We start from the raw sequence: 56998 nt of genomic DNA on the forward strand, positions 1-56998 counted from the left end.
GCAGGCGGTCAGCGCGCTGCCAGAGGGGTGCGCACCGGTGCCAGCAGCACGCCGCGGGTGCCCGCCACGCGTTCGTTCCAGCCCAGCTGGTCGCGGCGGAACGCCGGGGTGGCGAAGGAGCCCAGCAGCACCAGCGCCACGGCGGCCAGGTCGAGGCCGAAGCCGGTCCAGCTGGTGAGGTGCGGGGACAGCAGCACCGAGTAGGCGACCAGTCCGGTCACGCCCAGGAGTTCGCGCACCGCGACCCTCGCCGGGGACGGACGGCCGCCGTCCAGGGCGCGCATGCGGTAGCGCATCAGCCTGCTGCCCAGGGTCCAGCCGCCGGTGGCGGCGGGCAGGACCACGCGCAGGGCCACCGCCAGGCCCACCTGGAGCCACCCGTTCGTCGGGAAGAGGAGCCGGGCGAGCACCAGGAACACCACGGCGTCCGCCGCCAGCGCCAGCGCCTTGCGCGGCACGCTCACCGTGCCGGGGCGGACCACCGCCTCGTCGGGGTCCGGCAGCGCGGGCACGACGATCGCCACCGGGGCGATCATCCAGCCGAGCAGGGAGCCGGAGGTGTTGGAGATGAGGTCGTCGACGTCGGAGATGCGGTAGGGGCACGGGTAGATGCCCATGTTCCCGGTGTACTGCACCACTTCCACGATGAGCGAGACGCCGAGACCGATGAACACGGTGGCCAGCACGCCCTTGCCGTAGGCCTTGCGCAGCACGATCCCCAGCGGGACGAACAGGGCGGCGTTGAAGGCCTGCTGGACGAACGCCGAGGACGTGGCCATGGCGACGACACCGGACCGGCCGTAGGCCTCCATGTTGTTGCGCATGTCCGTCACCCACTGGAACGGGACGGTCGAGAGCATCTGGTCGCCCTGGCACAGGTTCGCCCGGTCGGGGAACGGCAGGAAGATCAGGGCCATCGCCACCAGGCCGTAGGCCATCAGGCCGTAGAGCACGACCGCGCGACGCGGCTCGATCCGGCCGAACCGGTAGTAGTGCAGCGCCACGAGGGGCAGCAGCACCAGCGCGCCGATCCCCACGAAGGCCAAGAAGCCGGTGCGGATGTTCTCCAGGTACGAGCTCAGCATGTCCATCCGTTCCACGGTCGTGCGCGTGGGACGTCTCTACCCCCGCGCACCTCGGCGGAAACACGAATGGGAGCTGTTGCGCCGAACGGTAGCCACCGCTGCGGCGGACGCACCGCGGACGGTCCGTCAGGCGGTGGGAACGCGTCCCGCGTGCCGCTGCACCACCCGGCGGGTCACGCCCAGGCGGGAGTCGACGCCGAGCTTCTCCAGCAGCCTGGTCACGTGGACCTGCACGGTGTTGCGGGACATGCTCAACCTCGTCGCGATGTCCGAGTTCGGCCAGCCCGCCGCGATCAGGTCCGCCACGCGCCGCTCGACCTGGTCCAGCGGGCGGCCGTCGACCGCGCTGCGGCCGCCCACCCGCCAGCGGATGCCGAACGGCTTGAGCCGCGACTCGGCGCGGCGCACGTCCCAGGCCGCTTCCAGTCCTGTGTAGACGGTCAGTGCGTCGTAGAACGCGGTGTGCGCGTCCTCGGTGCGGCCCTCCGCCGCGAGCAGCACGGCCCTGTCCTCCGACACGGCGGCCTGCTCGACCTTGCGGCCGACGGTGCCGAAGTGCTTGGCGACCGCCGCCAGCGCGACCGGGTCGCGGTCGACCAGCGCCCGGCACCACTGCGCCGCGACCGCGGCCCGTGCCGGTGACTGCTCGCGGTCCGCGCCCCGCTGGCACAGGGCGAGCGCGCTCCGCGCGACACCGGTCTCGCCGAGGTCCAGCGCGAGCCGCGTCAGGCGCGGCAGCCACTGGTGGCGCGGGACCAGCGGCGGGTAGTCGTCGCCGAGCAGCGGCAGCAGCGCGCTCAGCGCCTCGTCCTGGCGGTCGAGCTGCTCGGCGGCGAGCGACGTCGCCATCGACAGGAAGTCGTCGCGGACCACGGCGGAGGACCGCTCGTACTCGGCCGCGGACTTGAGGTGCGTCTCCAGCGCCGTCGAGTCGTCGCGGTGCGCCGCGATCAGCGCGCGCACGCCGTGCAGCAGCCGGATCGAGCCGTGCTGCCGCACCGCGTGGAAGGTGATCTCCGGGCGGTCGCGCACCACCGCGTCCAGCTCCGCCAGCGCCTCGTCCCACCGGCCGAGCCAGTAGTGGTGCACGGCGGCGGGCAGGTGCGGTCCGCTGGACAGGCCGCGCTGGACGACGGTGTTGCGGGCACCGTCCAGCGTCCGGCCCGCCTCGTCCATCTCGTCGAGGTTGTGCAGGGTGTGGACCCTGTCCTCGGCCAGGCACAGCTCCAGGTCCACGTGCGCCGCGTCGCCCGCCAGCGCCGCGAGCGCCTCCTGCACGTGGGCCAGCGCGTCGCGGTGCCTGCCCTGCGCCGACGCCTCCTCCCACAGCCGCTCCGCGGCGAACGCGCGGGAGAACGGGTCCTCGCGGACCACTGTGGACGGTGCGACCGCGGCCAGCAGAGCACGGTGCCTCGCCCGCCAGCGGTCGGGCACGGACGGGTCGGCCGACACCTGCCGCAGCGCCGCCGCCGCGCGCTCGCCCTCGCCCGAGCCGTGGTCGAGGTAGGCGAGCACGAGCCGCATCTCGGCGGCCCGGTTCGGGTCGTCGGTCGTGGCCAGCACGGACCGGGCGTCCGTCGCGGGGCACTCGCCCAGCCAGAACCGCAGCCGCACCAACCGGGTGGTCAGCGCCTCGCGCGCCCGGTCCCGCAGGCTCGGGTCCGTCACGGCGCCCGCCAGCAGCTCGGCCGCGAGGGCGGGCGACCGGCCCGCGACGGCGTTCGTGTGCGAGAGCAGCCACTGCGCGACCCACGCGTCCGCCGGGACGGGCCCGCCGAGCAGCTGCTCCGCCACCCGTTCCACGTGCGCGCCCGCGGTGTCCAGGGTCTCGGCGGACTGCCGGTGCAGCGCGACCCGCACGGTCTTGGGGATCGCCTCGTACAGCGCGCGCCGCACGAGCGTGTGCCGGAACGCGAACCGCTGGCCGGACTCGCCGATCACGCCCGCCGCGGACGCCTCCTCGACGGCGGGCAGCAGCTCGGAGGCCTGCTTGCCCATGACCGTGGCGAGGTCGCTGAGGTCGAACTCGACGCCGAGCAGCGCGGCCCACCGCAGCGCGTCCCTGGTCGTGTCGTCGAGGTGGTCGAGCCGCCTGGTCACCACCGTGTTCACCGTCGGCTGCGCCGGGTACCGGGCGCGGTCGTGCGCGATGTCCGCGACGCCGTCGAACACGGCCACGGCGTCGTCGCGCACCAGGGCGTCGACGATCTCCTCCAGGTAGCGGGGGTTGCCGCCCGCGCAGTCGGTCGTGGCGAGCAGTTCGGCACCGGGCTCGGTGCCGAGCAGCCTGCGGACCAGCTCGGCCGAGGCGGCGTCGTCCAGCGGGTCGAGGCGCAGCAGCTCGCCGCCGCCCATCGACACCATCGTCCGCAGCGGGTCCAGCTCGGCCCGCCGCGGGTGCGGCCTGCACGAGCCGACGAGCAGCAGCGGCAGGTGCCGGGTCGCCTTCGCGAGCCGGTGCCACACCAGCAGGCTGGCGTCGTCGCCCCACTGGAGGTCTTCGAGCACCAGCACGACCGGACCGTCCGCGCACAGCTCGTCGACGAACCCGACGACGCGGTCCACCAGGCCGATCAGCCGGTCGACCGCCACCAGCACGGTGTCCTCGGACTCCCACGGGTACGCGGGCTCGACCGCGCGGCCCGGCAGCCCCGTCGCGAACTCGGCCCGGCGCGGGTCCGGCGACAGCGAGTCGATGTCCAGGCAGGCCAGGACCATGCTCAGCGGGAAGCGCCTGCCGACCTCGTCTCCCGCGTGCCACAGCACCTCGCAGCCCCGGTCGACCGCGTCGGCCAGACCGGTCGCCAGCAGGGCGGACTTGCCGACGCCCGGCTCGCCCTCGACCCACACGGCCGTGCCCCTGCCCGCCTGCACGTCGTGCAGCGCGGTGCGCAGCGCGGACAGCTCGGCCTCGCGGCCGACGAACACCGCCGGGTACGGCGGGATCGGCGACCGGGGCCCGACGGCGGGCGCGCCGCCCGCGCGCTCGTGGGCCGCGGTGATCTCGTCGTGGACCTTGCGCAGCTTCGCGCCCGGCTCGATGCCGAGCTGCTCGACCAGGACCTCCCTGGTCTCCCGGAACACCTCCAGCGCTTCGAGCCCGCGCCCGGAGCGGTGCAGCGCCAGCATCAGCAGCGCCCTCGGCGTCTCGCGCAGCGGGTAGGCGGTGCTCAGGTCGAACAGCTCGTCGACGGCGGCCGTGAGGTCGCCCGACTCCAGCATGATCTCGGCCCTGCGCTCCAGGACGTCGAGGTGCAGCTCGGCGAGCCTGCCCCGGTGCAGCGCGGCGAACGGGCCGTCGATGCCGGTGAGCGCGTCGCCGCGCCACAGCACGAGCGCCGCGTCCAGCGCCGCCCTGGCGCCCGCCGCGTCCCTGCGGTCCCAGCACTGCTGCGCCACCTCGCGCAGCCGGTCGAACTCGCGCACGTCCAGCAGGCCCGGTTCCAGCCGCAGGCTGTACCCGGAGCCCGCCGACACCAGCATCTGCCCGCCCGTCCACTTGGAACGGACGGGTTCGAGCGCGCGCCGCAGCCGGGAGACGTAGGTGTAGAGGCTGCTGTCGACGGCGCCGGGAGGGGACTCGCCCCAGATGGCGTCGACCAGCTCCTCGCGGGTCACGACCTGGTTCGCGCGCATCGCCAGCACGGTGAACAGCGCCCGCTGCCGCGCGGAGCCCAGCGCCAGCTCGGTGTCCCCGCGCCACGCGCGCACCGCGCCCAGCAACTGGACCCGCAGCGGTTCGGCTGACTCCGTCGACATCTCCGCCGCTCCTGGTTCGCAACGCGTCCGCTGACCCACGCGGGCACCGCTGGTGCCAGAAGTCCACTTTACCGGTCGTGAGGCCGAAAACCCTTGCGTTGAAAAGGCAACATCGTTGATGAATGACGGGTCAAGGGCCTCGGGAAGGGCTTACCCGCCAGTACCTTGACGAGTTCCGACGAAATGAGACGGAGTTTGCAAGGTCGTGGAGGCGGCGTCGAGAACGGTGAGGGCGGAAGTGCTTCCGGGCAGGCATCGCAGGTCAAAAGGCCACGATGTATCAAAACCGCGTGACAGTTCGAGGCTCGTGGGGCACGCTCTCATAGTAAGTTCACGCGTCGTCAAGACTGCGGCGTCCGTCGCGCGCGCGTCGTCAAGAGTTCATAGAGGTCGCTTGGCCACACTTCGATTCAGAGATCGAAGTGTGGAGGCACTCATGGCACGGGTACGGGTCGTCGTACACAGCACGGACCCCATGACCTACGTGGGGCTGACGAGCTACCTCAAGTCACGCCCCGAAATGGTCGTCGTCGAGAAGCACGAAGCAGGTCACGCGGACGTCGCCGTGTTCTCGACCGAGCGGCTCACGTCGGAGGCCATGAACCGGCTCCGGGCGCTCTCGGCGGAACGCACGGTGCCCACCGTCCTGATGGCGAGCGAACTCACCGAGGCGCCGCTGCTCGCGGTGGTGGAGTGCGGTGTGGTCGCGATCCTGCCCAGGAGCGCGGTGACCGGTGACCAGCTGGTGGACAGCATCATGGCCGCCGCCGCGGGCAACGGCGTGATGCCGCGCGACATCCTCGGCAAGCTGCTCAAGAGGGTGGAGATGCTCCAGCGGGAGGTGCTCGCGCCCAACGGGCTCAACGTCGCGGGCCTGGAGCCGCGCGAGGTCGACGTCCTGCGGCTGATCGCCGAGGGGTGGGGCACCGACGAAATCGCGAAAGAACTTCAGTATTCGGAGAGGACCGTCAAGAACGTCATCTACAACGTCACGAACCGCTTGAAGCTGCGCAACCGCGCGCACGCCGTCGCATACGCGTTGCGCGCGGGCGTCATCTGACACGCGAATGTTCGTATAGTTCACGTAAGTTCGTTTCGTTCACCGAGTGACCTTTAGTTCGTTCACCGTTTGACCTAATTGCCGCCGAGGAACCGCGCGCCGCCACGTGAGCGCACCGGTCCGGCGGACACCGTTTTTTCGGGAACGGCGATCGACCGCACGATCGCCGGCAGGAGAGGAACGCGCACCGGTACGGGTGCGCGTTGGACGGACCGGGGCGACCGCACGCCCCGGTCATTCGTCTGTCAGGGTCCTTGTGCACGTGCATCTGCTCAGCACCACGCCGTACGGGATGACCGCGCCGCGAAGTGGGACGCGACCGTCAGCGACCGGTGGCCGAGCGACCCAGCTCGTGGTGGCGTTCGGCGATCTGCGACCTCGACCGCACGCCGAGCTTCCCGAGTATCCGGGTGACGTGGGCCTGGACCATGCGGCGCGGCAGGGACAGCCGGACCGCGATGTCCGGGTTGGACTGACCGCTCGCGACCAGCTCGGCGATCCGGCGCTCGACCGGGGTGAGCGTGTCCCAGCCTCCGGTCGCGCGAGCGGACGCGGCGACCTCGTGGCGGATCCCGAACTCGTCCATCCTGGCCTGGGCCCTCGCCAGGTCCCACCTGGCGTCCAGCTCGGTGAAGATCTCCGCCGCCTCGGCGTAGGCCGCACGGGCGTCCGCCCGCTTCCCGGCCTTCGCCAGCAGCAGGGACGCCTCGTCCAGCGCCGCCGCCAGCTCCACCCGGCGACCCACCTGGCGGTAGTGGCTCACGGCCACGAGCGCCGGCTCGGGGTCACCGGTCACCAGCGCCTTGCACCGGTGCAGCGCGGTGTACGCCCGCGTCGGCACGGACTCGCGGGCCGCCTCCATCTCGGCGACCTCCATGACCTCGGCCACCCGCTCGTGGTCGCCGACGTCCAGCGCGAGCCGCAGGATGTCCGGCAGCCACTGGTGCCGCAGCATCATGTCGGCGTACGCCGGGTTCAGGATCCGCTTCACGGCGTCCAGGCCTCGCCGCACGTCGCCGCCCTGCACGGCGGCGAGGGAGCGGGCCAGCAGGAGGAAGTCGCACGCCTCGCGCTCGGCCGCCGTGACGACCAGCAGCTGGTCGGCCGCGTCCAGGTGCGCGGCGGACGTGGCGCTGTCGTGGCGGTGCAGCGCGATCAGCGCGGACACGCCGTGCAGCAGCAGGCCGTTCGGGCCGGGGTCGACCAGGCCGCTGTAGCTGATGGCGGGGCCGTCCTCGGAGACCGTGTCCAGTGCGAGCAGGGCCTCGTCCCAGCGGCCGGTCCAGTAGTGGTGCACCGCCGCCGAGATCTGGGGCCCGACCGGCAGGCCGTGCTTCACGGTCAGCTCGTCCACGGTGGCCAGCGCGACGTCGACCTCGTCGAGCTGGTCGAGGTTCTGGAGCGTGAACATCTTGTTGTCGAGCAGGTTGAAGTACATCCCGGCCAGCTCGGGCGAGTCCACGACCGCGGCGATGGCGTCGTCCACGTACCGCAGGGCGGCCCGGTGGTTGCGCCGCACCGACTCGACCAGCCACAGCGTCTGGAGCGCGTGCGCGATCAGGTAGGCGTCGCCGTTCGCGACGGCCTCGGCGTGCGCCGCCTTGCCGCTCACCTCCGCCTCGTCGATGTAGGTCACGTCGCGGCGCAGGTGCGCCAGCAGCGACTTGTGCCGGAGCTGCCAGATCTTCGGCACCGACGGGTCGACCTCGACCTCGGTCAGCGTGCGGAGCGCCAGTTCCCGCTTGTCCTGCCGCAGCAGCGTGGCCGCGAGCAGCTGGCGCAGCTCGGCCGAGCGCGCCGGGTCGGTGGAGATCGCCAGCGCCTGCCGCGCCTCGGCGTCGGGGTTGCGGGCCAGGCGGAACAGGACGCGCACCAGCGCCGTGAGCAGCAGCTCCCGGTTCGGGTCCCCCGGCCCGACCAGGTCGAGCGACTGCTCCAGCAGGTCGGCGGCGATCAGCGGCGCCCGGTTCGACAGCTCCGCCGCGCTCCCGATGAGCCAGTCGCCGACCCACGGGTCGAGGTCCGACGCGGCGGCCACGAGCTGCTCCGCGACGCGGCTCGGCGGCGCGTCCGCCTCGGCCAGCGCCTTCGCGGCCTGCTTGTGCAGCACCCCGCGCATCGGGGCGGTGATGCTGACGTACACGGCTTCGCGCAGCAGCGGGTGCCGGAACACCAGCCGCGGCTCGCCGTGGCCGAGCACGTTCGCGGCCATCGCGTCCTTGACCGCGCGGGCCACCTCGGGCACCAGGCGGCCGGACAGGCTCGCGATCTGCGCGATCGTGGCCTCGGCACCGAGGACGGCGGCCCACCGCAGCACCTCGCGGGTGCGTTCGGGCAGGGACTGGGACGTCCGCTGCACGGCGGCGAACAGGGTGCGCGGCGCGTCGTCGGCCTGCGCCTCGTCCACGTGCGCCACGCCGTCGATCAGGTCGACGGCCTGCTCGCGGACCAGCGCGCCCACCATCTCCCGCAGGTACAGCGGGTTGCCCGCGGCCCGCGCGGTCAGCCTGCGCAGCAGGTGGCCGGGGCGACCGCCGACCAGGTCCGCGGTCATCGAGTCCACGTCGGCGTAGGTCAGCGGTTCGAGGACCAGCACGTCGCCGTCGTTGGCGCGGACGCGGGAGCGGAGCTGGTCCAGCTCCGTGCGGCCGTGCCGCGACCGCGAGCAGGTGACCAGCAGCAGCGGCAGCTGGCGGGTGGCGGCGGCCAGGCGCCGCCACAGCGACACCGAGGACTCGTCCGCCCACTGGAGGTCGTCGAGCACCAGCACGGTCGGCGCCCGGTGGCACATCCGGTCGACCAGGGCGAGCAGCCGGTCCACCGCGCTCTGGATCGGGTCGTCGTCATCGGTGCCTCGGCTGCTCGGCTCGCCCGTGCGGAGCCTGCGGGCCAGGTCGGCGCGGTCGGGGTCCGAAGAGGACTGGTCGACGCCGAGGCATTCGAGCAGCACCTGGAGGGGGAACCGGCCCGCCAGCTCGTCGGCGACCGCCCAGCCGACGTGGCAGCCGAGGTGCTCGGCGTCCGCGAGGCCGACGGCCAGCAGTTCGGTCTTGCCGATGCCCGGCTCGCCCTCGATCCACACCGTGCCGCCGACGCCCGCCGCGACGTCGACCAGCCGGGCGCGCAGGCGGTCGGTCTCGGCCTCGCGGCCGACGAAGACCTGGCTGTTGGCCTGCCGCAGCACGCTCGGAGCCTGCGGCTCCTCCTCCGGCTCGTCCTCGACGGAGTCGGCGGGGCTCGCGGCCTCCTCGCCGCTGAGCACCACGGCGTGCGCGTGCCGCAGCGCGGGACCGGGCTTCGTGCCGAGTTCGCGCATCAGGGTCTCGCGCGCGTCGCGGAACACCGCCAGCGCCTCGGCCTGCCGTCCGCCCCGGCTCAGCGCGATCATCAGCAGCGCCCGCAGCGACTCGCGCAGCGGGTAGTCCTGCACCAGCGCGCCCAGTTCGGCGGCCAGCTCGACGTGCGCGCCCAGCACCAGTCGGGACGTGGCCAGCGCTTCCACCGCGGCGACCCGGCGTTCGGCCCAGCGGGTGCGCATGTGGTCGGCGAACGGGCCCGGCACACCGGAGAAGGGCTCGCCGCGGAACAGGCCCAGCGCCTGCTCCAGCGTGCCCGCCGCGCCGCGGTGGTCACCGGAGCCCGCCAGGGTCTGCGAGCGGGTGAACAGCTTGTCGAACGCCACCGTGTCGACCCGGTGCGGGTCGAGCCGCAGCGCGTAGCCGTGCTTGGTGGAGAACAGCGTCTCCTTGCTGTCGGCCACCCCGGCCTCGGCGAGGGCGCGACGCAGCGCGGAGACGTAGGTGTAGACGCTGCCGGGGGCGCTGACCGGTGCGGACTCGCCCCACACCTGGTCGATCAGCTCCTCGCGGGAGACCGCCTGGCCCGCGCGCGAGGCGAGCACGGCGAACACGGCTCGCTGCCTGCTGGGGCCCAGTGGGATCTCGACACCGCCGAGCACCGCGCGGACCGGGCCCAGCAGCTCGACGTGCACCTGCTTGCCGCTCGTTTCCTGCACCTTCACTGTTTTCCTCAAGGCGTCGGTGTGCTCATCTGCTGGACGGTCACCCCCGGACGCCTCTGGTGCCGAATGGGGCACGGGGGCGCAGCGGGGTCAAAGTATCAGGCCTGATCCAGTCGGGCGATCCTCTCCCGGACCTCGTCCGCCGAGAACAGGGACGGTCCGACCCCTGCCATGCGGCCGTTCTCGATGAGGTCCGCCGCCTCGGACCACACCGCGCGGGCCTCGGTGCCCGCGCCGGAGCCCGCCAGCGCGTCGCCCATCAGCACCAGGCCCTCGACCTCCCCGACCAGGCTGGCCTGCGCGCGGTGCAGTTCCACCGCGCGCCGGAAGCAGGTGATCGCCTCCCCGTGCCCGCCGAGGCTCGCGTGCGCCGCACCGAGTTCCGACCAGCAGTTCGCCTCGCCGTGGAGGTCGCCCGCGAGGCGGAACGTGGACATGGCCCGGTCCAACAGCTCCAGCGCCTCGTCGGAACGGTCGAGGCGCAGCGCGCACACCCCCATGCCCTCCAGCGCGATGGCCACGCCCTGCGGGTGGTCCATGTCCTGGTACAGCGCGTGGGCGCGCCGGTAGTGCGCGAACGCCGTGGGGTGGTCGCCCCCGTCGCCGCGGCCCCGCCTGGCCAGCACGTCGCCGATGTTGCGCTGCACGTAGGCCTGCTCGCCGACCCAGCCCAGCTCGGCGAGCAGCTCCTCGGTGGCGCGCAGGACCTCCAGCGACCGGTCGACGTCGCCGGTGAAGTAGTGCGCGCCTGCCAGGCTGCGCAACGTCCGGGCCTCGCCGACCCGGTCGCCCGTGCCGCGCGCGGCGGCCAGCGCCGCGGTCATCGTCGCGGCCCACGACAGGTGCATGCCCCTGCGCTGGAAGAACTCCTGCATGTCCAGCGCCACCTGCCACGCGTGGTCGCCGAACCCGTCGGCCGGGGCGTGCTCGACGAAGTCGTGCAGCACGTCGTGCTCCGCGAAGAACCACGCCATCGCGCGGTCGGCGTTCGGCGCCGTCTCCGGTGTCACGCCGGGCGCGGGCTCCCCGATCGGCACGGCCGCCTGGTGGGGCTTGAGCAGCAGGCGGACGGCGTGGGCGGAGTGCAGGTAGTGGTCGGCCGTCCGCCGCCGCGCCGCCGCGCGGTCCTCCTCGGTGTCCAGCTCCTCGCCCAGCTCCAACCCGTAGGCGCGCACCAGGTCGTGGAACTGGAACCGGCCGGGCAGGTGCTCGGTCACCAGCCGGGTGCGGTTCAGCTCGGCGAGCGCTGCCCGCGTCGTCCTCGGGTCCTCGCCGAGGACGCTGGCGCTCGCGGCGAGCGAGATGTCCGGCCCCCTGGTGTGCGCGAGCAGCCGGAACAACCGGGCGGCGCGGGGGCTCAGCGTGCGGTAGGACCAGGAGAACACCGCCCGCAGGTCGCTCGTGTCGTCGTAGGCGAACGCGTCCAGGCCGCCCTGCGCGTCGCGCAGCTCCCTGGCGATGGCGCTCAGCGGCACGTCCGGGTACGTCGCCGCGCGGGCGGCCACGATGGCCAGCGCGAGCGGCAGCCGTCCGCACATCCCCACGATCCGGTCGACCGCGTCGGGTTCGCGCGCGCTGCGGGCCTCGCCCAGCCGCAGCGCCACCATCGCGCGGGCCTCGCGGACCGGCATGGGGTCCAGCGTGAACGTCTGGCCGCCCTCGGTGGCGACGAGCCCGGTGAGCCTGTCGCGGCTGGTCACGATCGCCAGGCAGTCGGGAGAACCGGGGATCAGCGGCAGCACGTGCTCGACGTCGCGGGCGTTGTCCAGCACCACCAGCATCCTCTTGCCCTTGAGGAGGCTCCGGTACAGGCCGGTCTGCGCGTCGAGGTCCGCCGGGATCCGGCTGCTCGGCGTGCCCAGCGCGTAGAGGAAACCGCGCAGCGCCTCCGCCGTCTCCATCACCGAGCCGCTCGGGTCGTAGCCGCGCAGGTTGACGAACAGCTGGCCGTCCGGGAAGTCGGCGACCACGTCGTAGGCGAGCCGGACCGCGACCGTCGTCTTGCCCGCTCCCGGCATGCCGTCGATGAGGGCCAGCGACATCGGCCGGTCCGGGTCGCGCAGCGACGCCACCATCCCGGCCAGCTCGGCGTCGCGCCCGCTGAACGTCGCCAGGTCCTTCGGCAGCTGGGCGGGGCGGACCGCGACGGGCTCGGGGGAGTCGCCGCCGAGCGCCTTCTGGTGGGCCGCCCGCAGCCGGGCACCGGGGTCGATGCCCAGCTGGTCGGCCAGTCGCTCCACCAGCGACCGGTACACCCCGACCGCCTCGGCCCGCGCCCCCGACGCGGCCAGAGCGAGGATCAGCCTGGCGTGCAGCTCCTCGTTCAGCGGGTCGAGCGGGGACACCTTGCGCAGCAGGGGGAGCACGTCCCGCGCGGCGCCGCAGCGCAGCGCCGTGTCGGCCGCCTCGACCGCCGCCGACACGCGTTCGCGGTCCAGCGCGGCGAAGTCCTGGTCCTCCAGCGGTCCCCGCCGCAACCCGTGCGCGCACGGGCCGTGCCACAGCTCGACCGCGTCGGTGAACAGCCGCAGCGCCTCGACGTCCGAGCCCCGCGCGGCGGCGGCACGGGCACCCGCCACGAGCTGCCGGAACCGCGGCACGTCGGACGACGCCGCGTCGACCCGCAGCCGGTAGCCACCGCCGTCGCGCAGCAGCCACCCGCCCGCCGCGCGCAGCGGCAGGTCCGGTTCCAGCACCCTGCGCATCTGGCCGACGTGCCGGTGCACGACGTTCGCCGCGCTCGCGGGGGCGTCGTCGCCCCACAGCGCCGCGATCAGCTCACCGAGGCCGACGGGCTGGTCCGGGTGCACCAGCAGCACCGCGAGGAGCAGGCGCTGCTGCCGCGGCCCGAGGTCCAGTTCGTCGTCCCCGTGCCACGCCCGCAGCGGACCGAGCACGGAGAACCGGATCCGCGAGGAGCCGCCGTGCGCGGTCGACATCCCGGCAACCCCCCCTCGCGTTCCGCGCGCCGCTACCCCGGTGAACGACGACGTGCCCGTCACGGGCGACGTTCCGATGAGGACCACTGACGCGATCCTAGTGCGACCCGAGGAGTGGGGGTCTCGACTCGGGGATGCTCATTTCGTTGTTTGCGCAACGAGCGGGGAGCGGCGGAACAATCATGGCGGTGGCTTTCGGTGTGATCTCCGAGGTCCCGTGAACCGTTCTGCGGCGGGCACTTCCGGCACGCGGGCGGGGTGTGCGGTCGGTGCGGCCCCCGCGGTGGCGGCAAGCGCTTCCCGCGTGACGGCGGAGGAGTCCGGGACGGCCCCCGAGCGCGCGACCGGGGGGCCGGCAGGCGCTCGGGGGCCGTCCCGCCCGCTCGCGCCGGGGGCGCGGAACGGGACGGTGCGCGCGGTGGGGAAGGGGGTGTGCGCACCCGGCACACTACGGGCGGAACCCTCCCTGAACAGGCGTTCTCGTGGCGTTTTGTTGCCAGGGGGAGGTGCGGTCCCGTCGGTGGCTCTATGGTTGCGCGACACGTGCCGCGAGCGCTGTCGCCGGTCTGACGACCCGCGTCACTGGTGCGTCACTACTTGGTCACTCTTTCTCCACACGCTTCTGCCTACGCTGAGGCGGACGCCAGGGCCGCGCCCTTCGAGTTCCGCCGCGGAACCAGGCCCCGTGAACGTGTCGGTCCAGGTTCCGCTCGCGTGGGTATGGAGAGACCATGACTATTTCAGACAATTCGACCCGAGTGGACGGGATCAGCTCCCCGCAGCAGCGGGGAAGCGCGGGGAAATTCTCACCTGAATTGGCCATGCTCAACGAGCAGCAATTCCAGCTCATGCAGATGTTGGCGATCGGTCTGCCTGACCGTTCGATTGCGCGTCGGCTGTGCCTCGCACCGCGCACGCTCGCGCGGCGGATATCCGAGATCTACCGCATCCTCGGCGTCGAGACGCGGTTCCAGGCGGGGGTGGCGGCCCAGCGGCTCGGGCTCATCGGCGAGCCGGTAGGGGTGGACCGACCCGTGCGACCTCGTACGGGAGCCGCTGCTCACGGGTGATGTGCGGAAGGGCAGAGTAGGGGTACCCCTAGGGCAGTGTTGTTGCGGGAACCGGGTGTCCTGTCGTTAGCTGGACATCGTCGTACTGTTCAGCATCCAGCACCTCACATCTCGTTCGCGGTTTCACGGGCACGGGGATGAACGCTGTTCTCCTGTTTGGTCGAATTGAGATGATTCCCGCCCGAGGAGGGTTCCAGTGCCGGCAGGTGACAGCACCTCGGTGGACTTGGTCGGTATGGGTCAGGCGCGGATCCAGTTCGAGAACACCGCCTCGGCCTTCGCCAGGCAGCTCGGCCAGGTCGTGGACGAAGTCACTTTGTTGCATTCCACCTGGATGGGCGGCGAGTCGTTGGAGTTCGGCTCGGCGGTGGACGACTGGGAGAACAGCCTCTCCACCGTCATCGAGGAGTTGCGGGCCGTGGTCGAGGCCATGGGCGGCGGTGCCCCGGCGTCGACCGCGCGGCAGGACGACGCCGCGGGCGGTTGGTCCGACGGCAACGGCTAGGCCCGCCCCTCCTGCTCCTCGACCGCCGAAAGGACAGCCGCGATGACACCCGCGTACACCTTCAGCTTCCAGATCGCGGACAGCGTCCGCGACAACATGGCGGCCTGCACCAGGGCCGTGCTGGACCAGCTCGCCGAGCTCAACACCACGGCCCAGAGCGGCCTTGCCGGTTGGGACGGTGCGGCGCGCGACGCCTACGCGGCCCACAAGGCCAATTGGGACAGCGCCGCCGCCAGGATGCCGGAGGCGCTCGGCCGCGCGGAGGCCGCGCTGAACGAGATCTCCGGCGGGTACCTGAAGGTGGAGCACTACGCACGGGGTGCGTGGCTGTAGCGGGAGGTCGGGGCCGCACGTCCCGTCGACGCGGCCGTTCGCCCGCGGGGTCAGATCCAGTACGTGCGGACCTGGTTGATGCTGTCGACGAGGTCCTGGGGCACCGGCTCGGGAGCCTTGGTGGCCGCCGTGTCGAGCGTGCGCACCACGGACTTCAGCCACCGGGTGGTGAACCGGGTCCGGCTGGCCAGCACGGGATCACCGTCCCGCGCGGCGGCGGACATCGCGACCCGCAGGTCGGTCAGCGACCGGGACCAGGCCTGCGCGCAGTCGACCGAGTGCAGCTGGACCAGCCCGCCCCGCTCGGGCAGCGACCCGAGGACCCTGGTGATCGCCTTGTGCAGGGGCCGGAACACCTCGGGCTCGCGCCACGGGCCGACCTCGCCGACGCGGCGGCGCATGATGGCCCGCAGCCGCTTGTCGTCGCTCTCCACGAGGGGGTAGGGCACGCCGAGCTGCTTGCCGGGCGGGCAGTCGCGGGTGTACTCCGCGAACCGCGCGTCGAGCACCTCCCGCAGCCCCACCAGGTAGCCGCGCAGGCGGTCGACCTCCATCTGGTCGAACAGGCCAAGCACGAGGTGGTCGCCGACTCGGTCCCAGCAGATCACGGCCTGCACCTTCCTCGTTGACGGGTCGCGTCCGAGTAGACCACCGTCCTCCGGTGAAAGTCCGGGAATCGCCGATCTGTGGTCGCCGGTACTCCGACGGCTGCACTTTCGCACGTCGGCCGGTGCGTTCCGGTCGGTCATTGCGTTGGCAACGACCGTTCCCACCCCTCGGAACGGACGTTCCGACTCCGCTACGCTCGGTCGCGCTGGTGGTTCGCCGAGCCCTCCGGGGCGGAGCGAGGCAAGAGGGAACCCGGTGGGAATCCGGGACTGCCCCGCAGCGGTGAGCGGGAACGACCGCCGTCACGAGAGCACTGGGCCCGCGGGGCCCGGGAAGCGACGGCCACTAGGTCCACCGGTCCTCCGGTGGGTGCCCGCGAGTCCGAAGACCTGCCACCGGTACGCGCACCACCGGTGCGCGTGGAGTCCGGGACCTCGTGGGAGGGTCCGCGCGGACCTGGACGGCGTGCGCGCCGTCCCTCCTCGTGTGCCGCCACGCCGCCTCGGGCTCGTCGGCACGCTCGCGAGGAGAGAGCTGTGAACACCCCCGAGATCGGCAGCACCGTGCTGGGCTACCCCCGGATCGGCCCCCGGCGGGAGCTCAAGCGCGCCGTGGAGGCCTACTGGGCGGGCCGCACCGACGCCGACGCGCTGGCCGCCGTCGCCCGCGACCTGCGCGCCGACACCGTCCGGGAACTGGTCGAGGCGGGCCTGGATTCCGTGCCGGGCAACACCTTCTCGTTCTACGACCACGTGCTGGACACGGCCGTGCTGTTCGACGCGGTGCCCGCGCGGTTCCGCGACCTCGGACTGTCCGCTGTGGACACCTGCTTCGCCGCGGCGCGCGGCCGGGACGGTGTCGCGCCGCTGGAGCTGACCAAGTGGTTCGACACCAACTACCACTGCCTCGTGCCGGAGCTGGAGCCGTCGACCCGGTTCGCGCTGACCGGGGACAAGCCCGTCGCCGAGTTCCGCGAGGCGCTCGACCTCGGCGTGACGACCCGGCCGGTGCTGCTCGGCCCGGTCACGTTCCTGCTGCTGGCCAAGGCTTCCGCCACCGCGCCGCCGGACTTCGCGCCGCTCGACCTGCTCGACGAGCTCGTGGACCGCTACGTCGAACTGCTGTCGGCGCTGGCCGACGCGGGCGCGCCGTGGGTTCAGCTCGACGAGCCCGCGTTCGCGGCCGACCGCACCGAGGCCGAGCTGGCGGCGCTGCGCCGCGCGTACACCCGGCTCGGCGGGGCCACCGCGCGCCCGGCGATCCTGGTCGCAGGCTACTTCGGCGACCTCGGCGACGCCCTGCCCGTGCTGGCCGACGCGCCCGTCGAGGCGGTCGCCGTCGACCTCGTCACCGCGCCCGCCGCGCTGAACCGGATCCCGACCCTGCTGGGGCTGCGGGACAAGACGCTGGTCGCCGGGCTCGTGGACGGCCGCAACGTGTGGCGCACCGACCTCCGCGGCGCACTCGCGACGGCCGCGACGCTGCTCGGCTCGGTGGGCTCGCTCGCCGTGTCGACGTCGTGCTCGCTGCTGCACGTGCCGTACGACCTGGACGCGGAGACCGACCTCGACCCCGCGGTCGTGTCCAGGCTGGCGTTCGCGCGGCAGAAGGTCGCCGAGGTCGTCCTGATCGGCAGGGGCCCTGCGGTGCGAGGGCACCGAGATCGGCTCCTCGGCCGGAGGCTCGCCCTCCGTGACGACGAGGTGCGGGCCCGCGTCGCCGCGCTGGGCCCCGAGCACCGCACCCGCGCCCCGCACGCCGAGCGCGCCGCCGTGCAGCGGGCCCGCATCGCGCTGCCCCCGTTGGCGACCACGACCATCGGCTCGTTCCCGCAGACCGACGACGTCCGCAGGGCCAGGGCCGAACTCCGCGCAGGCACGCTCGACGAGGCCGGGTACGCGGAGCGGATCCGGGCCGAGGTCGAGCGGGTGGTCCGGCTCCAGGAGGAGATCGGGCTGGACGTGCTGGTGCACGGCGAACCCGAGCGCAACGACATGGTGCAGTACTTCGCCGAGCACCTGGAGGGCTTCGCGTCGACGGCCTCCGGCTGGGTGCAGTCCTACGGGTCGCGCTGCGTCCGCCCGCCGATCATCCACGGCGACGTGTCCCGCCCCGGACCGATCACCGTCGGCTGGAGCGCCTACGCCCAGTCGCTGACCGGCAAGCCGGTGAAGGGCATGCTGACCGGGCCGGTCACCATCCTCGCCTGGAGCTTCGTCCGCGACGACCAGCCGCTGCGCGACACCGCCGAGCAGGTGGCGCTGGCGCTGCGCGACGAGATCCGCGACCTGGAGGCCGCGGGCATCGGTGTCGTGCAGGTGGACGAGCCCGCGCTGCGGGAACTCCTGCCGCTGCGCGCGGAACAGCGGGAGGCCTACCTGGACTGGGCCGTGGGCTCGTTCCGGCTGGCCACCGCGGGAGCGGCGGCGTCCACCCAGGTGCACACCCACCTGTGCTACTCGGAGTTCGGCGACGTCATCGGCGCCATCGACGGGCTGGACGCCGACGTGACCACGATCGAGGCCGCCCGGTCCCGCACGGAGGTGCTGGACGACCTGAGGGCCGTCGGCTTCAGCCGCGCCGTCGGGCCCGGCGTGTACGACATCCACTCGCCGAACGTGCCGACCGAGGACGAGGTCGTCGACCTGCTGCGCGCCGCGCTGGACGCCGTGCCCGGCGAACGCCTGTGGGTCAACCCGGACTGCGGGCTGAAGACCCGCGGCTACGCCGAGGTCGAGCCCGCGCTCCGCACCCTGGTCGCGGCGGCCCACCGCGTGCGGGGCTGACGTGCCGTGGGGGACGGCCGCCCCGCCGTCCCCCACCGGGGCACCCAGTAGGTTCGGGGGCGTGGACGCGCTGTGGGGTGGGGCAGAGCTGGACCTGGACGCCTACCTGGCCCGGATCGGCTACGACGGCGACCGGACGCCGACGGTCGGGACGCTGCGGGGTGTCCAGCGCGCCCACGTCACCTCGATCGCGTGGGAGAACCTGGACATGGTCCTGGCCCGCCCGGTCGACCTGGCGCTGCCCGCGCTCCAGGCGAAGCTGGTCCGCGGCACCCGCGGCGGCACCTGCTCGGAGCACACCACCCTCTTCGCCGCGGCGCTGGACGCCCTGGGCTTCCCGCTGTCCGGGATGCAGGCCCGCGTCCGCCTCGGGGCGACGGAGGTCCGCCCGTCCACCCACAACGTCCTGCGCGTCACCGCCGACGACCGCGTCTGGCTGTGCGACGTCGGTTTCGGCAGCAGCCCGCTGGAGCCGGTGGAGCTGGCCGACGGCGCCGAGTCGGCCCAGGGCGGGTGGCGCTACCGCCTCACCCGCGAGGCCCCGGAGTGGGTGCTGCACACGCGGCGCGGCGACCGCTGGCTGGCCGTCCACGCCTTCACCGAGTCGCCGCGCTACCCGATCGACTTCCTGGCCACCAACCACTTCATGGCCACGCACCCCCGCTCCCACTTCCACGGCCGCGTCATGGCGCAGCGCATGGGCGCGGACCGGCTCAGGGTCCTGGAGGGCACCCGCCTCACCACCCACCACCCGACCGCGGACCGCGAGGACCTCGAACTCGCACCGACCGGGGTCGTCACCGCGCTGGCCGACGTGTTCGGCGTGGTGCTGGCCGACGACGACGCGAAGACCGTGATCACCAGGCTCGGGGGCTGATCGGCGGCCCGCTCACGCCGGGTAGGTGTGGACCTCGGTCGCCTTCAGCGCCGCCCACAACCGGGTTCCCGGCACGAGGCGCAGCTCCGCCACCACGGCGGTGGTCACGTCGACCAGCACCGCCGGGCTCCCCGACAGCCGCACCCGGACCGTGTGCGCGTGCTGCTCCACGCCGACCACGGTCACCTCCCACGTGTTGCGCGGGCTCCCGGACGGCCGGTCGGGGTGCAGGCTCACGGCCGACGGCGGGAACGCCACGTGCACCGAGCCGGACGCGGGCGAGGCGACCGTGAGGGTGCCGCCGTCGTCCAGGTCCACCGCGGTGCCGGACGCCCGGCCCCGGTAGAGGTTCAGCCCGACCAACTGGGCCACGTACTCGGTGCGCGGCTGCCGGGCGACCTCGGTGGGCGGCCCCGACTGCACGACCCGCCCGTGCTCCACGATCACCAGCCGGTCGGCCAGCACCATCGCGTCCAGCGGGTCGTGCGTGACCAGCAGCGTCCGGCCGGGGTAGTCGGTCAGGTGGTGGCCCAGCTCGGTGCGCACCAGCAGCCGGTTCCCCGCGTCCAGCGCCGCCAGGGGCTCGTCCAGCAGCAGCAGCGACGGCGAGGTGGCCAACGCCCGCGCCAGCGCCACCCGCTGCGCCTGCCCGCCGGACAGGGCACCGGGCTTGGTGCCCGCGTGCTCGGCCAGCCCGACCCTGTCCAGCCACTCGGCCGCCGTCCGCCGCGCGGTCCGCCGGTCGGTGCCCCGCGCCCTCGGGCCGAACGCGACGTTCTCCAGCGCGGACAGGTGCGCGAACAGCAGGTAGTCCTGGAACACCACGCCGACCGGCCGGAGTTCGGGGCGCAGGAAGACCGACGGCGGCTCGTCCCACACGACGTCGTCGAGCCTGATCCGCCCGCCGTCCAGCGGCAGCAGCCCCGCCAGCGCCCGCAGGGCCGTCGTCTTGCCCGCCCCGTTCGGCCCGAGCAGCGCGACGACCTCACCGGGCGCGACCGTGAGCGCCAGGTCGAGGCGGAACGCCGACCGCTCGACCCGGACGTCGGCCTCCAGCGTCACGTCGCGCTCCTGGTCCACCGGTCGCGCAGGCTGGCCAGCACGACGACCGACACGAGCAGCAGCACGACGCTCAGCACGATCGCCGCGTCCGGATCGCTCTCCAGCGCGAGGTACACGGCGAGCGGCATGGTGGTCGTCCTGCCGGGGAAGTTGCCCGCGAACGTGATCGTGGCGCCGAACTCGCCCAGCGCCCGAGCCCAGCACAGCACGGTGCCCGCCACGATCCCCGGCATGATCGTCGGTAGCGTGACCCGCCGGAACACCAGCCAGCGCGACGCGCCCAGCGTGGCGGCGGCCTCCTCGAACCGGGGGTCGGCCGCCCGCAGCGCTCCCTCGACGGAGATGACGAGGAACGGCATCGCCACGAACGCCTCCGCGATCACGACCCCGGTCGTGGTGAACGGCAACGAGATCCCGAACCAGGAGTCCAGGTAGGACCCGACCAGCCCGCGCCGCCCGAGCACCAGCAGCAGCGCCACCCCGCCCACGACCGGCGGCAGCACCAGCGGCACGGTCACCAGCGCCCGGACCACCCCGCGCCCCGGCACGTCGCCGCGCGCCAGCAGCCACGCCAGCGGCACGCCGAGGAGCAGGCAGATCACCGTCGCCAGCGACGCGCAGACCAGCGACAGGCCGAGGGCCTCACCGACGGCGGGGCTGGAGAGCTGGTCGAGCAGCGTCGACCACGGAGCCCGCACCAGCAGCCCCGCCAGCGGGACCACGAGGAACGCCAGCCCGACCACGGCGGGCACGACGAGGACGGCGGGGAGCCGCCCCCGCGTGCCCTGGCGGCGGCTCACGGAGCGGCGAAGCCGGCGGCGGACAGCACCTCGCGGCCCGCCGCCGACAGCACGAAGTCCACGAAGGCCTTGGCCGCGGCGGCGTTCGGCGCCTTCGCCAGCGGCGCGATCGGGTAGTCGTTCACGGCCTCGTCGGCTTCGGCGAACTCGATGCCCTCGACCTCGGAGCCCGCGGCCCCCACGTCCGTCCGGTACACCAGGCCCGCGTCCACCTCGCCGAGCTTCACCTTGGTCAGCACGGCCTTCACGTCCTGTTCGAGGGTGTCCGGCGCGGGCGTGACCCCGGCCGCCTCGAACACCTTCCCGCTCGCCGCCCCGCACGGCACCTGCTCCGCGCACAGCGCGATCTTCAGGTCCGCCGTGCCGAAGTCGGCCAGCCCGGAGACCTTCGCCGGGTTGCCCTTCGGCACCACGATCTCCAGCTCGTTCTTCGCGAACGTGGTCGCGTCGCCGGTGATCCCGCCCGCGTCGGCGACCTGCCCCATGCTGGTCGGCGCGGCGGAGGCGAACACGTCGGCGGGCGCGCCGGAGTTGATCTGCTGCGCCAGAGCGGAGCTGCCCGCGAAGTTGAACGTCACCTCCACGCCGGGGTTGGCGGCCTCGAAGTCCTCGCCCAGCCGGGTGAACGACTCGGTCAGCGACGCCGCCGCGAACACCGTGAGCGGTCCGGTGACGGCGGACGAGCCCGATCCGGACGGCGGGCTGGTGGCCGCGGTGTCCCGCGCCGAGCAGCCCGCGAGGGTCAGGGCGGCGGCCAGCACGACGGCACCGGTGCGGCGGAACATTCAGGCCTCCGGGATCTCGACCACGACGTGCGTTGACTTGATCGAGGCGACGGCGACGACCCCGACCTCCAGCCCGAGCTCCTCGGCGGCTTCCCGGCTCATCAGGGACACCACCCGGAACGGCCCGGCCTGCATCTCGACCTGCGCCATCACGCCGTCCTTCACGACGCGGGTGACGATGCCCCGCATCCGGTTCCTGGCGGACGCGGCCACCGTGCTCCCCGCCTCGGGGTTGTCGGCGAGCCGCTGGGCGAACGCGGCCAGCGCGCTGCCCTCGACCGCCATCCGCCCGTTGTCCCCGTGGACGACCGGCAGACGGCCCTGGTCGGCCCACCGGCGCACGGTGTCGTCGCTGACCCCGAGCAGCGCGGCGGCCTCGCTGATCCGCAGATTCGGCATACCGCGAATTGTATAGCCGCTTTCGCGGTTGCGGGCTGCTGCCGCGGCTGCGGATCTGATCCCGATCGGTGAACGCGGTTGCGTACCGCTTCGGCCTCACGACGTGCACTCGCGGAGAACGGCGGCTTCCCGTGATGGTGGCTTCCGCGGAGACCGGTCCGGCCTGCCGGTGACTCACGACCCCAGGCCTGCCCGCCCGCGCGGGCCCGCTCGCGGCCAGGTCCACCGGCGTCGAGGTCCGACAGCAGGTCGTCGCCGGGGTTCGCGCGCTTCTCGACGATCGGGGCGGCGAAGAACTCCTCGACCTCCTTCCGGTCGGCGTGGGGGACGCCCGGCAGCTCCGAGATCACCTCGTGCGGGCGAGCGTGAACCGGCGGTCGACCCGGAGCGGGTCCCCGGACCGCGGATCGGTCATCGCTCGCACGCGGGTGCGTCCGCGTCCCTGGAGAGGGGAGCGCCCGCGGGGTTGACGTACAGGACTTCCAGCACCATCGGCGTCGTGCCGTGGTTGCGTCCGATGTGGACGTAGTCGGAGCCGTTCGGCTCGCTGATCGACTCACCCGGCCGGTACACCCCGTCCACGGAGCAGGTGTCGTCGTAGTGCGTGAGGGTGCCGGACCTCACCACGCCGTACACCCTGCCGTCGTGGAAGTGCCACCCGGTCTCGCCACCGGGCTGGATGGTGATCTCGCGGACGACGTAGTCCTTGTCGCCGACCGTCTTCTGGAAGAGCAGCTTGGCCGACACCCCGGTGCCGGGCGTGGCCGACGAGACGCCCGCGAGACCGCCGAGGGCGGCGACCGCCGCGGTGCCGATGACGAGTGCGCGAACGGAGGTGGTGCTGCGCATCCGGGTTCTTCCTTCCCTCGCTGGTCTGCCGACCCCTCCATGCTAGGAGCCGGAACCGGTCGGGTCGTCCGGGGAAGCGCGCCGCCACACCCGAGCGGCACGGGGCCCACCAGGCGAATCCGGTGCCCCGCGCGGACTTCCGGGAGGAGGAGCGTGGCTCGAACTCGCCACCTCGGGGAGGTCGTCACGCGCTGGCGGTCGCCTCGTCGACCAGCCTCTCCACCAGCGGCCGGGCGGAGTCGAACGACGTCAGGTCGCCGGTCGAGGTCGCCAGCGCCGTCGCCCCCTCGAAGAGCAGCATCAGCGTCCGGCCGAGCCGCTCCGGATCGCGGCACCCGGCCTCGCGCGCCGAGTCCGCGATCCGCCGCTCGAAGCTCTCCTTGTACGCGTGGATGACCTGCGCGGCCGGGTGGCCCGGCGTCGTCAGCTCCACGCTCGCGTTGTGGAAGGGACAGCCCCGGAACGGGCCGGGGTCGGGGCGGTCGAACAGTCGCACGATCCGGTCCCTCGGCGGGAGGGCGTCGTCGAACAGGGTCCGCTCGGCGGCGAGGACCTTGTTGTCGCGCACGTGCGCGAGGTAGGCGGCGACCAGGTCGTCCTTGCCGCCGTAGAGCTGGTAGAGCGTGCGCTTGGAGACCCCCGCGACCTCGCACAGCTCGCTGACCCCCGTGGCCTGGATCCCGTTGCGGTAGAACAGGCTGATCGACGCCGCCAGCAGGCGTTTGCGCGGGCTGGGCGGTGGTGCGAAATCCGTGCCTGAGTTCCCCATTCCACGAGGGTACTGAGAGCACTCCGCCGTTTCACCCGAAAAACGGAACCCAGGGGAACGGGTGGTTTCAGGTGGTGAACTCCCTGGTCGGCCCTGTGGAAACCGGTCGGTATCCAATTTCCCGGCCCGCCTCCGGCTAGAGGCGCGCCCTCGCCCACCGCGACAGCGCCCGCCGGTCGGGGAGTTGCAGCTTGCGCAGCACGGCGGCGGCGTGGGTCTCGACCGTGCGCCCGGAGATCGACAGCCGCACGCCGACCTCCCGGTAGGTGTACCCGGCGGCGACCAGCCGCAGCACGTCCCGCTCGCGGGGCGTCAGCCGGTCCAGCTCCGGGTCGCCGCGGAACGCGTCCAGCACGAACCCGGCGAGGTGCGGCGAGAAGCACGCGTCGCCCTCGTGCACCTGGCGGATCGCCGCCCGCAGGTCGGCCCCGGTGATCGCCTTCGTCACGTAGCCCCGCGCACCCGCCCTGATCACCGCGATGACGTCCCGCGCGGCGTCCGACACCGACAGGGCGAGGAACCGGACGGTCGGGAACGCGGGCACGGCGGCCTCCAGGACCGCCCTGCCGCCACCGCCGGGCAGGTGGACGTCCAGCAGCACCACGTCCGGGACCAGCGCCCGGACGGCCTCCAGCGCGGACGCCACGTCCCCGGCCTCGCCGACCACGTCCAGCCCGTCGTCCATCTCGGCCCGCACGCCCGACCGGACCAGCGCGTGGTCGTCGACCACCAGCACCCGGATCACCCGCGCCCCAACGGCATCCGCAGTTCCACCTCGGTGCCCTCGCCGGGCGCGGACCGGATCACGGCGGCGCCGCCCTCGTGCCGCATCCGCCGTTCGATCGAGTCGGGGATGCCGCGGCGGTCCGCGCCGCAGCGGGTGGCCGGGTCGAAACCCCGCCCCCGGTCGCGGACCAGCGCGAACACCTCGGCCTCGCTCACCTCGGCGAACACCGACACCCGCCGCACCCCGCCGTGCTTCGCCGCGTTCGTCAGCGCCTCCCGCATCGCGCCGACGACCGCCCGCGACCGGGTGTCCATCGCGCACGTGCCGACCGACACCAGCTCCACCACCACGTCGAACGCGTCCTCCACGACCTCGGCGGTGGCCGTGACGGCGGCCGAGAAGTCGTTGCCCGCCACGGGTTGCCGCCCGTACAGCCACGACCTCAGGTCGCGTTCGGTGCTCCGCGCCAGCTTGCGGACCTCCGTCGAGTCGGCCTGCTTCTGGATCAGCGTCAACGACTGGAGCACCGAGTCGTGCAGGTGCGCCGCCAGGTCCGCGCGCTCCTCGGCGCGGGCCCTGGCGGCGCGTTCCCTGGCGAGCATCCGGGTCGTGAGGAACAGCCACGGGAACACCACCGCGCCGACCAGCGCGACCCCGCCCGCGGCCATCACGGACAGCATCGCCGCGGGCGACGCCAGCCTCTCCTGGTAGCTCAGCGCCACGGCCGCCGCGACACCGCCGACCGCGATCACCACCGCCGCGACCAGCACCCCGCGGAACAGCCCCCTGACCTCGGGGTCGTCGCCGAGCCTGGCGTGCACGAGCGCCACCCAGGGCCCGACGGCGGCCGTCACCACCACCAGCACGATCGCGACCACCGCGGGGAGGCCGGGCCGCGGCGTGTGGCTGATCGCCCACAGCAACCCGCCGAAACCCAGCAACCCCAGACACCCCAGCACGACCAGACCGCGCGACCCCATGCGCATCCCCCGAGACTAGTGCCGCGCCCGGCGACCTCCGCCGCGCATTCGACGCCCGGCACCGCGCCCGGCAGACCGCCGAGCACGGGCCGCTCCCACTAGGACGTGCGGAACACGTTGCGGGCCAGGTCGCGGCGCGGGACGTCGGTGTTCAGCGCGATCACGTCGCCGAGCCCGTGCCGGTGGTCGATGCCGAACCTCTGCCTCACCATCGCGAGCACCGGGTCGTTGCCCAGGTGGAACCGGTCGCCGTCCCGCATGGCGGTGAACTGCTCGCGCCAGATCGCCAGCTGGAGTTCACCGAACTCCGTGCCGGGCACCTGCGGCTCGGCGCTCATCCCGACGAACGCGTCCAGCGCGGAGACGTCCCCGTACAACGCCTTCAGCCGGGCCGCGACGGTCGTCCGCCGCACGCCGGGGCTCACGAAGTCGATGCTGTCCGGGTCGTCGACCTCCGCGCCCGGCGTGAGCTCGGGGTCGACCGGGAAGGCCTCGGTCGACTCGCCGGTGACGGCCTGGAACGACGCCTTCGGTCCCAGCCCGTAGGCCGCGCGCAGCTCGTTGTAGGAGGGCATCCCGTGGTCCCGTCCGCGTTCCACGTCGATCGCGGCGATGTCGAAGATCGCGGTCAGGCAGTTCGACCCGCACCCCGGCTGCGTGAGCGCCAGGCTGCGCACGACGTCGTCGATCTGCTCGTCGTTGCGCGACTGCGCCTGCGACGCCAACCCCTTGAGCAGCGGCCCCAGCTGCACCTCGCCCACCAGTTCCGGCCGGAACGCGCCCAGCGCGGGTGGGATGGTGATCTCCACCTGGTCGCCGCTCGGCACGACCAGCGCGCCCTTGGCCCGCAGCGCGTCGAGCTGCTCCGCCGAGTACCGGGAGGCCTCGGTCCGCACCAGCACGTTGCCGCGCAGCATGCTGTGCGCCCGGTACCCGACGGTCGCGAACTCGTTCGACAGCGTCGCGTCCACCGACGGGTCGTAGCCCCGGTACGGGGCCAGCCGAACCCCCAGCGCGGGCAGGAACTCGGTGTAGGTGATGTGCTGCTGCGTGGCGATCACGACCCGCCGCGCGAGCTGGAACCGCTGCTCCTCCGGCAGCCACGACGGCAGCAGCGACACGATCCTGTTGTGCTCGCGGGCGAACAGCGTCTGCACGGCCGTGAGCGACACGTTCTCGTTGCCCCGGTCGTCCCCCGTCACGACGGCCCGCGCCCCCATGCCGACCGGGTCGTCCGCGCGCGGCGCGGTGGAGGCGTCGCCGCGCGCGTCCCGGCGCGGCAGCAGGTTGTCCGGCATCAGCAGCTTCGCGCCGTCGCGCATCCACGCCAGGCGGTCGGGCTCGTTGCCGTACACGGCCTCCGCGTCCAGGTACGAGTTCAGCCTGTTCGGCTGCTCCCGGGGGGTCGTGACGCCGGTCCCCGGAGCCACCGCGCTGCGCCCGAACGGCACCACCGGGAGGTCGCTGTGGAAGTCCTCCATCGGTGCCCCGTTGACGAACGGGATGCTGCCCGGCTCGTTCGACCCGATCCGCTGGCCGAACGAGTGGTCCAGGAACTGGCCCCACGCCGTGCCCCACTGCGTGACCCGCTCGGACGGCCGCGTCACGCCGCCGTCCGCGAACACGCGGTTGCTCAGGTACCGCGCGCTCGGCCCCGTGACGGGTGCCCCGATCCCGTCCGCGTAGTGCGCGGGCGCCACCCGCGAGTAGTTGGCGCCCGCCGCGCCCCACTCCGGGTGCGCCCTGTTGTTCCCCGTCCCGTCGAGGCTCTGCACCTCGAACGGGACCCCGGTCCCAGCCCCGGCCGTGCCCGTCAGCAGCGACGACCCCGCCACGACCGCCAGCACGACCCCCAGTGATCTCCTGCGTCCCATGGGTTCCATGCTCGGCGGCACCACCCGCCCACCACATCCGTAGACGGCCCGCGCGCACCCCTTAGCCCAAACGGGCGCGGAACTCCTCGACGGTCCGGACGCCGTGGTCCAGCACCGCGTCGTACACGTCGACGCCGCTGACGACGTCGGGGTACTCGTCGAGGCGGCACCAGTGGTCCTTGATCACGAGGATCGCCGCCCGCGTCTCGTCGTCCAGCCGGTCGCGGAGCGCGGCGGCGTCGGAGAACCCGCCGGACGGCCCGGTGCTGGTCCACAGCGACAGGTCGACCTTCCAGCCCCGGTGGTGCAGCACGGCGTAGTACCGCTGGTCCTTGGGCAGGCCGGAGGGGGTGTGCGGACCCGTGAAGTGCAGGTCCGCCACCTCCGGGTGCGCCACCAGGTCCCGGACCACGTCGGCCACCTCGGCGCGGGAGGCCGACGTGTGGACGCTGATGTCCAGGTCCCGCCACACCATCAGCCCGGACGCCGCGCTCCCGATCACCTCGACCCGGCCCAGCCTCCCCAGCAGGGCCATGAGGTCGAGGTCGGCGACGACCCGCGCCGCCTCCCGCTGGAGGTCGGCCTGCCGGGCCAGCAGGTCCGCCAGCCGCTCCGCGTCCGTGTCAGCCATGGTCTGGATCGTGCACCCCCGAGAGGGTCGCGGTCGACCCGTTTCAGACCTCCCGCACCAGGCGGAACCTGGTGAACCCGCCGCCGGTCGTGCCGGGGAACTCCTTGACCGCGCGCCACTTCTCGCCGAGTCCGACGGTGCCCTGCCCCGAGGCCTCCAGCGCCGCGACGTGCGCCGCCTCCGACGTCCAGCCCGCGAGGTTGAGCGCCCGCGTGCCGTCGGCGCTGACGTGGAAGTGCGCCGAGATGCCGCCGGGGGCGGGGGAGTCGTCCGCGGCGAGCGCGTCGAGCACCGCGTCGACCCACGTGCGCGGGTCGACGACGCCGTCGAACTCGGCCGTGACGATGACGACGCAGCCGACCTCGGGCGGGTCCGGCCGCGTGGCACCGCGGTACCACCGGTACTCGACCGCGCCCTCCCGCCGTTCGGTCGGGGTGCCCCGCCACTGCTCGTACAGGAGCACCGAGGTCCCGTCGAACCCCGCGTACCCCGCCGCGGCGACGAGCCCCTCGGGCTTCGCCCCCGCCAGCGCCTCCACGACGGCGGCGTCCGGGTCGTCGGCGGTCCACCTCGTGACCAGGACGGAGTCGACGTCCGCGCGTTCCGGATCGAGCACTGCCACTCCCGTTCCTCAGGCCGCGTAGGGGGTGCGGGCGTTGGCGTCGCGCAGCGCGCGGGCCCACCAGGCCACCTGGTCGAGCATCACCCCGGCCGCCCGCTCGCACGCCTCGGGATCCTTCGGCACGCCGTCGTCGAACCGGCCGTGCGCGTTGTGGAAGCTGACGGTGTCCCGGACCGTCACCGCGTGCAGCTCCGCGAAGACCTGCCGCAGGTGCTCGACGGCCCGCAGCCCGCCGGAGATCCCGCCGTAGGACACGAAACCGACGGGCTTGGCCCGCCACTGCGTGAAGTGCCAGTCGATCGCGTTCTTCAGCGCCGCCGGGTAGCTGTGGTTGTACTCGGGCGTCACGACGACGAACGCGTCCGCCTCGGCGAGCTTCGGCGTGACGGCCGCGAGCTGCGCGGCCTGCTCCGGCGTCGGGTCGCCGGTGATCGTCGTGGGCAGGGGCGTCTCCGCGAGGTCGACCACCGTGACGGTGAGGTCGGCGCGCCGCTCGGCCAGGCCGGTGAACCAGGAGGCGACGACCGGTCCGAAGCGGCCGTCACGGGTGCTGCTCACGATGATCGCGAGCCGGAGTGGTGTGGTCATGGGCCCAGCATCGAACTTCAACAAAGGTTGAAGTCAAGCTACCGTGGCCGACGTGGCTCAGCTCCCGGCGAACATCCACGAGATCACCATCGGTGAACTCTCCGCGCGCAGCGGCGTCCCCACCTCCGCCCTGCGCTTCTACGAGCGCGAGGGCCTGATCCGCAGCCGCCGCACGCCGGGCAACCAGCGCCGCTACGGCCGCGAGGTCCTCCGCCGGATCGCCTTCATCCGCGCCTCCCACCACCTCGGCATCCCGCTGGCGTCCATCGGCGGCGTGCTCGCCCTGCTCCCCGAGGGCGTTCCGCCCACCCGCGAGTTCTGGGAGCGCGCGTCGAGCTGCTGGAGCGAGCAGGTCAACGCCAGGATCGAGAAGCTGGAACGGGTGCGCGACCGCTTCACCGAGTGCGTCGGCTGCGGCTGCCTCTCGTTCGACACCTGCGCCCTGGTCAACCCCGACGACCGGCTGGGCGCCAAGGCCGTCGGCCCCGAGCGCCTGCTGGACCCGTAGCGGCCGGTCAGCCCGCCAGGGTCGCGAGGTCCACGTCGGGGTCGGCGAGGCGGTCCACGGCGGGCGAGGTGCCGATCAGGGCCTTGATCCGGTCGTTGACCTCCCAGACGTTCACGTTCGTGCCCGCGACGAGGACGCCGTCCTTCAGCCAGAACGCGAGGAACTCGCGGCCGGGCACGTCGCCGCGGAACACGACCCGGTCGTAGCCGGTGATGTCGCCGACGAACTCCATGCCGACGTCGTACTGGTCGGTGAAGAAGTACGGCTGCTCCTGGTAGCTCGCGCCCCGCCCGAGGATCGCGGCGGCGACGGTCGCGGGCTGGTGGAGCGCGTTCGCCCAGTGCTCGACCCTGATGTGCCTGCCCAGCACCGGGTTGAACGCGTTCGCCACGTCGCCGACGGCGTAGACGTCCGGGTCGCTGGTGCGCAGCGTCGCGTCCACGACCACGCCGTTGTCCACGTCGAGCCCCTCGGCGAGGTCCACGTTCGGCACCGCCCCGACCGCCACGAGCACGTGGTCGGCGGGCAGGACCGCGTCGTCCAGCCGCACACCGGTCGCGGTGATCTCCAGCACCCGGCTGTCGAACCGGAACCCCACGCCGTGCTCGGTGTGCAGGTCCGCGAACACCCGCGCCACCTCGGCTCCCAGCGCGCGCCGCAGCGGCAGCGACGACGAGTGCACGACGGTCACCTCGACCCCGGCCTGCCGAGCCGCGGACGCGGCCTCCAGACCGAGCCACCCGCCCCCGACCACGACCAGCCGGGAACCCGCCGTGAACGCCTCCCGCAGCCGGTCGGAGTCCTCGACGGTCCGCAGGTACAGCGCCGACCCCGCACCGGGGATCGACGGCACCCGCGGCGACGACCCCGTGGCCAGCACCAGCTTGTCGTAGTCGAGGTGCGACCCGTCGTCGAGCACGACCCGGTGCCCGGCGAGGTCGACCGCGACCGCCGTCGTCCCCAGCCGCAGGTCGACGTCGTTCTCCGCGTACCAGCCGTCGGCCAGCGCCGTGAAGCTCGACCGGTCGTCCCGGCCGCCCAGGTAGCCCTTGGACAGAGGGGGCCGCTCGTACGGGCGGTGGCGTTCCCCCGCCACCAGCACCACGGCGCCGTCGTACCCCTGCGCGCGCAGGGCCTCCGCGGTCTTGGCACCCGCCAACCCGCCGCCCAGGATCACGATCGTCATGGCCCCAGTCGTACACCCTCCGGGGCGGGTCGGCCCGCCGAAGAGCACCTATCCCGGCAGCCGTCCCACGCCCGCGAAACCGGGGAAGCGGGCCGCGTCCGGCTCCAGGTCGTCCACCGACTCGGGCCGCCACAGCGGGATGCGCGTCACACCCGGATCGACCAGGTCGAAACCCTCGAAGAACGCGGTGACCTCGGCGTGACCGCGCGAGGAGAGCGGTGTGACCGAGGCGGCGTACAGGTCGCGGTAGCGCTGCCAGCCCTCCGGTTCCTCGCCGGGCTCGGTGCCCAGCTGCGACAGCGCCAGGTGGCTGCCCGGTGCCAGGCGGTCCCGGTAGCCCCGGATGATGCCGATCGGGTCCTCCGAGTCCGGCACGAAGTGCAGCAGCGCCACCATCAGCACCGCGACCGGCTCGCCGAGGTCGAACAGGTCCTGGACCTCGGGCGAGTCCAGCACGGCCCGCGGGTCGCGGATGTCGGCCTGGAGCACCGCCACCCCGGCGTCACCCATGAGCAGCGACCGGCTGTGCGCCACCGCCACCGGGTCGCGGTCGACGTACACGACCCGCGAGTCGGGAGCGGCCTGGCGGGCGACCTCGTGCACGTTGCCGACCGTCGGGATCCCCGACCCGAGGTCGAGGAACTGCCGCACGCCCGAGGCCGCGAGGCTCTGGACGGCCCTGCGCAGGAACGCCCTGTTCATCATGATCGCCGACTTGAGGCTGGGCATGACGCCCAGCGCCTGGTCGGCCAGCGCCCGGTCGGCCGCGAAGTTGTGCGCGCCGCCCAGCCAGTAGTCGTAGACCCTCGCGATGCTCGGTCGTTCCAGGTCGATTTCGTCGGGTGCCCAGTCAGGTCTTGCCACCGGCTCATGGTGTCAGAAGGACGTCGCCGTGGAACGCGCGCGAACGGTCGGATCGACCGCCGCTCCCGGCGCGGCCGTCCGCCGTTCCGGAGAAGCCGGAACTTCTCCGCCGGAATGGTTCTCCGGAGGCGCGATCCGTCCTATCCGGATCTTCACCGGGCTCCGCCGGTGCGAATTCCCGAAGGCCGGGGAAGGCCGAACCCGCCGGGGCCGCCATCGGGGGCGTCGTCACCTCGGACATCGTTGTTATCGTAGCCACGGGGTCGCGAGGCCCGCCGGTGGCCGAGTGAGCCCCGACGGAACAGAGAACCGAACGACGGTGGGGTTGATGTCGACGATGGCGAATCTGCGGTCTCGTGTGCTGACCAGGCTCGGGCGGGGTTACCTGACGCGGTTGCAGAAAAAGCCGTTGGACCTTTCGACGCTGTCTTTCTTCCCCCATTCCGCGCTCATGCCGCTGCGCCGCGACGGCGTGGACCCGGTGCCGGAACTAGGGGTTCGGCGCAGGCGTGAGCCGGTGAGCAAGCTGAAGCTGCCGTTCGGCATCAACGTGTGGTTGGTCACCGGTTACGAGGAGTCGAAGGAGGTGCTCGGCAAGGTCGAGGAGTTCAGCAACGACTTCGCGAACCTCGTCGGCACGTCCGGCGGCCTCTCCGCGGACAGCAACCCCGGTGGCCTGGGGATGGCGGACCCGCCCGTGCACACCCGGCTGCGCCGCCTCCTGACGCCCGAGTTCACCATGCGCAGGCTCAGCAGGCTGGCCCCGCGCATCGACACCATCGTGAACGACCGCCTGGACGCCATGGCCGCCGCCGACGGCCCGGTGGACCTGGTCGAGGCCTTCGCGCTGCCCATCCCGTCGCTGGCGATCTGCGAGCTGCTCGGCGTCCCCTACGAGGACCGCGAGGACTTCCAGCGCCTCAGCATGACCAGGTTCGACCTGTTCGCGGGCGCGAACCCGTCCCTCGGCGCGATGTCCGAGTCGCTCGCGTACTTCATGGACGTGGTCAAGAAGCAGCGCGAGAACCCCGGCGACGGCCTCCTCGGCATGATCATCAAGGACCACGGCGACGAGGTCGGCGACCGCGAGCTGGCAGGCCTCGCGGACGGCGTGCTCACCGGCGGCTTCGAGACGACCGCCAGCATGCTCGCGCTCGGCGCGCTGGTGCTGCTGGAGGACCGCGAGGCGTTCGAGAAGCTCCGCGACGACGACTCGGCCGTGAACCCGTTCGTCGAGGAGCTGCTGCGCCACCTCACGGTCGTGCAGGTCGCGTTCCCCCGCTTCGCCCGCACCGACCTCGTCGTCGGCGGCAAGCACATCGCCAAGGGCGACGTCGTCGTGTGCTCGCTGAGCGGGGCCAACCGCGACGAGTCGATGGGCGGGGACATGGAGTCGTTCGACCCGACCCGCAAGTCCCCGTCCCACCTGGCCTTCGGCTACGGCATCCACCGCTGCATCGGCGCCGAGCTGGCCCGCATGGAGCTGCGGGCCGCGTACCCGGCGCTCGTGCGGCGGTTCCCGAGCATGCGGCTGCACGGCACGCAGGCCGACCTCGCGTTCCGCAAGACCTCGGTCGTGTACGGCGTCGAGGCCCTGCCGGTCGTGCTGGGCGGCTAGACCGCCGCCAGCGCCTCCGTGGGGGTGAGCCGGGCCCGCCGACGAGCAGCGCCACGCCCGCCAACCCCGGGAACAGCGCGGAGAAGCTGCTGTCGGCGGCGCGCGCGTCCGACGGGCGGGCTCACCCGCACCAGCCCCGGCAACCGCGGGTGGAGCGTGGCGGGCAGCACGGCCCGCACGTCCTCGCGCGACTTCACGCGGACCACGGTCGGTGCCCGTCGAACCCCAGCTCCGAGCGGGCCGCCTCCCACCCGACGAGCACGGACCGCTCGACGTCCGGCGCCGGCGGCACGGGCTCCAGCACGCCGACCACGGTGAACCACGTCGTCCCGGTGCGCACCTGCGGGGCGCGGCCCGCCGGGACCTCGGCGATCCCGAGCCTGCGCGTGCGGGAGGTGCGGCCGACCTGCTGGAGCAGGCCGCGGTCGCGCACGGGGCGAAGGCGCGCGCGGCGGGCGCTGACCTGCGCGTGGACGCCGCCGACGTGACCGCGGTCGCGGATCCCGAGCGGCTGCGGCAGGTCGTGGACAACCTGGTCGGCAGCGCCGTGCGGCACACCGGTCGAGGGGGTGTCGTCGCGGTCGCCGCCCGCCGCGAGGACGAGCGGGTGGTGGTCGAGGTGGCCGGCACCGGCGTCGGCGTCGAGGACCTGGCCTGGGTGTTCGACCGGTTCTGGCGGGCCGAGAAGTCGCGCGACCGCGGTTCCGGCGGCGGCGGGCTCGGGCTCGTCATCGTCCGCGACCTGGTGCGGGCGCACGGCGGCGCGGTCGCCGCCACCAGCGTCGTCGGGCGGGGGTCGACGTTCACCGTGCGGCTACCGGCTCGCGGCCGACCTCTCGGGAGTCCACGACCCGCAGGCCCGCGAACACCCCGGACAGTCCCCGGTGCCCCTTGGTCCGCCACGCCCCGACCAGGCTCGCGAACAGCCACAGCGACAGCAGGCCCCGCAACCCCTCCGAGCCGGTGGCGGTCTCCAGCCCGCTGGCCAGGAAGTAGCCGCCCGACCCGGCCAGGAACCGCACCAGCACCCTCCCGAGCGCGGGTGGGCCCTCCGGCCGCAGCCGGACGGACCGCTGACCGGGTGTCGCGCCGTTGCCGAGCAGCGGCACGACCAGCAGCAGGACCACCGCGGGCAGCCACTCGCCGAGCACCGCGTCCCGCAGCGGGTGCTCGTCGAGCACCGCGAGCGACCGGTCGTCGGAGAGGACGTACTCCACGGCCCTCGACAGCACGACCAGCGCGACGCCCGCGAGCGTGACGCCGATCAGGTCCAGCACCATCCCGAGCACCCGCCGCCCGGTCGTCACGGGCCGGGGTGCCGCGGCGTCGGCGGCGGCCACCGAGGCCGCGGGTCTGGTCAGGACCGCCCCGACGGCCGCGCCGAGGGTGTTGAACAGCAGGTCGCCGGTGTCGAACAGCCGGTACGGGCACTGGAACAGGAACCACACGCCGGTGAGCTGGGTGCACTCGATGAACAGCGACACCAGGAACCCGCTCGCCACCGCCGCGCCGACGCCCCTGCCGAACAGCCTCCGCAGGAAGAAGCCCCACGGCACGAACAGCACGACGTTGAACACCACCTGCTGGAGCGCCGGGTTCGACAGCGGTCCGGTGTCGAACTTCCGCATGTCGGTGAGGAACTCCAGCGGGTTCCACACGGGGTGCGCCAGCGCGGTGTTCGCCGCGCAGAACTCCGCGTCCACGACGGGCTGGGGCAGCAGCGTGTACGTGACCAGCGCGAGCGCGTGGACGAGGAACGCCAGCCCCATCACGGCCCTGCCGGTGCCGACCCGGCCGCGCATCCGGTAGCTGCGGGCGACGAACGGCAGCACCAGCACGAACGCCAGGGCGAACCCGCCCATCAGCGCCAACAAGGTCTGCCCTGTCCACTGAGACATCACCGGAGGGTAAGCAGAACGGCGGTCTCCCGCCCGGCGTGGATCACCGCCGCGCACCGGCGTGACACGCATCGTGCGGGCTGGTAACGATTGTCCACGTCCCGCGCGGCGACCCTGTTGACACTTCGTTCACCGTGTCGTAGAAATCAGCTATCCAATATCCTATAGGATTGAGGCTGGCGATGAGGCCGTTCGCGAAGCGGACCAGGCTGTGCGCGGTGGCCGTAGGGCTGCTCGCGGTCACGGTCGGATGCACCACCAGGGGATCGGACGCCGGGCGGTCGGCGGCCGGGCCCGAGAAGAAGGACGCGTCGAGCGTCAAGGTCGCCTTCGTGCCCGGCGGCCCGCACCCGTACTTCCAGCCGTGGAAGGCCGCGGCCGACCAGGTGAAGGCCGACTTCGAGGTCGGCGGCACGGTCTTCGACGAGACCAGCCAGTGGGACCAGGCGAAGCAGAACAGCGCGCTGAACTCGTTGGCGTCGCAGGGTTACAACGCGATGGGCATCTTCGGCGTCTCCCCGACGGACATCAACAGCACGTTCACCGACCTGAAGGCCAAGGGCATCACCGTGGCCTCGTTGGGCTCCTGCCCGGCCGGTGACGAGAACGAGGCCGACTTCTGCCTGTCCACCGACGTCGGCGAGGCCGCGTACAAGGCGGCCAGGACCGCCATCGAGGCGATGGGCGGCACCGGCAAGCTGGTCCACCTCACCGGCAACAACGTCGACGCCAACACGCAGCGCCGCATCGCGGGCGTGCGGAAGGCCGTGGACGAGACCGGCGGCGAGGTCACCATCCTGACCACCATCCCGGACATCGACAAGGACCTCCAGACCGCGCAGAAGGCCGTGGCCGACCTGCTCTCCGCGCAGGGCAACCAGATCCAGGGCGTCGTCACCACCGCGTACAACCCCGCGGTCGCGGCGGCGGCCGGGGTGAAGTCGGCCGGACTGCCGATCAAGGTGGTGGCGATCGACGACGACGCGACCATCCTGGCGGGCATCAAGGACGGCTCGGTGGCGGCGACCATCGCGCAGAACCCCACCGGCCAGGCCTACGTCGGCGGGTGGGCGCTGACCCAGCTCGCCACCGGCGCCTGCACGGTGGCGACCCCCGGCACGGCCGTCGACTCCGGCTCGTTCGTGATCACCCAGGCCAACGTCGACACCTACGACACCGAGCGCGAGGCCAAGACGACGCAGCTCACCGAGCAGTTCAAGAGCAGCGTCCTCAAGTGCTCCTGACCTGAACCAGCGCACGGAGAGGGGCCCGCGGTGGCCGTCGTCAGCAGAGCCGAAGCGTTCATCGTCGACCTGGAGGTGGAGCAGGTCCGCACCGACGCGGTGCAGGCCTTCCTCAAGCAGGAGACCGTTTTCGTGGAGGTGGGCACGGACGACGGCGCCGTGGGGCTCGGCTACTCCTACACGATCGGCACGGGTGGGACCGCGGTGCACGCGCTGCTCCGGGACCACCTGCTGCCGAGGCTGATCGGCCAGGACTCCCGGCTCGTGGAAGGCGTGTGGCACGACCTGTTCGCGTTCACCCGCGCCACGACCGTCGGGGCCATCACGTCGCTCGCACTCGCGGCGGTCGACACCGCGCTGTGGGACCTCAAGTGCCTTCGCGCGGGCGAGCCGCTGTGGCGGGTCGCGGGCGGTTTCCGGCCCGTGGTTCCCCTGTACGACACCGAAGGCGGCTGGCTGCACCTGAGCACCGACGAGCTGGTGCTCGGCGCGGAGGCCGCCGTCGACGCCGGGTGGAACGGCGTCAAGGTCAAGGTGGGCAAGCCGACCGCGCACGAGGACCTCGAACGCCTGATGGCCGTGCGGGACGCCGTCGGACCCCGGTTCGACCTCATGGTCGACGCGAACCAGTCCATGACGGCCGCCGAGGCGATCCGGCGGGCGGAGGCGTTCGCGCCCGCGGATCTGTTCTGGCTGGAGGAACCGCTGCCCGCCGACGACGTCGCCGGGCACGAGCGGCTGGCCCGCTCCACCAGCATCCCGATCGCCGTGGGCGAGTCGTTGTACTCCGTCGGCCAGTTCCGCGACTACCTCCAGCGCGGCGCGGCGTCGATCGTGCAGGTGGACGTGGCCCGCGTCGGCGGCATCACGCCGTGGCTCAAGGTCGCGCACCTGGCCGAGGCGTTCAACGTGGCCGTGTGCCCGCACTTCCTGATGGAGCTGCACGTGAGCCTCACCGCGGCCGTCCCCAACGGCCGGTACGTCGAGCACATCCCCCAGCTCCGGTCGATCACGACGGCGGAGATGGCCGTCGAGGACGGCCAGGCCGTCGCGCCGTCGGCGCCCGGCCTGGGCATCGCGTGGGACCGCGACGCCATGGACGACCGGAGAGTCGCGTGACCCCCCAGGTCCTCCGGCGGTCGCTCGCCGACCAGCGCACCGGTCTGGTGCTGCTGCTCGTCCTGCTGGTCGCGGTCTTCGGGTCGATGATCCCCACGTTCTTCGACGAGCGGTTCGTGGTCTTCCCGCTGCTGCGCGACGTGGCCACGCTGACCGTGGTCGGGCTGGCGCAGCTCGCCGTGCTGTCCATCGGGCACCTGAACATCGCGGTCGGGCGGATGGCGGCGTTCGGCGCGATGTTCACGGGTCTGGCCTACGAGCAGTGGCACCTGCCGCTGCACGTCGGGCTGGTCATCGGGGTCGCCGCGGGGGCCGCGATCGGCGCCCTGACCGGGCTGATCATCACCTCGTCGGGGGTGAACTCGTTCGTGGTCACGCTGGCGATGGACTTCGCGCTGCTGGGGTTCGTGTCGCTGGTCTACTCCGAGCTGACGGCCTCCGCGGCGTTCACGACGAAACCCCCTGGGATGCAGGAACTCCGCACGTTCTCGCTTGCGGACGTCTGCGTCGGCCCGATCTGCGGCACGGGCGCGATCCCGCAGCTCGCGGTCTTCGCGGTGGCCGCCATGCTCGCGGTCGGCTACCTCTACTCCCGCGCCCGCACGGGCCGCGAGATGCTCATGGTCGGCAGCAACGCCGTGGCCGCCGAGCTGTCGGGCATCCCGGTCGACCGCCGGATCGTCGGCGCGCACGCGCTGTCCGGCGGACTGGCGGCGCTCGCGGGCTTCATGCTCGCGGTCACCAGCGGCTCGTTCACCGCGACCATCGGGGCGGAGTTCATGCTCCCGTCGTTCCTCGGGCCGGTGCTCGGCGGGACGCTGCTGACCGGCGGCGCTGTGTCGATCATCGGCACGTTCCTCGGCACGTCGCTGACCCAGGTCATCCGGCAGGGCCTCACGATGCTGGGCGCCAGCGTGCAGAGCCTGTCGATCTCGCTGGGGATCATCCTGCTGGCCGCGCTGTCGCTCGACCGCGTGCGCCAGGTCATCTCCGAGCGGAAGGCGGTCCGGCGGTGATCACGCTCGACGCACGGCTCAAGTCCAACGAGACCACGCTCGCCGTGGTGGCGGTGGTCGGCTACACCGCGCTGGTGGTGACCTCCGGCGGTGCGCTGCTCAGCGGCTCCGCCGTCGAGACCTTCTTCGCCTACCTGGCCGTTCCGGTCCTCATCGGACTCGCGCAGCTCGTGGCGCTGGCCGTCGGGCAGATGAACCTGTCCGTCGGCGCGCTCGGCGGGTTCGTGGCCTGCGCGGGCGGTGTCGCCATGGCGCAGCACGGGGTCCCGGTCTGGCTCGCCGTGCCGGGCGCGCTGGTGCTCGGGGCGCTGTTCGGCACGCTCAACGGCGTGCTGGTGGTGCTGACCCGGATCAACGGGTTCATCGTCACCCTCGCCACGATGACGGTCCTGACCGGCCTCCAGTACGAACTGGTCGGCACCACCACGGTCTCGGACTACTCGCCGGTGCTGCGGGACCTCGGCCGGGCAGCGGTCTTCCACATCCCCGTGGTGTTCCTGGTCGCGCTGGCCGTCGCCGTCGTGCTGGCGGTCTTCCTGCGCCGAGCCGTGCTGGGCCGGTACCTGCTCGCCAGCGGCGGCAACCCGGTGGCCGCCAGGCTGTCCGGCATCTCCAACAACCGGTCGATCGTCCTGGCCCACGCGCTGTCCGGACTGCTGGTCGGCGTCGCCGCGGTCGTCACGCTGGCGTCCGCGCCGGGCGTGAACCAGAGCATCGGCGGCGACTGGCTGCTGGCCAGCTTCGCCGCGCCCATCATCGGCGGGGTCGCCCTGTCCGGTGGGGCCGTGTCGGTGTCCGGGACCGTGCTGGCCGCCGTCATCATCCGGCTGGTCGACGTGGCCCGCGCGCAGTTCTCGCTGAACCCCAGTTGGGTCAACTTCGTGGTCGGCGCGGTGGTGCTCGGCACCGTCGTGCTCACCCACCGTCGAGGGGCGGCGTAGTGCTCATCGCACAGGACCTGGTGAAGCTGTTCCCCGGCGTTCGGGCGCTGGACGGGGCGAGCCTGCGGATCGAGCCCGGCTCGGTGCACGCGCTCCTCGGCGAGAACGGCGCCGGGAAGTCCACCCTGATCAAGATCCTCACCGGCGTGCACCGGCCGGACGGCGGCACGCTGTCGGTCGGCGGCACCGAGGTGCACCTGGACTCGCCGCAGGCCGCGTCCCGCGCGGGCGTCGGCGTGGTGCACCAGGAGCGCAACCTCGTGCCGGAGTTCTCCATCGGCGAGAACATCGCCCTGCAACGCCTGCCCGCCAGGGGCGGCCTGCTCGACCGGGCCGCCATCCGGGCGGAGGCCGAGCGGTGCCTGCACCTGCTGGACCTCGACCTGGACCCGGACCGCCGCGTGCGCGGCCTGCCCGTGTCGCAGCTCCAGCTGGTCGAGGTGGCCAAGGCGCTGTCGATGAACAGCAGCGTGCTGCTCCTGGACGAGCCGACCACCGCGAGCACGCCCAGCGAGGTCGAGCGGCTGTTCGAGGTCATCCGCAAGCTGCGCGACAACGGGACCGCCGTGCTGTTCGTGAGCCACAAGCTCGAAGAGGTCTACGAGCTCTGCGACACGGTCACCGTCCTGCGCGACGGCGTGTCCGTGCTGGAGTCCGTGCCGCTGGGGGAACTGGCCAAGCAGGACCTGATCACCGCGATGGTCGGCCGCGCGCACAGCGCCGTCGACCTGCCCGCCCGGCCCGCCGCCACCGCGGAACCCGTGCTGGAGCTGGTGGACGTCTCCACCGCCGTCGGGCACCGCGACGTCTCGTTCTCGTTGCGGCCGGGGGAGGTCCTCGGCCTCTACGGGCTCGTGGGCGCGGGGCGCAGCGAGCTGGCGAAGGCCGTGCTCGGGCTGTCCGCCATCACCTCCGGCGAACTGCGGGTGCGCGGGAGGTCCGTGCGCATCAGGGACGTGCGCGACGCGCTGCGCACGCACCGCATCGGCTACGTGCCCGAGGACCGCAAGGAGGAGGGGCTGTTCCTGGACCAGCCGGTCGCGAGGAACATCGCCGTGGCGGTGTGGGACCGCATCCAGAGGCGGATCGGCGGCGTGTCCGCGAAGAGCGAGCGCGCGCTGGCCGAGACCTACGTCGAACGGCTGGGCATCCGGCTGTCGTCCACGGACAAGCTCGTCGGCGAGCTGTCCGGCGGCAACCAGCAGAAGGTCAGCCTGGCCAAGTGGCTGGCCGCCGAGACCGAGATCCTCATCATCGACGAGCCCACGGTCGGCATCGACGTCCGCACCAAGGCCGCGTTCCACGAGCTGATCTGGCAGCTGGCCACCGACGGGCTCGCGGTCCTGCTGATCACCAGCGACCTGGTCGAGATGGTCACCCTCGCCGACCGGATCGTGGTGATGCGCGACTTCCACGTGTGCGGCGAGGTCGACAACGACCACGACTACGAGCCGACGAGCCACCGGGTGATGGGGTTGATCCACCAGGACGCCGGGTGAGCACCGTCCTCCGCGTCGACCTCGCCGCGGGCCGGTCCCGCGGTGTCGGAGCACGGCGGCCGTACCGCCCTCGTGCTCACGGGCCGCGCCCCGCGTCCGTCCTACCCGCCGGTGCGCCCCACGCCGGCCCACGGCCTGGACGCGGAGGACCTGCCGGCGCGGGACGTCGCCGAGGTGCTGCCCGCCAGGCGCGGTCGGGACGCCCGCGTGGTCGACGCTGAGCGCTGCCGGGCCGTGGTGCTGGGACCCCCTACCGCCTGGGGTAGGCGGCGCGCAGGCGGGCCCTGGACGAGGTGAGGTGCGCCCGCATGGCGGCCTCGGCGGCCTCGGGGTCCTGGTCGGCGATGGCCTGCACCACCCGTTCGTGCTCGCGCTTGGTCTCGTCCGCCATGCCGGCGCGGAAGTACAGCCGGTAGTTGTGCGTGTGGGCGTGCAGCCGCGACAGCGCGTCGACGATCAGGTGGTTGCCCGACGCCTCGGCGATCGTCCGGTGCAGCAGCGCGTCCAGCACCGCGAAGTCCCGGTACCCCTGGTAGTTCTCGCCGTGGGGGCGGCCCGCCATGTCGCCGATGACCTTCCGGAGGTGGTTCACCTGCGCCTTGGAGGCGCCGCTCGCGGCCAGCCCGGCGGCTGCCGGTTCGATCAGCAGGCGGAACTCGTACAGGTTGTCCAGGGACACCTGGTCCATCAGCGGGGCGACGGTGTAGCCCGCGTGGGGGCGCTTCGCGACCAGGCCGTCGGATTCGAGCTTGGTCATCGCCTCGCGGACCGGTGTGGGGGAGACCTCCAGCTCACGGGCTATGCCGTCGATGGAGAGCCGGGCCCCCGGAGCGAGGTCGTTGTCCATCAGCATGCCCTTGATGGCCTCGTAGACCGTGTCGCGCAGCATCGTCCGCGGTGGCGGTGTCAACCGCGGCAGACGTGACGACGCGTCCTTGGGCACTGTGGCCATCCTCCCTCGTTCCCCTTCCGACCCGGTCGTCCGATCTTAGGCCCGAGCCCGGTCTTCGCCGACCGCCTCCGCGAGCGAGTCGGCACCGGCACAGAACGACACTTTCATATCTGATATCCGATCTTAGCGCATCTCGGCCCGTCGGTTCCGGACGAGAACGCCACGGCGCGACCTGCCGCACGCCGGCCGTCGACCCGCTTCGGGCCGGAGCGGCGGGGAGGGACTTGTTCCCCGTCCGACGCCTGGTCCTTCGTGGTGCCGGGCTCCGGCGTCGTGCGGTCCTCCACCGGGTTCGGCACCGGTCCGCTGGTGCTCGACCACGCGTCCACCGCCCTGCGTGCCAACGCCGGGAACGCCACCGCGGTCGGGGGTTCGGCGCGCCCGCTGACGTTCAGCGGGCGCCAGGGCGCCACGGTCCCGGCCGGGTCCACGGGGGCGACCCGAGGCGCGGTGAACGAGTTCATCCGCACCGGCGGCCTGCTGGACCTCGACGCCGCCCCGCGCGGCCCGCGGACCCGCTGCGCCTCAGCGCCGAGCACGACTCGGGCGACCACCCGCACCCGACCGACGCGGGCGACGCGGCGCTCGCCGCCGCGGTCGACCTGAACGCGCTCTACCCCTTCACGACCAGCGGATCTCGTCGGTGCTGGAGAGCGGTGCGCGGTCCGCCGCCTCCAGCACCTCGGGAGCCACGACCTGGGCGTCGTGCAGCACCTGGTCGAACTTGAGGCCGGTCCGCTGCTCCAGCTCGGCGATCGTCACCTGGAAGACGCGGAACTCGTCGAGGTCCAGCGCCTCAAGCTGGTCGAGGTTCTGCGTCAGCAGGAACGCGCTCGTCCTCAGCACACCCGCCTCGGCGAACGTGATGACCTTCCAGAACTCGCGCGGCAGCGCGACACCGCGGAAGACCCGGTCGTCGCCCCCGAACACCGGCCCGCCGCTGACGGACACCCGCAGGTCGTCCACCTCGACGTCGGCGTACAGGGCGTCCTCCAGCCTGCCCCACAGGCCGTCGCGGGCGCTCTGGTTGAAGTCGTCCCTCTGCGGCGCGATGTTGGTGAAGCAGAAGGAGTCCGTGTTCGCCCTGCGCGCGGCGGCCTTCGAGCCCCACAGCAGGTCGGCGCGGCGCGCGAGGTGGCCGCGGTCGAGCCGGTTGTTCCGGTACAGCTCGTCGCCGACCTGGGACTCGGCCGGGAGACGGGTGTCCTTGACGAACGGGATGCCGCTGCGGTCCAGCTTCTGGATCGACCCGCCGTCGACGTTCCACGCCACCCACAGCGCGAACCTGCGCGACTTGCTCATGGCCAGCGAGAAGTGCGTGTAGTCGATCCGCTCGGTGCCGCCGACGAGCAGCGCGTCGTCCTTCGTGGACGCGGTCAGCGCGGGCGCCTCCACGCGGGTGCCGAGGAAGTCGGCGTCGTAGCCCGCGGACACCGCCTCGGCCGGGACGCGGGGCGGGTCGAGCGTGATCTCCAGCTTCTCGAACACCGAGCGGGGCAGGCACGCCAGCGCGTGCTCGTCCGGGTCCCCGCCGCCCTCGCCCGCGAAGTGCAGACCGGCCAGGACCCGGCTCGGACGGCCGTTGCCGAGCTTGAACACCCAGGCGGCGCCGGAGTCGCCGCCGGAGCTGATCTCGCCGTCGGCGGGCTTGTTCCGCTCGTCGACGCCGATCTCGAAGCCGCCGATCTCGCACTCGCCCGCCGTGCCGCCGTAGTCGATCTTCACGAGGGTGTCGACGCGCCGGACGACCCCGTGCGTGACCCCGGTCGTCCGGCCGCTCTTGACGACCTTGTCGCCCAGTTCCGGCTCGCCGATCCGGTTCACCGCGACGCCCAGCTCGATCGAGGTCGGGTCGAAGTCGCGGTCCTCGATGGACGCGACGGCGCAGTCGCCCGCCTTGCCGAGGTAGGAGCGCACCAGCCTGCCCAGCCGGTTGCGGTCGACCCGGTTGTCGTCGTGAGGACCGGGCTGCACCACGTCCTCGCCCAGCTCGCCCCTCGCCCCGTGCAGCACGTGCCAGTTGCTCAGCACGTACGGCGTGCCGTCGGCCCTGTCGTAGACGACGCAGCCGATCGTGCCCGCGCTGACCCGCACGTGGCCGACGCTCGCACCGGGCGCGATCGGGTCGACGCGCGTCTTGCGCTCGACCGCCGCGGCCTCGGGCACGACCGTGAAGTCCGGTTTGTAGTCCCGTTCCAGGACGTCCGTCGGGACCTCGACGCCGTCCACCACGACCACCTTGGGCAGTTCGACGGTGCCCAGCGCCTCCAGCTGCTCCGGCAGCGCCTTCCGCCGCACGGTGAACTGGACGGAGATCTCCTCGGTGGGCTTGCCGTCCTGGTGCTTGTACCCCACGCCGATGGACGACACGTTGTCGTCCCGCAGGAAGTCCGAGCCCCTGGAGCGGATGAACCGCCGCAGCGAGACCATCAGCTCGTCGCGGCCCCTGGCGGACTTCCTCGCGGCCATCGCGCACTTCCTCTCGGATCACCTTGCTGTCGCCCGGTGTCCGAGGGGTGTTAGCCCAGCCGCGAACCGCTCACCCGAACAGCCCAGGATCCACGCGCACGGCGACGATCGGTCGCTCCAGTGTGGTGCGCGACGCGGAACTGTTGACGCTCCAGCGGTACCGGCTGAACCCGCCGGTGGCGTCGGAGGCGTAGAACATCATGTGCCCGTAGCCCGCGCCGGTGCGCTGCGTGGTCCCGTCGACGATCCGGCTGTCCGGGAACCTCGGGTAGTCCCCCAGGCCGAACACGCCGTGCGGCTCCGACGTGCAGTCCACGACCTCGACCGCGTACTGCGTCTCGCCCGCGAACGCGCTCCGCCCGTCGTAGACCTCCTTGACCTCCCGCACCATCACGATGTGCCCCGTGTTGGTGCCCTGGTCCTGCCGGAAGTCGATCGCGACCAGGTCGCCGGGCTTCAGGTCCGCGACCTCCTCGACGACGGAGAAGTGCGGCACCCGACCGCTCGCGAACGCGGTCAGGTAGCCCCGCGCGTACGGGCTGCGCGACCCGAAGTGCTTCGCGAAGAACCACCGCGTGGCCCACTTCGGGTAGGCCCGCCGCAGCACGGCCGTGATGAACGACGCGCACTGGCTCTGGTTGGTCCAGCTCTCGGGAACCCCCGGCCTGCCCCACCGGACCACGTTCCGCTGGGACGGGTCCTTGTAGACGTTCCGGTCGGCGGGGAGGTTGTCGATCAACCGCTCCGCGACGACCAGGTGCGCGGGCCGCCCGTCGGCGGACCGGTCCGCGGCACCGTGGAGAGCCGCCCGAGTGCTTCTCATGGTGGACCACGATAGGTGCGGGTGACGGCGCGCCCGGCGTCCGGGGGCAGGGCACCGCTGCTCCGCGGAGACCGCCGGGAGGGCCGCGACGACCGATCGAAGGGCTCTGACCAGCCGGGGAGCGCCCGGTGCCGCGACGGCCACCGCGTGTCGAGGTGTCCGCGCCCGCCCGCCAGACCGAAACGGTGTTCATGTGGCGAGACGCTCATCCACGCACCGTGACCGGCCATTAGGCTCGACCGTGCGGCCGGCGGACCGGGCGCGACGCGGAGCCTGGAGGCAGTTGCATGACGTTCACCGAGGGGCGGCAGAAGTGGCTGACCGTCGCCGAGGAGTTGGCGACGGCGTTGCGCGTCGACGCCGCCGAGCGCGATCGACTCGGCGGGTCCCCGGTGCGGGAGCTGGAGCTGCTCAAGCAGTCCGGCCTCCTGACGATCCCGGACTGGACGACCCAGCAGGCCGTCACCAGGGTGGTCGGCGCGGCGGACGCGAACATCGGGCACCTGCTCGGCTACCACTACCTCCAGATCTGGCGCAGCGGGCTGTTCGACACGCCCTTCGAGACCGGTGACAACCTGTTCTGGGCCGGTGTCAGCAACCCGCTCGACGCGGCGCTCCAGCTCACGCCGGTGGACGGCGGCTACGCCGTGGACGGGCGCAAGACGTTCGCCACCGGCGCCGCGCTGGCCGACCGGCTGGTCGTCAGCGCCACCCGCACGGACGACGGCGAGAAGCTGACGTTCCTGCTCGACGGCGGCGCGCCCGGCCTGTCGTTCGCGGGCGACTGGAACAACATGGGGCAGCGCCTCACCGCCAGCGGCGGCGTCGTCTTCGAGAAGGTGTTCGTGCCCGCCGCGAACGTGCTCGGCGTGCAACCCGACGGCGGCGGTTCGCCGCGCCTGTCGCTGGCCGCGCTGGGCTTCCAGCTCGTGCTGGCCCAGCTCCACGTCGCCATCGCCGAGGGCGCCCTGGCCGAGGCCGCCCGCTACACGCGGTCGACCACGCGGCCGTGGTTCCTCAGCGGCGTCGACAGCGCCACGGACGACCCGTACGTCCTCGCCACCTACGGCGAGCTGGTCGCGCAGGTCGAGGCGGCGGGCCTGCTCGCCGACCACGCGTCCGAGGCGCTGCTGGCCGCGTCCGACGCGGGCCCGGAGCTGACCGCCGACCAGCGCGGCGCGACGGCCGCCGCGATCTCGTCGGCCAAGGTCTTCTCGACGAGGGTCGTCAACGACACCACGTCCAAGGTGTTCGAGCTGTGCGGAGCCCGCGCGACGGCCTCCGGCTACGGCTTCGACCGGTTCTGGCGCAACTCCCGCACCCTGACCCTGCACGACCCGGTCAGCTACAAGGCGCGCGAGGTGGGGGAGTACTTCCTGACCGGCGGACGGGCACCGTTCACCGGGTACACCTGATGGAGCCGGTGCTCGCGAACAGCGTCCGGCTGGAGGCCGACGGCGTGCACGTCCTCGACCGCCGCGACTTCCCGTTCGAGCGGACGTGGGTGCGCTGCACCACGGTCGAGGCCGTCGCCAGGTCCATCGAGGACATGGTCACGCAGTCGTCCGGCCCGTACTTCGCGGTGCTGTGGGGCCTGGTCCTCGCGGCCCGCGAAGCGGCACCGCTGAACGCCGCCGACGCCCGCGCCCACCTCGGCCGCGCGGCCGAACGGCTGGAGAACACCCGCCGCACCAACAACCACCTGCGCAAGGCGGTCGCGGCCGTGCTGACGGCCGTGGACGCGGCGGGTCCGTGCACGGGCGCGGACCTCGAAGCCGCCGCGCTGGCGGGCGCGCGGGCAGGGGACGAGCGCTACCGCTCCCGCAGCCGCGCGCTGGGCACCGCCACCGCCGCACTGCTGCCCGACGACGCCTGCGTGCTCACCCACTGCTGGGCCGACCTCTACCTGACGGAGACCGTCTCCGCGGCCCAGCGCGATGGCAAGCGCTTGCGGTTCATCTGCACCGAGACCCGCCCGTACCTCCAGGGCGCCCGCCTCACGGCCGAAACCCTGGCCGAGATGGGCGTCGACACCACCGTCATCACCGACGGCACGGGCGCGGCCGTCCTCAGCTCCGGCGAGGTCGACGCGCTGGTCACGGCCGGCGACCGCGTCACCATGGACGGCCACGTCGTCAACAAGATCGGCACCCTGGGCCTGGCCGTGGCGGCGAGCGCGTTCGACGTCCCGTTCCACGCGCTGGTCCAGGCCCCCGACCGCCTGGCCCCCACGGCGTCCGACGTCCCCATCGAGTACCGCGACGGCGACGAGGTCCTGACCGCGCGGGGCACCCGCACCGCCAGCCACCGGGTGCGCGGCCACTACCCGGCGTTCGACATCACGCCGCCGAGGTTCGTCACGTCGATCGTCACCGACCGCGGCGTCTACGCCCCGGACCGCCTGGCCGACTACTACCGAGGAGAACAGCAGTGAGCACCCCCACGTGGGTAGTCCTGGACATCGAGGGCACCCTCAGCTCGACCGACCAGGTCCTCGTGGTCCTCTACGACTACGCCCGGCCCCGACTCGGCCCGTGGATCGACGAGCACCCCGACGACCCCGCCGTGGTCGAGGCGGTCGCCCAGATCCGCGAGCTGGCGGACCTGCCCGCGGACGCCACCACGGCCGACCTCGTCGCCGTGCTGCACGACTGGATGACCCGCGACCAGAAGATCGGCCCGCTGAAGACGTTGCAGGGCCTGATCTGGCAGCGCGGCTACGCCGAGGGCGACCTCGTGGCGGAGTTCTTCCCCGACGTCGTCCCCGCCCTCAGGGCCTGGCACGCGAGCGGTTCCCGGCTGGCCGTCTTCTCGTCCGGTTCGGTCGCGGGCCAGGTGGCGTTCTTCGCGCACACCACCGACGGCGACCTGACCCCGTTGCTGGAGCACCACTTCGACACCGTCAACGCGGGCCCGAAGCGCGAGGAGCAGTCCTACAAGACCATCGCCGCCGCCCTCGGCGCCGCACCCGACGACATCGTCTTCTACTCCGACGTCCCCGCCGAGCTCCACGCCGCCGCGGCGGCGGGCTGGGGGACCGTCGGCGTGGCCAGGATCGGTGAACCGTACGGCGAAGCCGACTTCACCCCGCACAGGACGGTCCGCGCGCTCCCGTGAACCTGGACGAAGCAGGTCGGGCCCTGGCCGCCGAGTGCGCCCGCTACACCGCCATGGGCTGGATGCGCGGCACCTCCGGCAACCTCTCGGTGGTGCTCGACCGCGACCCCCTCAGCCTGGCCGTCACGGTCAGCGGCAAGGACAAGGGCGAACTGACCGAGGACGACGTCGTGGTGATCGACGCCAACGGCGACACCACCGACCCGGTCAAGACCCCCTCGGCGGAAGCGGGCCTGCACGGCCGCATCGCCGCCGTCTCCGGCGCGGGCGCGGTGGTCCACGTCCACGCCGTGGCACCGGTCGTGGCGGGGGAGCACTGGCCGGACGGCGTTCCCCTGCGCGACCTGGAGATGCTCAAGGGCTTCGGCAGGGCCGCCCACGACGACGACGTCCTCATCCCCGTCGTGCCCAACTCGCAGGACATGCGCGTGCTGGGCGACGCCTTCGAAGCCTGCTACCGCGAGGACACGCCGGCCTTGATCGTGGCCCGGCACGGGGTGTACGTCTGGGGGGACGACCTGCACCAGGCCAGGCACCGGGCGGAATGCCTCGACTGGCTGCTCCGCTTCACCGTCGAAACGAGGAGGGCAACCCCATGACCCTGCTGACAGTCTGGCCCGACTCGGACCCGACAACGGTCCTCACCAGGACCAGCACCCCCGGCGACATCGCCGTGGAGCTGAAGCGGTTGGGCGTCCGCTACGAGAACTGGCCGGTAGCGGAAGGCCTACCGCCAACGCCGACGTCGGAAGAGGTGCTGGCCGCCTACCGCCCGCACGTGGACCGGGTGGTGGAGACCGAGGGCTACATCCTCGTGGACGCCATGCACATGACCCCCTCGACCGACCCGGAGTGGCAGGAGAACGCGGCCGAGGCCCGCAAGAAGTTCCTGGCGGAACACACCCACGACGACGACGAGGACCGCTTCTTCGCCAGAGGAGCAGGAGTCTTCTACCTCCACGTGGAGAACAAGGTCTACGGCATCCTCTGCGAAGCGGGAGACCTGCTCAGCGTCCCGAAGAACACCACCCACTGGTTCGACATGGGCACCACCCCGGACTACATCTCGATCCGCTTCTTCCACGACGACGACGGCTGGGTGGGCAACTTCACCGGCAGCAAGATCGCAGACGACTTCCCGACCTTCGACACCTTGATGGAGGGACACAGGTCCTCCCACCGGCCATCCACGACGGAACCGGCAGCCACGACCTGAGAAGCGCGGCCGATTTCACTCGGGGGGTTCGACCCTTGGCCTGTGTCGGGCAAAGGCTTCCCACCCGCCCTTTCCAGCCCGCCAAAGGGTCGGATCGAGGGGTCCCCGAGTCAAATCGGCCACACCGCGCCGGAACCGGCACGCTCACCCGTCCGCTGGAACAGGCACGCTCACCCTCCGAGCGAAGCCAACTCCCGAACCATGTTCCGCCGCGCGCCCGAACTCCAACGCTCCCGCGCCACCTCGGTGATGTACAAGGGCTCCCGCCCCACCAGCGACGCCAGCACAGCCGCCCGCCCCACCCGCCAGGCCTCCTCGGGCACGTGCGAGTACTCCAGCCGCACAGCAGCCCGGTACCGCTCATAACCAGCCGGATCAGAGCCCAGCACGGCCAGGTCGGCGTCGAGCAGCACCGCGGCGAGACGGTCCCCCGGCACGACCTCGTGCGTCAGCGTGGCCAACACCAACCCCTCCACCCGAGCCACGTCCGGGCCGGCGACTCCGGCAGCCGCCAACTGGTCCCGCACCCACTCCGCGGACCGCCGCTCGTCATCCCCCGGCTTCCCGTCGTACACCACGTCGTGGGCCAGCGCGGCCAACGTCACCACGGCGACCTCCCGAGCGGAACACCCGACGCACAGACCCACCGCGTCCCGCACGACCTGCCGCACGTGGTCGGCGTTGTGGTACGCCCGGTGCGGCTCCGTGTACCTCTCCCACAGGTCGGTCGGCCGGGGCACCCCACCCAGCACCCGAACGGCGTCGTCCCACAGCGCTTCCACGTCACACCCCACCGGGCAACGTCATCGTGAAGCAGGCCCCACCCTCGGGAGCGGGCCCGGCCGAGATCGTCCCACCCAACCGCGTGACCAACCCGTGCACCAGCGCCAACCCCACCCCCGTCCCCACCGGCCGCGTGGTCGAGTACTTGGCGTGCAACGCCCCCCGGTCGAACGCGATGGCGTAGTCCTCTTCGGACAGCCCCGGCCCACCGTCCCGCACCTGCACCACCGACCCGAGCGACAGCACCACCACCCGCCCGGCGGGCGTCACCCGGACCGCGTTCTCCAGCAACCCGTCCATCACCTGCCGCACCCGCCGGGCGTCGGTCGGCACCACCACCGGCGCGTCGGGCACCTCGAGGCTGAACAGCACCCCCTTGGCCGCGCACCGCGCGCGCCACACGTCGGCGGCGGCCCGCACGACCGGCACCAGGTCGACGGGCGTGACGTCCAACCGGAAGTCGTCCGCCCCCAGCCGGGCCAGGTCCAGCAGGTCCGACACCAGCCGGTCCAACCGCCGCGACTCCTCCTGGATGGTCCGCCCGACGGCGACCACGTCGGGCCCGGTCACCACCCCGTCGGCCAGCGACTCGGAGAACCCGATCACCGCCGTCAACGGCGTCCGCAGCTCGTGCGACACCGACAGCAGGAACTCCCGCTGCCGCGACTCGCTCCGCTGCAACGCGTCCGCCAACCCGTTGACCGCCCCGGCCACCTCGGCGACCTCCGTGGGCCCGTGCTCGGGCGCCCGCAGGTCCCGCCGCCCGGAACTCATCGCCAACGCCACCCCGGCGGTGCGGCGCAGCGGTCGCGACAGCAGGTTCCCCAGCACCAGTCCGGCCACCCCGGCGATCAGCAGGCCCAACCCCAGCGCCAGCGCGATGTTGCGCACCAGCTTCCGCGTGGTGGACGTCCCGTAGTCCGCCTCCTGCACCAGGGCGAACCGGTCGCGCACCTCCACGATCCACCCGCCGGTGACCCCGCTCGTCCGCCCCGCGTCCCGCACCGCCCGCACGGCGGTCGCGTCCCCGCGCAGCACGCCGTTGGCCCCGATCCGCACCACGGAGATCTTCTGCCCCTGCAACACGGCCACGACCCGCCCGCGCGGCGTCTCCCCGATCTGGTCGGCCACGGTGTCCGCCTGGTTCGCCAACGCCGTCCGGCTCACCTCACGGGCCGTGTTGACCACCAGCCGCACGGACACCAGCCCGGCGACGACCACCGCGATCCCGGCGACCGCGAGGCACAGCGCGGTGATCCGGAACGCCAGGCTGGACCTCACGGGGCCTCCACCGAGTAGCCGACGCCCCGCACGGTGCGGATCGGGCTGTGCGCGCCGAGCTTCGCGCGCAGCTGGGCGACGTGCACGTCCACGGTGCGGGTGCCCGCCACCGCCGCGTACCCCCACACCGCGCTGAGCAGCTGCTCCCGCTCGAACACCCGGCCGGGGTGCTTCATCAGGTGCGCGAGCAGCTCGAACTCGGTCGACGTCAGCGGGACCTCGTCCCCGCCCGCCCACACCCGCCGCCGCTCGGCGTCCAGCCTCACGGCACCGACGACGTGCTCGGGCGCGCTCGCGTGCGCACCGCGGCGGAGCACGGTGCGCACGCGAGCGGCCAGTTCACGCGGGCTGAACGGCTTGGTGACGTAGTCGTCCGCCCCCATCTCCAGGCCCAGGACGCGGTCCACCTCGTCGTCGCGCGCCGTCACGAACAGCACCGGCGTCCAGTCGCCCGCGGCCCGCATCGTCCGGCACACCTCGACCCCGTCGATGCCGGGCAGGCCGACGTCCAGCAGCACCGCGACCGGCTTCAACCGGCGCAGCGCCGCCAGCGCCGCCCGCCCGTCGGACTCGACGTGCACGCCGAACCCGTCCCGGCGCAGGTAGAGCGAGATCAGGTCGGAGATGGCGCGCTCATCCTCGACCACCAGCACGAGGCCGCGGGCAGACTGGTCCGGTTGCACGGTGGGCCATGCTGTCACGGTTCGTCGAGGTCGGCCTCGACGCCGTTCAGCGTCGACTCGATGCTGCTCAGCTCCGCGTCCGGGTTGCCGGTCGACGGGCTGGCCTCGTCCTGGCAGCCCGCGAGCCCCACCGCGGCCACGAGGGCGACGACGAGGGCCAGCGCTCTCACTTCGTGCCGCCGGGGTAGGCGCAGTGCTCGGTCTGGAACGCGTCGATCCGCTTCTGCGCGTCGGCCAGCTTCGTCACCCGCTCGCCCCGCACCTCCTTGCGCGCGTCGAACAGCTTGGCCTTCGACTCCTTGCCCGCGTCCCGAGCCGCCTTCGCCTGGGCCTCCAGCCACTTCGTCGAGCCGCGCGTGGAGGCGTCGCCGTTGATCCGGTCGGTGGCGGCCTTGATCCGCGCCTCGATCTTCGGCACGCGCTCCTCGCAGCGCTTCTTCACCTGCTCGGCGCTGATCGTCATGGGCGCGGGGCCCGTCGGGGTCTCGTCGGCGCCCGCCGTGCCGGACAGCGCGAGCCCCAGTGCCGCGGAGGTGCCCGCGACGGCGATGATTCGAGTCCAGGTCGTCATGGGGACGACCCTGCCGGGCTCGGGTGAGCGGATCGTGCGGCGAGTGTTCGGGTTCTGCAAGGACGTCAGGGCACCTGGTCCCGCCAGAGCAGCGCCACCCCGTGACCGGGCAGCAGCCACGACCGCACGTCCAGGTCGCCCAGCTCGTCCGCCCGCAGCCACCGCGCCGACGACGTGTTGGACCGGAACGTGAACGGCACGATCCGGAACTCCCTGGTGGGAGCGCTGTCGACGGCCAGCTCCTTCGCGTTCATGGTGATCCGCTCGACGTAGCAGGGGTACGGCGACTGCCAGTAGCAGTACCCGTCGTCGATGCGCTGCCTCGTCGTCGACCGCACGGTCAACCGCTCGATGGCGTGCACCACGTGGTCGTCGTCGGCGATCCCGCTCAGGTCGCACCGGAAGATCCGCAGGTCGCTCAGGTGGCTGCGCGGGTTCTGCCGGGGGAGCGGGCCCATCGCCTCGCGGAAGAACGTCAGGTAGTCGGCCCACTGGCCGAAGCTCACGTCGTGGAGGCTGATCCGGCTCGACTCGGCGACCCGGTGCTGGCCCTCGCCGTCGACGTAGTCGATGCCGATCCGCACCGAGTGGGCCATGTCCTCGGTCGAGTCCTGGAACAGCGCGGTGTCCGGGATGAACCACAGCTCGAACAGCGGCAGCCGGGACCCGTTGATGATCGAGTCCCGGAGCAGGGCGTTGCTGGTGGCGAAGATGACGAACTGGTCCACGGCGACGTTCTTGCGGAAGCTGTAGCTCACCGTCGACGTCAGGTGGTAGGTCTCGTGGTCGACGGCCCGCAGCTCGTAGTCCACCGTCGTGCGGGTGCTGATCGTCAGGTCGCCGCCGAGCGGGCGCAGGCCCTCACCGCCGAGCACGCCGGTGAGCACGTCGTCGTTCGCGTCGTTCTCGCCGTAGATGGACGACAGGAACGTCCGCATCACCTGTTGCGGCAGCAGGGTTTCCACGATGCCCGGCCCGGCGATCCTGGCGATCTCCGACAGCAGCCTGCGGTGCAGGTACACCTCGTAGACGGTCATCAGGAACGCGGCGATGACGAGCAGCGGCCAGAGTTCGAACAGCAGGCGGTGCACGACGAGCTGCCAGTCGTCGTCGGCGGGACGCCAGAGCAGCACGACGGCCAGGTCGACGGCGGCGAACGCCGCCAGCCCCAGGGCAGCGAGGAGCACGCTTCGCCTGCCGCGCGGACGAAGGGCGCCCTGACCTGCCCGATCGTCCGTCACGCCGTCAGGTACCCCTCTCACCGCCCTGCACTCCCATGGTGGGAGCGGGACCGGCGATCCACCAGGTCCGTTCGGCTGATCTGCCCCCTACGGCTCCTTGATCCACTCAGGTTCGTCGTCGCCGTCACCGGCGTAGGTGCTCAGCGTGGCGCCCGTCTCCGGGCTCAGGTCGAGGTACAGCCCGAGCAGGTGCGTCGTCATGGCCGCCCGCGCGCCCGCCTGGTCGCCCCTGCGGAGGAACCAGACGATCTGGTTGTGGTCGTTGACGGACCGGTTGTGCACCTCGCGGGTCGCGTGGCCGTGCCACCGGAAGTCCCGAAGCTGCGGCTCCAACGCCTGGTAGGACTGCTCGAACAGCACGTTGTGGCTCGCGCGGACGATCGCGCCGTGGAACGCCTCGTCCGTCCGCAGCAGCTCGTGCTTGTCCGTGTGCGGCGCCTCCTGGTGCTTGGCGCTCAGCTTCGCGATCTCGTCCAGCTCACCCGGCTCGGCCCGCATCGCGGCCATGCTCGCCGCCGTCGTCTCCAGCGCGATCCGCATCTCCAGCAGGTCCGTCGGCCGGTAGCGGTGCGTGCCGAGACCGCCGAGCGGCTCCTCGGCCGGGGAGGTGTCGGTCGACCGCACGTACCAGCCAAGACCGCGCTTGACCTCGACGAACCCCTGGATCTGAAGGCGCTGCAACGCGGTCCGCAGCGAACTGCGCGCGACACCCATCCGGTTCGCCAGCTCGGGCTCGGTCGGCAGCCGGTCGCCGACGGCGAACTCGCCGCCCGCGATCTGGGCGCTCAGCTTGTCGGCGATCACGTCCGGGAGCGGGCGGCGTGAATCCGCGGAGAGCGCCCACTCGTCGCTCTTCGCCGCGGGCTCGCCCGGCTCGGCGCTCATCGTCGACGACCTCTCTGCGTGGCGAAAAGCATTCTCAACAGCGTAGGGCAGTCCGACAACCGAGGCAAGTTGTCTGGCAGCAAGATGTAGGTTGACAGACAACCGACATGGCAGGAGGATTCAGGTGGGACAACCCGGCACCCCGGTTGCCCCGGCCGCCCACCCACCGGAGGTCGTCATGCCCGCGACAAGCGCAGTAGGAATCGCCGTAGTGGCCGCCATCGCCGTGATGGCCATCGGCTGGAGGACGTTGCTCACCATGTTCGTGCTGGCGGTGGTCGCCTTCACGATCGTCGGCCTGGTCAACGTGGTGAACATCTTCTCGGCCTGACCACCCGCGCGGCTTGGTGGGGCGAGTGCCCCGCCAAGCAGTCGGTTGTCAGACAAGCGGGGCGTTGTCTGGCGAGTACCCGGATGGAGTAGTGTGCGCGCACTGTCCGTCGGGGGCCGTGATATCGGAGTCGTCGTTGGCGCCGGACCTAGTTGCAGTGCACGCGGCCTTCGCGAGGCCCGATGAGATCGTCGCCGAGCGCCGCGCGCTCTACCGCCTCGCCGCCGAGCTGATCGGCGTCGCCGGTCCCGTCCCCGACGACGTGCTCGACAGCCCCCTGGTCCGCCACCGGCTCGGCGGTGCGCTCGCGGGCCAGGTCGACCTGGCCGGTCGGGACCTGGCCGTGGACCGGGCCGCGGTCGGCGACGTCGTGGACGCGGGGCTGCCCGTCGTCGCCGACCCGGTGGCGCGGGACGCGCTGGCCGACCTGCTGCGCATCATCGGACCGGTCGCGGGCCTGCGGCTGGTGACCTCGGCCGACGAGGGGTTCGACGACGTCCTGGCCGTCGTCGCCGACGGTGTCCGGCTCGTGCGCGAGGCCGGGGGAGCGCTCGCCGAGGACCTGCTGACCCACGTGGACCTCCTCGCCGTCGTGGACCCGGCGACGGCGGGCGGACTGGTGTCGGCCTCCTCCCGGTACTTCCCCGGTCTGGTCGTCGTCGCGCGCCCCGGCTCGGCGTTCGAGGTCGCCGAGGCGCTGATTCACGAGGGTGCGCACGAGAAGTTCTTCGACCTCGCGATAACTCGCCGTTTCTTCCACGTTAATTCCGATGAAGTGGAGGAGTTCACCCCATCGTGGTCGGGGGCGCGGTGGCCGTTCGAGCAGGTGTTCGCCGCGTGGCACGCCTACCTTTGTCTGGCCCAGTTCGAGCGGGGCTCGAACGGTCTGCCCGCCGGGCCGGACTCGCTGCTCCCCGTCGCCGAGAAGCGTGCCGCCGAGATCGGCGAATGGCTGCGGGAACACGCATTGCACCTGCTCCAGGATGCGCGGACCATGCTGGGTGACCTCCTGGAACGGCCTGTTCCGCAGGCATCTAGTATCCCGTCGAGGTCAATGCCCTCGTCCTATTCGTACGTGACGAATCCAGCAGTGCGTTCGAGCGGTTTGTTGCCGACCGGTCGCACCGTGGTCGGACGTACTGGTTCACCGCCCGAATTGTTCTGGTTGGAAAACGATTCAGCAGCAGTCCTCGACCTCCTGGTCCGCCAGACCGGTGGACCCCGGACCGGGGACGACCTCGTCGCAGCACGAGCGTTGTGGGACGTCGAGGAGAACCAGGTCCTGGAGCGGTTGACCACCGCGCTGGGAATGCTCGCCGACTACCAGCTGATCGACACAGCCCCCGCATCAGAGGAAGACACCAACAGCACATGAGCCCCAACGATCGTCGAGTGGTGCCGAACCACTCCCTCGGTGTGCCGCCGCAGCAGCCCGCGGTCGGCGTTCCCGCACCGCAGTTCCCCGCAGGTGTCGGGCACGTGGGGCAGCCGGTCAACCCGGTCGACTTCTTCCGCCGAATGCCCGGTGGCGGCACGGTCTACGTGAAGGCCGCCGCGCCCGAAGCGACGGACTGAGCCCCGCGGCTCGCGCGGTGACCGCGAACCCGGTGGGGTCGAGGTCAC

Annotated in this window: 52 protein-coding genes, 1 pseudogene and 1 riboswitch; of the genes and pseudogenes, 23 read left to right on the top strand and 30 right to left on the bottom strand. The window is 72.5% G+C overall.

Features of this window, described 5'->3' with window-relative positions; translation table 11 throughout:
* Positions 1-8 precede the first annotated feature (8 nt).
* Together VFZ92_RS37155 and VFZ92_RS37160 are read right to left on the bottom strand one after the other, a co-directional pair.
* Entirely contained in the window at positions 9-1091 is a 1083-nt protein-coding gene (locus tag VFZ92_RS37155; RefSeq protein ID WP_330881824.1) for a VanZ family protein, read from the bottom strand.
* 120 nt (positions 1092-1211) lie between these two features.
* Positions 1212-4844: a BTAD domain-containing putative transcriptional regulator gene (locus VFZ92_RS37160; protein WP_330881826.1), complete on the bottom strand. Its 3633-nt coding sequence runs from the start codon at positions 4842-4844 to the stop codon at positions 1212-1214.
* A 436-nt stretch (positions 4845-5280) separates the two neighbouring features.
* Here VFZ92_RS37160 and VFZ92_RS37165 point away from each other — a divergent pair, with 436 nt between their 5' ends.
* Positions 5281-5904, top strand: a complete 624-nt coding sequence (locus VFZ92_RS37165) for a response regulator transcription factor (RefSeq protein WP_330881828.1) — start codon at positions 5281-5283, stop codon at positions 5902-5904.
* Between the two features lie 322 nt (positions 5905-6226).
* Here the strand turns inward: VFZ92_RS37165 and VFZ92_RS37170 are convergent, their stop codons facing one another.
* Complete coding sequence (locus VFZ92_RS37170; protein ID WP_330881830.1) at positions 6227-9925, bottom strand: BTAD domain-containing putative transcriptional regulator; 3699 nt, start codon at positions 9923-9925, stop codon at positions 6227-6229.
* Positions 9926-10023: 98 nt separating this feature from the next.
* Positions 10024-12864: an AfsR/SARP family transcriptional regulator gene (locus tag VFZ92_RS37175; protein ID WP_330881832.1), complete on the bottom strand. Its 2841-nt coding sequence runs from the start codon at positions 12862-12864 to the stop codon at positions 10024-10026.
* Positions 12865-13595: 731 nt separating this feature from the next.
* Here VFZ92_RS37175 and VFZ92_RS37180 point away from each other — a divergent pair.
* The 3 genes from VFZ92_RS37180 (at position 13596) to VFZ92_RS37190 (ending at position 14772) form a co-directional block, all read left to right on the top strand.
* Positions 13596-13934 carry a response regulator transcription factor gene (locus tag VFZ92_RS37180; protein WP_330881834.1) on the top strand — a complete coding sequence of 113 codons (339 nt, stop codon included), beginning with the start codon at positions 13596-13598 and terminating at the stop codon, positions 13932-13934.
* Between the two features lie 220 nt (positions 13935-14154).
* On the top strand, positions 14155-14439 hold the full coding sequence (locus VFZ92_RS37185) for a hypothetical protein (RefSeq protein WP_330881836.1): 285 nt from the start codon (positions 14155-14157) through the stop codon (positions 14437-14439).
* A gap of 42 nt (positions 14440-14481) precedes the next feature.
* Positions 14482-14772, top strand: a complete 291-nt coding sequence (locus VFZ92_RS37190; protein ID WP_330881838.1) for a WXG100 family type VII secretion target — start codon at positions 14482-14484, stop codon at positions 14770-14772.
* 50 nt (positions 14773-14822) lie between these two features.
* On the opposite strand, the gene VFZ92_RS37195 is transcribed toward VFZ92_RS37190, so the two are convergent.
* Complete coding sequence (locus VFZ92_RS37195; protein ID WP_330881840.1) at positions 14823-15380, bottom strand: hypothetical protein; 558 nt, start codon at positions 15378-15380, stop codon at positions 14823-14825.
* 193 nt (positions 15381-15573) lie between these two features.
* A riboswitch (cobalamin riboswitch) is annotated at positions 15574-15792 on the top strand.
* Positions 15793-15917: 125 nt separating this feature from the next.
* On the opposite strand from VFZ92_RS37195, the gene metE reads away from it, so the two are divergent.
* On the top strand, positions 15918-18167 hold the full coding sequence (gene metE / locus VFZ92_RS37200; protein WP_330881842.1) for a 5-methyltetrahydropteroyltriglutamate--homocysteine S-methyltransferase: 2250 nt from the start codon (positions 15918-15920) through the stop codon (positions 18165-18167).
* Between the two features lie 61 nt (positions 18168-18228).
* The gene (locus VFZ92_RS37205) at positions 18229-19044 is read left to right on the top strand and encodes an arylamine N-acetyltransferase family protein (protein ID WP_330881844.1); all 816 of its coding nucleotides are present in this window, start codon (positions 18229-18231) and stop codon (positions 19042-19044) included.
* Positions 19045-19056: 12 nt separating this feature from the next.
* Here VFZ92_RS37205 and VFZ92_RS37210 read toward each other — a convergent pair whose 3' ends face one another.
* The 12 genes from VFZ92_RS37210 to VFZ92_RS37265 all read right to left on the bottom strand — a co-directional run bounded on the left by VFZ92_RS37210 (position 19057) and on the right by VFZ92_RS37265 (position 29130).
* A complete protein-coding gene (locus tag VFZ92_RS37210; RefSeq protein WP_330881846.1) occupies positions 19057-20124 on the bottom strand; it encodes an ABC transporter ATP-binding protein in 1068 nt (355 codons plus the stop codon).
* Entirely contained in the window at positions 20103-20906 is an 804-nt protein-coding gene (modB, locus tag VFZ92_RS37215; RefSeq protein ID WP_330881848.1) for a molybdate ABC transporter permease subunit, read from the bottom strand. The genes VFZ92_RS37210 and modB overlap by 22 nt, the downstream gene beginning before the upstream one ends.
* Positions 20903-21691 carry a molybdate ABC transporter substrate-binding protein gene (modA, locus tag VFZ92_RS37220; RefSeq protein WP_330881850.1) on the bottom strand — a complete coding sequence of 263 codons (789 nt, stop codon included), beginning with the start codon at positions 21689-21691 and terminating at the stop codon, positions 20903-20905. Before modA ends, modB begins: the two co-directional genes overlap by 4 nt.
* Positions 21692-22090 carry a helix-turn-helix transcriptional regulator gene (locus VFZ92_RS37225; RefSeq protein ID WP_330881852.1) on the bottom strand — a complete coding sequence of 133 codons (399 nt, stop codon included), beginning with the start codon at positions 22088-22090 and terminating at the stop codon, positions 21692-21694.
* A gap of 411 nt (positions 22091-22501) precedes the next feature.
* On the bottom strand, positions 22502-22939 hold the full coding sequence (locus VFZ92_RS37230) for a cupin domain-containing protein (RefSeq protein ID WP_330881854.1): 438 nt from the start codon (positions 22937-22939) through the stop codon (positions 22502-22504).
* A gap of 184 nt (positions 22940-23123) precedes the next feature.
* Positions 23124-23708 (bottom strand): TetR/AcrR family transcriptional regulator, encoded by a 585-nt coding sequence (locus VFZ92_RS37235; RefSeq protein WP_330881856.1) that lies wholly within the window; start codon positions 23706-23708, stop codon positions 23124-23126.
* Positions 23709-23844: 136 nt separating this feature from the next.
* The gene (locus tag VFZ92_RS37240) at positions 23845-24450 is read right to left on the bottom strand and encodes a response regulator transcription factor (protein ID WP_330881933.1); all 606 of its coding nucleotides are present in this window, start codon (positions 24448-24450) and stop codon (positions 23845-23847) included.
* Positions 24450-25421 (bottom strand): ATP-binding protein, encoded by a 972-nt coding sequence (locus VFZ92_RS37245; protein ID WP_330881858.1) that lies wholly within the window; start codon positions 25419-25421, stop codon positions 24450-24452. The genes VFZ92_RS37240 and VFZ92_RS37245 overlap by 1 nt, the downstream gene beginning before the upstream one ends.
* A gap of 92 nt (positions 25422-25513) precedes the next feature.
* On the bottom strand, positions 25514-27289 hold the full coding sequence (locus VFZ92_RS37250; protein WP_330881859.1) for a peroxidase family protein: 1776 nt from the start codon (positions 27287-27289) through the stop codon (positions 25514-25516).
* A 61-nt stretch (positions 27290-27350) separates the two neighbouring features.
* Complete coding sequence (locus tag VFZ92_RS37255) at positions 27351-27920, bottom strand: hypothetical protein (RefSeq protein WP_330881861.1); 570 nt, start codon at positions 27918-27920, stop codon at positions 27351-27353.
* A 43-nt stretch (positions 27921-27963) separates the two neighbouring features.
* A complete protein-coding gene (locus VFZ92_RS37260; RefSeq protein ID WP_330881863.1) occupies positions 27964-28542 on the bottom strand; it encodes a hypothetical protein in 579 nt (192 codons plus the stop codon).
* A gap of 9 nt (positions 28543-28551) precedes the next feature.
* Positions 28552-29130 carry an NAD(P)H-dependent oxidoreductase gene (locus tag VFZ92_RS37265; RefSeq protein WP_330881865.1) on the bottom strand — a complete coding sequence of 193 codons (579 nt, stop codon included), beginning with the start codon at positions 29128-29130 and terminating at the stop codon, positions 28552-28554.
* Positions 29131-29182: 52 nt separating this feature from the next.
* Between VFZ92_RS37265 and soxR the strand changes: the two genes are divergently transcribed.
* On the top strand, positions 29183-29638 hold the full coding sequence (gene soxR / locus VFZ92_RS37270) for a redox-sensitive transcriptional activator SoxR (RefSeq protein ID WP_330881867.1): 456 nt from the start codon (positions 29183-29185) through the stop codon (positions 29636-29638).
* A 7-nt stretch (positions 29639-29645) separates the two neighbouring features.
* Here the strand turns inward: soxR and VFZ92_RS37275 are convergent, their stop codons facing one another.
* Positions 29646-30824 carry an NAD(P)/FAD-dependent oxidoreductase gene (locus VFZ92_RS37275; protein WP_330881869.1) on the bottom strand — a complete coding sequence of 393 codons (1179 nt, stop codon included), beginning with the start codon at positions 30822-30824 and terminating at the stop codon, positions 29646-29648.
* Between the two features lie 48 nt (positions 30825-30872).
* The gene (locus tag VFZ92_RS37280) at positions 30873-31688 is read right to left on the bottom strand and encodes an SAM-dependent methyltransferase (RefSeq protein WP_330881871.1); all 816 of its coding nucleotides are present in this window, start codon (positions 31686-31688) and stop codon (positions 30873-30875) included.
* Between the two features lie 337 nt (positions 31689-32025).
* Between VFZ92_RS37280 and VFZ92_RS37285 the strand changes: the two genes are divergently transcribed.
* Both VFZ92_RS37285 and VFZ92_RS37290 read left to right on the top strand, forming a co-directional pair.
* On the top strand, positions 32026-33306 hold the full coding sequence (locus VFZ92_RS37285) for a cytochrome P450 (RefSeq protein WP_330881936.1): 1281 nt from the start codon (positions 32026-32028) through the stop codon (positions 33304-33306).
* Positions 33307-33853: 547 nt separating this feature from the next.
* Positions 33854-34072, top strand: a pseudogene (locus VFZ92_RS37290) (ATP-binding protein); the annotation flags it as partial.
* Between the two features lie 37 nt (positions 34073-34109).
* Here VFZ92_RS37290 and VFZ92_RS37295 read toward each other — a convergent pair.
* Entirely contained in the window at positions 34110-35204 is a 1095-nt protein-coding gene (locus VFZ92_RS37295; RefSeq protein WP_330881873.1) for a VanZ family protein, read from the bottom strand.
* A 170-nt stretch (positions 35205-35374) separates the two neighbouring features.
* Between VFZ92_RS37295 and VFZ92_RS37300 the strand changes: the two genes are divergently transcribed.
* The 5 genes from VFZ92_RS37300 to VFZ92_RS37320 are packed head-to-tail and all read left to right on the top strand — an operon-like array spanning position 35375 to position 41023.
* Positions 35375-36448, top strand: a complete 1074-nt coding sequence (locus VFZ92_RS37300; protein WP_330881875.1) for a sugar ABC transporter substrate-binding protein — start codon at positions 35375-35377, stop codon at positions 36446-36448.
* A gap of 30 nt (positions 36449-36478) precedes the next feature.
* On the top strand, positions 36479-37567 hold the full coding sequence (locus VFZ92_RS37305; protein ID WP_330881877.1) for a mandelate racemase/muconate lactonizing enzyme family protein: 1089 nt from the start codon (positions 36479-36481) through the stop codon (positions 37565-37567).
* Positions 37564-38583: an ABC transporter permease gene (locus VFZ92_RS37310; RefSeq protein WP_330881879.1), complete on the top strand. Its 1020-nt coding sequence runs from the start codon at positions 37564-37566 to the stop codon at positions 38581-38583. Before VFZ92_RS37305 ends, VFZ92_RS37310 begins: the two co-directional genes overlap by 4 nt.
* Positions 38580-39524, top strand: a complete 945-nt coding sequence (locus VFZ92_RS37315) for an ABC transporter permease (protein WP_330881881.1) — start codon at positions 38580-38582, stop codon at positions 39522-39524. The genes VFZ92_RS37310 and VFZ92_RS37315 overlap by 4 nt, the downstream gene beginning before the upstream one ends.
* Positions 39524-41023 carry a sugar ABC transporter ATP-binding protein gene (locus VFZ92_RS37320; RefSeq protein ID WP_330881883.1) on the top strand — a complete coding sequence of 500 codons (1500 nt, stop codon included), beginning with the start codon at positions 39524-39526 and terminating at the stop codon, positions 41021-41023. The genes VFZ92_RS37315 and VFZ92_RS37320 overlap by 1 nt, the downstream gene beginning before the upstream one ends.
* Before the next feature lie 250 nt (positions 41024-41273).
* Here the strand turns inward: VFZ92_RS37320 and VFZ92_RS37325 are convergent, their stop codons facing one another.
* Positions 41274-41975, bottom strand: a complete 702-nt coding sequence (locus VFZ92_RS37325; RefSeq protein WP_330881885.1) for a GntR family transcriptional regulator — start codon at positions 41973-41975, stop codon at positions 41274-41276.
* Between the two features lie 252 nt (positions 41976-42227).
* Here VFZ92_RS37325 and VFZ92_RS37330 point away from each other — a divergent pair, with 252 nt between their 5' ends.
* Positions 42228-42581 (top strand): hypothetical protein, encoded by a 354-nt coding sequence (locus VFZ92_RS37330; protein WP_330881887.1) that lies wholly within the window; start codon positions 42228-42230, stop codon positions 42579-42581.
* A gap of 15 nt (positions 42582-42596) precedes the next feature.
* Here VFZ92_RS37330 and VFZ92_RS37335 read toward each other — a convergent pair whose 3' ends face one another.
* Positions 42597-44444 carry a DNA/RNA non-specific endonuclease gene (locus VFZ92_RS37335; protein ID WP_330881889.1) on the bottom strand — a complete coding sequence of 616 codons (1848 nt, stop codon included), beginning with the start codon at positions 44442-44444 and terminating at the stop codon, positions 42597-42599.
* A gap of 70 nt (positions 44445-44514) precedes the next feature.
* Positions 44515-45267, bottom strand: coding sequence for a hypothetical protein (locus tag VFZ92_RS37340; RefSeq protein WP_330881891.1), 753 nt, complete (start codon positions 45265-45267; stop codon positions 44515-44517).
* 287 nt (positions 45268-45554) lie between these two features.
* On the opposite strand from VFZ92_RS37340, the gene VFZ92_RS37345 reads away from it, so the two are divergent.
* The 5 genes from VFZ92_RS37345 to VFZ92_RS37365 are packed head-to-tail and all read left to right on the top strand — an operon-like array spanning position 45555 to position 49600.
* Positions 45555-46682 carry an acyl-CoA dehydrogenase family protein gene (locus tag VFZ92_RS37345; protein ID WP_330881893.1) on the top strand — a complete coding sequence of 376 codons (1128 nt, stop codon included), beginning with the start codon at positions 45555-45557 and terminating at the stop codon, positions 46680-46682.
* On the top strand, positions 46682-47701 hold the full coding sequence (locus VFZ92_RS37350; RefSeq protein ID WP_330881895.1) for a s-methyl-5-thioribose-1-phosphate isomerase: 1020 nt from the start codon (positions 46682-46684) through the stop codon (positions 47699-47701). Before VFZ92_RS37345 ends, VFZ92_RS37350 begins: the two co-directional genes overlap by 1 nt.
* Positions 47698-48384: an acireductone synthase gene (gene mtnC, locus VFZ92_RS37355; protein ID WP_330881897.1), complete on the top strand. Its 687-nt coding sequence runs from the start codon at positions 47698-47700 to the stop codon at positions 48382-48384. Before VFZ92_RS37350 ends, mtnC begins: the two co-directional genes overlap by 4 nt.
* Positions 48381-48983, top strand: a complete 603-nt coding sequence (gene mtnB, locus VFZ92_RS37360) for a methylthioribulose 1-phosphate dehydratase (protein WP_330881899.1) — start codon at positions 48381-48383, stop codon at positions 48981-48983. Before mtnC ends, mtnB begins: the two co-directional genes overlap by 4 nt.
* Positions 48980-49600, top strand: coding sequence for a cupin (locus VFZ92_RS37365; RefSeq protein WP_330881900.1), 621 nt, complete (start codon positions 48980-48982; stop codon positions 49598-49600). Before mtnB ends, VFZ92_RS37365 begins: the two co-directional genes overlap by 4 nt.
* A gap of 170 nt (positions 49601-49770) precedes the next feature.
* On the opposite strand, the gene VFZ92_RS37370 is transcribed toward VFZ92_RS37365, so the two are convergent.
* From VFZ92_RS37370 to VFZ92_RS37400, 7 genes are all read right to left on the bottom strand, one after another.
* Entirely contained in the window at positions 49771-50382 is a 612-nt protein-coding gene (locus VFZ92_RS37370; protein WP_330881902.1) for a hypothetical protein, read from the bottom strand.
* A gap of 1 nt (position 50383) precedes the next feature.
* Positions 50384-51664: a HAMP domain-containing sensor histidine kinase gene (locus VFZ92_RS37375; RefSeq protein ID WP_330881904.1), complete on the bottom strand. Its 1281-nt coding sequence runs from the start codon at positions 51662-51664 to the stop codon at positions 50384-50386.
* On the bottom strand, positions 51661-52347 hold the full coding sequence (locus VFZ92_RS37380) for a response regulator transcription factor (RefSeq protein ID WP_330881906.1): 687 nt from the start codon (positions 52345-52347) through the stop codon (positions 51661-51663). The genes VFZ92_RS37375 and VFZ92_RS37380 overlap by 4 nt, the downstream gene beginning before the upstream one ends.
* 14 nt (positions 52348-52361) lie before the next feature.
* Positions 52362-52517: a hypothetical protein gene (locus VFZ92_RS37385; RefSeq protein ID WP_330881908.1), complete on the bottom strand. Its 156-nt coding sequence runs from the start codon at positions 52515-52517 to the stop codon at positions 52362-52364.
* Positions 52514-52918, bottom strand: coding sequence for a hypothetical protein (locus tag VFZ92_RS37390; RefSeq protein WP_330881910.1), 405 nt, complete (start codon positions 52916-52918; stop codon positions 52514-52516). Before VFZ92_RS37390 ends, VFZ92_RS37385 begins: the two co-directional genes overlap by 4 nt.
* A 65-nt stretch (positions 52919-52983) precedes the next feature.
* The gene (locus VFZ92_RS37395) at positions 52984-54105 is read right to left on the bottom strand and encodes a hypothetical protein (RefSeq protein ID WP_330881912.1); all 1122 of its coding nucleotides are present in this window, start codon (positions 54103-54105) and stop codon (positions 52984-52986) included.
* A 141-nt stretch (positions 54106-54246) separates the two neighbouring features.
* Entirely contained in the window at positions 54247-55044 is a 798-nt protein-coding gene (locus VFZ92_RS37400) for a FadR/GntR family transcriptional regulator (RefSeq protein ID WP_330881914.1), read from the bottom strand.
* A gap of 178 nt (positions 55045-55222) precedes the next feature.
* Here VFZ92_RS37400 and VFZ92_RS37405 point away from each other — a divergent pair, with 178 nt between their 5' ends.
* The 3 genes from VFZ92_RS37405 (at position 55223) to VFZ92_RS37415 (ending at position 56950) form a co-directional block, all read left to right on the top strand.
* On the top strand, positions 55223-55375 hold the full coding sequence (locus VFZ92_RS37405) for a hypothetical protein (RefSeq protein ID WP_330881917.1): 153 nt from the start codon (positions 55223-55225) through the stop codon (positions 55373-55375).
* 157 nt (positions 55376-55532) lie between these two features.
* Positions 55533-56750, top strand: coding sequence for an aKG-HExxH-type peptide beta-hydroxylase (locus VFZ92_RS37410; RefSeq protein WP_330881919.1), 1218 nt, complete (start codon positions 55533-55535; stop codon positions 56748-56750).
* Positions 56747-56950 (top strand): hypothetical protein, encoded by a 204-nt coding sequence (locus VFZ92_RS37415; RefSeq protein ID WP_330881921.1) that lies wholly within the window; start codon positions 56747-56749, stop codon positions 56948-56950. Before VFZ92_RS37410 ends, VFZ92_RS37415 begins: the two co-directional genes overlap by 4 nt.
* The last annotated feature ends 48 nt before the right edge of the window (positions 56951-56998 follow it).

This window comes from Umezawaea sp. (assembly GCF_036375055.1).
GTDB lineage: Bacteria > Actinomycetota > Actinomycetes > Mycobacteriales > Pseudonocardiaceae > Umezawaea.

What these genes read in the sequence shown, in the direction of transcription:
- VFZ92_RS37285 (WP_330881936.1), top strand. Translation starts at nt 32,026, where the DNA reads ATGGCGAATCTGCGGTCTCGTGTGCTGACCAGGCTCGGGCGGGGTTAC.
- VFZ92_RS37175 (WP_330881832.1), bottom strand. Translation starts at nt 12,864, where the DNA reads ATGTCGACCGCGCACGGCGGCTCCTCGCGGATCCGGTTCTCCGTGCTC.
- VFZ92_RS37335 (WP_330881889.1), bottom strand. Translation starts at nt 44,444, where the DNA reads ATGGCCGCGAGGAAGTCCGCCAGGGGCCGCGACGAGCTGATGGTCTCG.
- VFZ92_RS37265 (WP_330881865.1), bottom strand. Translation starts at nt 29,130, where the DNA reads ATGACCACACCACTCCGGCTCGCGATCATCGTGAGCAGCACCCGTGAC.
- VFZ92_RS37365 (WP_330881900.1), top strand. Translation starts at nt 48,980, where the DNA reads ATGACCCTGCTGACAGTCTGGCCCGACTCGGACCCGACAACGGTCCTC.
- VFZ92_RS37155 (WP_330881824.1), bottom strand. Translation starts at nt 1,091, where the DNA reads ATGGACATGCTGAGCTCGTACCTGGAGAACATCCGCACCGGCTTCTTG.
- VFZ92_RS37245 (WP_330881858.1), bottom strand. Translation starts at nt 25,421, where the DNA reads ATGCGCATGGGGTCGCGCGGTCTGGTCGTGCTGGGGTGTCTGGGGTTG.
- VFZ92_RS37350 (WP_330881895.1), top strand. Translation starts at nt 46,682, where the DNA reads ATGGAGCCGGTGCTCGCGAACAGCGTCCGGCTGGAGGCCGACGGCGTG.
- VFZ92_RS37230 (WP_330881854.1), bottom strand. Translation starts at nt 22,939, where the DNA reads ATGCGCAGCACCACCTCCGTTCGCGCACTCGTCATCGGCACCGCGGCG.
- VFZ92_RS37415 (WP_330881921.1), top strand. Translation starts at nt 56,747, where the DNA reads ATGAGCCCCAACGATCGTCGAGTGGTGCCGAACCACTCCCTCGGTGTG.
- VFZ92_RS37405 (WP_330881917.1), top strand. Translation starts at nt 55,223, where the DNA reads ATGCCCGCGACAAGCGCAGTAGGAATCGCCGTAGTGGCCGCCATCGCC.
- VFZ92_RS37340 (WP_330881891.1), bottom strand. Translation starts at nt 45,267, where the DNA reads ATGAGAAGCACTCGGGCGGCTCTCCACGGTGCCGCGGACCGGTCCGCC.
- VFZ92_RS37400 (WP_330881914.1), bottom strand. Translation starts at nt 55,044, where the DNA reads ATGAGCGCCGAGCCGGGCGAGCCCGCGGCGAAGAGCGACGAGTGGGCG.
- VFZ92_RS37180 (WP_330881834.1), top strand. Translation starts at nt 13,596, where the DNA reads ATGACTATTTCAGACAATTCGACCCGAGTGGACGGGATCAGCTCCCCG.
- VFZ92_RS37165 (WP_330881828.1), top strand. Translation starts at nt 5,281, where the DNA reads ATGGCACGGGTACGGGTCGTCGTACACAGCACGGACCCCATGACCTAC.
- VFZ92_RS37295 (WP_330881873.1), bottom strand. Translation starts at nt 35,204, where the DNA reads ATGTCTCAGTGGACAGGGCAGACCTTGTTGGCGCTGATGGGCGGGTTC.
- VFZ92_RS37325 (WP_330881885.1), bottom strand. Translation starts at nt 41,975, where the DNA reads ATGGCCACAGTGCCCAAGGACGCGTCGTCACGTCTGCCGCGGTTGACA.
- modA (WP_330881850.1), bottom strand. Translation starts at nt 21,691, where the DNA reads ATGTTCCGCCGCACCGGTGCCGTCGTGCTGGCCGCCGCCCTGACCCTC.
- VFZ92_RS37235 (WP_330881856.1), bottom strand. Translation starts at nt 23,708, where the DNA reads ATGGGGAACTCAGGCACGGATTTCGCACCACCGCCCAGCCCGCGCAAA.
- VFZ92_RS37250 (WP_330881859.1), bottom strand. Translation starts at nt 27,289, where the DNA reads ATGGGACGCAGGAGATCACTGGGGGTCGTGCTGGCGGTCGTGGCGGGG.
- VFZ92_RS37190 (WP_330881838.1), top strand. Translation starts at nt 14,482, where the DNA reads ATGACACCCGCGTACACCTTCAGCTTCCAGATCGCGGACAGCGTCCGC.
- VFZ92_RS37345 (WP_330881893.1), top strand. Translation starts at nt 45,555, where the DNA reads ATGACGTTCACCGAGGGGCGGCAGAAGTGGCTGACCGTCGCCGAGGAG.
- VFZ92_RS37275 (WP_330881869.1), bottom strand. Translation starts at nt 30,824, where the DNA reads ATGACGATCGTGATCCTGGGCGGCGGGTTGGCGGGTGCCAAGACCGCG.
- VFZ92_RS37390 (WP_330881910.1), bottom strand. Translation starts at nt 52,918, where the DNA reads ATGACGACCTGGACTCGAATCATCGCCGTCGCGGGCACCTCCGCGGCA.
- VFZ92_RS37160 (WP_330881826.1), bottom strand. Translation starts at nt 4,844, where the DNA reads ATGTCGACGGAGTCAGCCGAACCGCTGCGGGTCCAGTTGCTGGGCGCG.
- VFZ92_RS37255 (WP_330881861.1), bottom strand. Translation starts at nt 27,920, where the DNA reads ATGGCTGACACGGACGCGGAGCGGCTGGCGGACCTGCTGGCCCGGCAG.
- VFZ92_RS37225 (WP_330881852.1), bottom strand. Translation starts at nt 22,090, where the DNA reads ATGCCGAATCTGCGGATCAGCGAGGCCGCCGCGCTGCTCGGGGTCAGC.